Source organism: Arthrobacter sp. IK3 (assembly GCF_051337705.1).
GTDB lineage: Bacteria > Actinomycetota > Actinomycetes > Actinomycetales > Micrococcaceae > Arthrobacter_B > Arthrobacter_B koreensis.
In genome coordinates this window covers 57,672-108,533 of sequence record NZ_JBPPSW010000015.1, presented here as the reverse complement: position 1 = coordinate 108,533, position 50,862 = coordinate 57,672, and the positions used below count along the sequence as shown (strand labels likewise).

Sequence of the window (50,862 nt, the reverse complement as noted above, 5' to 3'; positions counted from 1 at the left end):
CAAGGCGGACAGCCCGTTTGACGCGTCAAACGGGCCGTAACTGGCCTCTCGGCGGGGAGAGAGAGACGGGGCGACGGGGCAGGGCTAGGCCTGGGAGGCGTAGCCCTGCGGGTTCTGCTTCTGCCAGTTCCAGTGGTCCCGGCACATGTCTTCGAGGGAACGGCTGGCGGTCCAGCCCAGATCGGCCTTGGCAGCAGCGGGGTCAGCGTAGCTTACGGCAGCGTCTCCGGGACGCCTCGGCGCCAGTTCGTAGGGAACGTCCTTGCCTGCTGCCTTGGAGAAGGCTGCCAGGACCTCCAGCACCGAGGAACCGTTGCCGGTGCCAAGGTTCCAGCGCTTGACCCCCTTGCGGGCGGCAATGTAATCAAGGGCAGCGAGGTGACCGGCAGCCAGGTCCATGACGTGGATGTAATCGCGCACGCCCGTGCCGTCGGGAGTGGGGTAATCGCTGCCGAAGACCATGACCTTTTCCCTGCGCCCGACGGCGACCTGGGCCACGAACGGCAGCAGGTTGTTGGGCACGCCGGTGGGATCTTCGCCGATGCGTCCGGATTCGTGCGCGCCAACCGGATTGAAGTAGCGCAGCAGCGCAATGCTCCAGCGCTCGTCAGAAGCACCGAGGTCCGCAAGGATGTCCTCGATCTGCTCCTTGGTGCGGCCGTAGGGGTTCACGGCGTCCATGGGCCTGTGCTCTGCCAGCGGCACCTCTTCCGATGCCCCGTACACGGTGGCCGAGGAACTGAAGACGATGGTCCGGACGTCATGGCGGTCCATGGCATCAAGCAGGTTCAGGGTGCCGGCAACATTGTTCCGGTAGTAGTGCAGCGGCTTTGCCACCGATTCACCGACCGCCTTGAGCCCGGCGAAGTGGATGACGGCCTCGGGGGAGTGCTCGGTGAAGATCTGCTCCAGGGCAGCTGGGTCAAGGAGATCAGCCTGTACAAAAGCGGCGGTGCGTCCGGTGAGTTCCTGGACCCGGGCCAGGGATTCAGTGCTGGAGTTTGCCAGGTTGTCCATGACAACGACGTCGTGGCCGGCCTGCAGCAGCTCGAGCGTGGTGTGGGACCCGATGTAGCCGGTTCCTCCGGTGACTAGTATTCGCATGGTTTCCAGCCTAACGGATTCGCCATCCGGCCCGGCCCAGCGCTATCCCGAACCGGCCGGTGCCGGTGCAGTCTTGATGGCCACCTGGGCCGCCGGAGCATCCGATTCGCTCCAGGCACCGCTGCCGCGGGTCCAGGTCCTGGAGTCATAGGAAACGTCGTTGATGTTCAGTGCCTTGGCGTTGGCTACTGCCCACTGCGCCAGGGACCAGCCGTATTCGCCGGAGGCGCCCACCACCAGCACCTCTCCGAGGATCATGGCCTGCTGTTCCCCATAGAGCGCGGACATCGCGGCCAGGACCGTGTCCGGATCGCCGGCTGCCTCTGCGGGACCCAGCGTGCAGCCCAGTGCCGCAGGCGTCTGGCCGGTCAGGGCGGAGGCGAAGGCCCTGCCTTCGGATTCGTGGTCCGCGTAGGCATCGGGGAACGCGCTGCGCTGGACGGTCTGGGCGGCAACGGTGAGGGGAAGGTCCTGGTACCCGGGGACCTCGACGAGGGCGTCATAAAAAGCGTTGGCCGCATAAACCGGATCCATGACCTGCTCCTGCGCGCCCCAGCCCTGGGACGGACGCTGCTGGAACAGTCCGCGTGAATCCGGCCCGGCGTCGTCTCCGTAATTCAGGTTCCGGAGACCGGACTCCTGGACGGCCGTGGCCAGCGCGATCGACGCCGCCCGCGGCGGAAGGCCACGGGCGACGGCGACTGCCGTGATGGTGGAGGCGTTGACCGCCTGGTCCGGGTTCAGGGACCAGGAAGCGCCGCTGACCGTTGCGGTACAGCGTTCGCGCACCGGACGCACCTCGTCACGTCCGGATGCCATGACCAGGAGGTAAAGCAGCAGCGCGGCTGCTGCCGCGGCACCAAGAAGCAGCACGCTGCTGCGTCTGCGCCGTACCGGCGGAATGCTGCGGGCCACTGCCCTTCTCTCCCGGACCGGACCCTAGTTGGCGTGCAGCGCTTCGTTCAGTTCGACGGTGCGGGCCAGCCGGGGCAGGGCTTCCACAGCGCCGGTGGCTGAATTGCGGCGGAACAGCAGGCCGGGAACGCCGGAGAGATCCGCGGCCTTGACCGTGCGGACGTCGTTCGTTTCGGGGTCGGTGACATTCACGCGGGTACCCGCAGTGACGTACAGGCCGGCCTCGACGACGCTGTCATCGCCGATGCTGATGCCCACGCCGGAGTTGGCGCCCAGCAGCACCCGCTCGCCCACGGTGATGCGTTCCTTGCCGCCACCGGAGAGGGTGCCCATGATGGACGCGCCGCCTCCGACGTCGGAACCGTTGCCCACGACGACGCCTGCCGAGATGCGGCCCTCCACCATGGAGGTGCCGAGGGTGCCGGCGTTGAAGTTGACGAATCCTTCGTGCATGACAGTGGTGCCTTCGGCCAGGTGCGCGCCGAGACGCACGCGGTCCGCATCCGCGATGCGCACGCCGGAGGGCAGCACGTAATCCACCATGCGCGGGAACTTGTCCACGCCGTAGACAGTCACTGCGCCGCGGGCACGCAGGCCAATCCGGACTTCGTCGAAGCCGGCCACCTGGCACGGACCGAAGTTGGTCCAGACAACGTTGGGAAGGACACCGAAGATGCCGTCCAGGTTGATGGTGTTGGGAGCTGCGAGGCGGGCGGAGAGAACGTGCAGGCGGAGGTAGGCGTCAGCGGTGCCGGCAGGGGCAGCATCGAGGTCGATCTGCGTTTCCAGGACCTCTCCGCGGGTTCCGCGGACTTCGTCAGCCATGGCGTCCGCTGCCTTCGCGAGCTCTGCTGCCAGCGCTGCGTCGTTCTCCAGGGGAGCAAGGGCCGGGCGGGGATACCAGACGTCCAGTACCGTGCCGTCTGCGGCTACGGTGGCCAGTCCGAGACCGGACGCGGTGCGTGGGGTGGGGGCTGAGGAAGAGCTTGAAGTCATGGCTTCTACTCTACCGAGCGGTACTGTGGACCGGTGACCGTATTACCTGCCAAACCCCTGAACCTGCTCGACGACGTCGCTGACCTTACGGCGGCACTGATGGACATCGAGAGTGTGTCCGGAAACGAAGCGGCCATTGCCGATGCAGTGGAGGCTGCGCTGAAGGGCCTCGATCACCTGGAAGTGGTGCGCGACGGCGATTCGATCATGGCCCGCACGAGGCTTGGACGCAGCGAACGCGTCATCCTCGCGGGACACCTGGACACCGTGCCGCTGCCCTCGGTCCCCGGCTCGCAGGGAACCGTGCCGTCGACCCGTAACGGAGACGTCATTTACGGCCGGGGTGCCACCGACATGAAGGGCGGCGTGGCCGTGCAGCTGGCGCTGGCTGCCAGACTCACCAATCCGAACCGGGACATCACCTTCATCTTCTACGACCACGAGGAAGTCGACGCCTCCCTCAGCGGCCTGGGCAGGCTGGAAAAGTCCTTTCCTGAATGGATGAAGGCTGACTTCGCGATCCTGCTGGAACCCACGGACGGCACGGTGGAGGGCGGATGCAACGGGACCATGCGCTTCCAGGCCCGAACAACCGGCAAAGCGGCGCACTCAGCCCGTGCCTGGATGGGCGAGAACGCCATTCACGCAGCCGCCGAGATCCTGGTGCGGCTGCGCGACCACGAGCCGGCGACGGTCCGGGTTGAAGGCCTGGACTACCGGGAGTCACTCAATGCGGTGAAGATCCACGGCGGCACGGCAGGCAACGTCATTCCCGATTCCGCCGTTGTGGAGATCAATTACCGGTTCGCGCCGGACAAGAGTCCTGCACAGGCGGAGGCCTACGTACGGGAGCTGCTGGACGGCTTCGACCTGGTGCTCACCGACTCCTCCGCCGGTGCCCGTCCCGGCTTGGACCGTCCGGCAGCAGCCAGTTTCGTGGCAGCCGTGGGAGCCGAGCCGAAGCCCAAGTATGGCTGGACCGACGTCGCCCGTTTCAGTGCCCTGGGAATTCCTGCCGTCAACTTTGGGCCGGGGGATGCGCTGCTGGCACATTCGGACAACGAGCATGTGAGCGCGGAGGCGATCCGCCGTTGCCTCGCGGCGCTTCAGGCCTGGCTCGCGAACTAGCACCGCATCCACATGACAGAAAGTGCCCTTTAGAAGCTTCTAAAGGGCACTTTCTGTCATCTGGATGTGCGGACTACTTGGTCGGTGCAGGCACGCCTTCAGGTTCGACGGCGTCTTCGGCCTTGAGCAGGTTTCCTGCCCGGGCGCCGAGCCTGCGCGAGAGGCGCTGCGCGGCGAACGTCAGGAGCATGTTCAGGACAATGAAGATCGCTGCCGTGACCAGCAGGGCCGGCAGGATGTTGCCTTCGCCTGCGGCAAGCCTGCGGGCGAAGACGAGCAGTTCGCTGTAGCCGATGAAGGCACCCAGGGCGGAGTCCTTCAGGATCACCACGAACTGGCTCAGCAGGGCCGGCAGCATGGCAACCAGTGCCTGCGGAACCTCGATCACCCGCAGTGACTGGCTGCGGGTCAGGCCGATGGCGAGCCCGGCTTCGCGCTGTCCCTTGGGCAGCCCGAAGACGCCGGAGCGCACCAGCTCGGCGATGACTGCGCCGTTGTACAGGGTCAGCGCCAGCACCACGGCTACGAACGGAACATCTGCCGGCGGAACCGGAGTGGCCTTCGAGAGGAACTGGTAGAAGAAGATCATCATCAGCAGCACGGGTACTGCGCGGAAGAACTCCACGATGATGCCGGCAACCCAGCTGATGGCCTTGATCGAGGACAGGCGTCCCAGACCGAAAATCAGGCCAAAGACGATGGACGTCACGATGGCGACGGCGGCTGCGCGGAGCGTGGCCATCAGGCCCGGGAGCATGTTGTACTGCCAGGTGTCAGCCTCAAGGAACGGCGTCCACTTGGCCGCTTCGAACTGGCCCTTTTCCGCCAGTCCATTCACGACGATGGCGAGCAGGCCCAGGATGAAGAGCACCCCGAGGATGTTGGCAATGAGGATGCGCCGCCGTGCGCGCGGCCCGGGGGCATCAAACAGGACACTTTGGCTCATCGTGCCACCGCCAGCTTCTTCGAGGCCCAGGTAGTGAGCAGGCCAATGGGAATCACAATAAGCACGAAGCCCATCGCGAAGGTGAGGAAGATCTGCGTCATCAGATCCGGCCGGAACTCAATCATCGTCTTCATCAGCCCGGACGCTTCGGCAACACTGGCCACCGCAGCGACGGTGGTGTTCTTCGCCAGCGCGATCAGCACGTTGCCCAGCGGCGCCACGGCCCCGCGGAAGGCCTGCGGGAGAATGATCAGCCAGGCCGCGGGCAGGAAGGACAGCCCGATGGAGCGGGCAGCTTCAGCCTGTCCCAGCGGGACGGTGTTCACGCCGCTTCGAATCGCCTCGCAAACGAATGCCGCGTGGTAGACCGACAGGGACAGAACAGCGAGCCGGAAGAAGTTGAGCTGGAAGTCTGAGGAGAGGTTTACCTGCAGCTGGGACCACAAGGCCAGAGTGCCGAAAACCATGATGATGGTCAGCGGGGTGTTCCTGAAGATGTTCACGTACGCAGTACCGAACCAGCGAAGGCTGGCGATCGGCGAAATACGCATCACGGCCAGGATGGTGCCGAGCACCAGGGACCAGAGACCGGCCCAGAACGTGAGTTGGATGTTGACCCAGAAGGCCCCGACGACGTCGTATTCGCCGAAGAGTTCGAGGAAACCTTCCATATGTCACCTCTTCCGTAAAAAAATATGTGGAGCGGAGTTCGGGGCAGGGCCTAGGCCCTGCCCCGAACGTTGCCGCCGAAAGCGAGGCGGAAGCGGGCCGCTTAGGCGCAGGCGTCCATGGTCGGCGGGTTCAGCTCGGCGTTGAACGTGTAGTCAGCGCCTTCGGTGTTCTTCTTGATGGCTTCTTCCCACGCGCCGTCTTCGATCATCTTTTCGATGGCAGCGTTGATGTCTTCACACTTGTCGCTGCCCTTCTGGATGCCGACGCCGTACTTCTCTTCGGAGAAGGTGTTGCCAACAACCTTGAACTGGCCCTTGTTGGCATCCGTCGAGGCCAGGCCGGCCAGGATGATGTCATCAGTGGTGACGGCGTCAATCGAGCCGCCCTGCATGGCGGTGACGCACTCGGCGTAGCTGGGCTGCTCAACCAGGTTCACGTCATTGGCGATGCCGTCTTTGACCTTCTGGGCGGACGTGGAGCCGGTGACCGAGCACAGGGTCTTGCCGTTCAGGTCTTCGGGACCGGTAATGTCGGAGTCGGAGCGGACCAGCAGGTCCTGGCCGGCCACGAAGTACGGTCCGGCGAAGGAGACCTTTTCCTTGCGCGTATCCGTGATGGAGTAGGTCGCGAAGATCATGTCGACCTGGTCGTTCTCGAGCATGTTTTCGCGCTGGGCGGACGGGGTCTCGATGAACTCGATCTGGTCTTCGCTGTAGCCCAGTTCGTTGGCTACGTACTTGGCCACATCCACGTCGAAGCCGGAGTAATCGCCGGATTCCGCGAAGCCCAGGCCCGGCTGGTCAAACTTGATGCCGATGCGGATGTTCTCTCCATCACCGGATGCTGCCGAGTCGGAGCCGGAGTCGCCGCCGCAGGCGGACAGGGTCAGTGCGGCAGCTGCGGCCATGGCGGCGGCTGCGTAACGGGTCTTGCGCATTTTTTCTCCTTGCATTGCGGCCTGGGTCCGTGGGGACCGAAGCCTTGCCTCAAAGGGTGGATGAAAAGCTGGTGCTGCTTGAGTGGCGCGCTAGTGGGCGAGGATCTTGCCGAGGAAGTCCTTGGCCCGGTCGCTCTTCGGATTGGTGAAGAATTCTTCCGGTGCGGCCTGCTCAACGATCTGACCGTCCGCCATGAAGATCACGCGGTCTGCCGCCTTGCGGGCGAAGCCCATTTCGTGGGTCACCACGATCATGGTCATGCCCTCCTGGGCGAGTTCCACCATGGTGTCCAGGACCTCGTTGATCATTTCCGGGTCCAGGGCGGAGGTGGGCTCGTCGAAGAGCATGACCTTGGGCTTCATGGCGAGCGCCCGCGCAATGGCGACGCGCTGCTGCTGGCCGCCGGAGAGCTGGGCCGGGAGCTTGTTGGCCTGGTTGTCCACGCCAACCCGCTTCAGCAGCGCCATGGCCTTTTCCTTGGCTTCGGCGGTCTTGGTCCGCTTAACCTTGATGGGGCCCAGGGCCACGTTGTCCAGGATGGACTTGTGCGCGAACAGGTTGAAGGACTGGAAGACCATTCCGACGTCGGCACGCAGCTTGGCCAGTGCCTTGCCCTCCGCGGGCAGGGCCTTGCCGTCGATGGTGATTTCACCGTCGTCGATCGTTTCCAGGCGGTTGATGGCGCGGCACAGTGTTGACTTGCCGGACCCGGAGGGGCCGATCACCACCACCACTTCGCCGCGCGCCACATCAAGGTTGATGTCCCGCAGCACATGGAGGTCCCCGAAGTGCTTGTTCACGTTCTTCAGCGAGACGAGGGGTGCTGCTTGCTCAGGCACCGGCTGCCCTGATGTTGTGTCACTGGTCATAGGTAGAAGATAGCGAACAAATCAACCCCCGGTGTTCCCGATCACTCTGACGTGGACAAATCGTGACTCAAGAGAAACCAAATCACCCCGGGCCGGGGACGCGGCGGTGGGGTGTGCGTCACCTCGGTGACGCTAGCCTTGGTAGATGGCTATCAGCGACGAAGAACGCTTCAACAGTCCGGCATCCGCCAAGCGGCGCGGTCCGGTGGAACTGCGCCGCGGGCAGGCCCGGGTGCCGCAGTCGGACCGGTTCCTCCTGGACACCGCGGACGGAACGAGTTTCACCCACACCGACCCGTGGCGCGTGCTGCGCATCCAGAGCGAGTTCGTAGAGGGATTCGGAACCCTTTCGGAACTGGGGCCCGCAGTCAGCGTGTTCGGCTCCGCGCGCAGCCTGCCGGGGTCCCGCTGGTACCAGACGGGCGAGGCCGTAGGCAGGCTTCTTTCGGAAGCAGGCCTGGCGGTCATCACGGGAGGCGGCCCCGGTTCAATGGAGGCAGCAAACAAGGGCGCTGTTGAAGCCGGGGGAGTGTCCGTTGGCCTGGGAATTGAACTGCCCTTCGAAACGGGCCTCAATGACTGGGTGGACCTGGGCATCAACTTCCGCTATTTCTTTGTCCGCAAGACAATGTTCGTAAAGTACGCTCAGGGATTTATTGTGCTTCCGGGCGGCTTTGGCACGCTGGATGAACTCTTCGAGGCCATGACGCTGGTCCAGACGCAGAAAGTCACCTCATTCCCCATAGTCCTCATTGGCACCGAATTCTGGAAGCCGCTGCTTGATTGGGTGCGGGGAACACTGCTGGAGGAAGGCATGATCTCCGCTAAGGACCTGGACCTTGTCCACCTGGTGGATGACCCGGCCGAGGCCGTGAAGCTCATCATCGCCGACAGTGCGGGGCACCGCTCCCTCTGACTGCACGGCCGCGGATCTGCGACGATGGACCGGTGATGATCCTGCTTGCATTCCTGGCAATAGCCGCCGTAGGTGCCGCAGCACTTTTCGCTGCCGGCCGGACCGGCCCGCGCCGTGGAGGAACCACTGCCGCCCTGCGCATCCCGGATCTGGCAGCTGTCCCCGGGGAACCCGATCCGCGTCTGCCGCCGGTGCTCCTGCCGGATCACCCGGACGCCGCCGACATAGCCGACCTTAGGTTTTCAGTAGCGCTGCGCGGTTACCGCATGGATGAGGTGGACGAAGTCCTGGCCCGGCTGGCCCAGGCGCTGCTGGAACGGGATGCCGCCCTGGCGCAGCTTCGGGAACCGGAAGCCGGTATCCGGCCCGAAACGGGCCGGCATGCCCTTGGGGAGCCCAACCGGCGCTCAGGCCGGCTGGACCCGTGAGCGCACTCCCCGGGCCTGACGGCCGTCTTCGCTGCCCCTGGTCCGTGGCCAGTGAGGATTACCTGGCGTACCACGACACCGAATGGGGCCGTCCCGTCCACGGCGAATCCGCCCTGTTTGAGCGGCTGTGCCTTGAGGGGTTCCAATCCGGGTTGAGCTGGATCACCATTTTGCGGAAAAGGGAGGCTTTCCGTGAGGCGTTCAAGGGCTTCGATCCGCACACGGTAGCTGCTTTCGGCGAGGAGGACGTGGCCTCGCTGATGGGTAACGCGGGCATTGTCCGCAACGAGTCGAAAATCCGCGCCACGATCGGCAATGCGCGCGCACTGCTGGCCCTGCCGGAGGGCGAATCGCTGGCACTGATCCTGGAGAGGCACCGGCCTCCGGAGGAGCCCGCACCGCAGTTCCTTGCGGACGTTCCGGCTCAGACGGCGGAATCCCGCGGCCTCTCCCGGGAGCTGCGGCGGCACGGGTTCCGGTTCGTTGGGCCGGTGACCGCCTATGCGATGCTGCAGGCAACCGGATATGTGAACGATCATCTGGCCGGGTGTGAATTCAGGACAGTTTCCTAACCTCCGCGCACAGCATGGATGTGTCCCCAGACACACCGAAATTTCGCCTGCTTACGGTTTGTGCGGAATAATGGCACCAATTGCGGCTCGGCACCCTAACAACAATGGGGGCCCGGCAGCAGCGGGAACGGTGACTACTCGGGGAATAACCCCGCAGTGCACTTTTGAAAGGGGAACTTCAATATGGCTGCGATGAAACCGCGTACGGGTGATGGACCCATGGAGGTCACCAAGGAAGGGCGCAGCCTGATCCTGCGGGTGCCCATCGACGGCGGCGGCCGGCTGGTCGTTGAACTCAACGCAGAAGAAGCAGGCAAGCTCAAGGAATGCCTCCTCGGCGTCACCAGCTAGGCTTGGTGCATGCGTCCCAACAGGCAGAACCCAAGGCCTGCAGGAGCCTCGCAGGCTACCCGCAGGATGACAACGGTAACCGGGCTCGCTCCGCTGGCGGAGCGCCCCGGCGCCCCGGCCGAAGGCAGCGGGCTCCAGCCGCTCCCGGCTGAGGGCGTGGATGTTCTTGCCGTAGCCATTGCTCCTGGTCCGCCCGGTGACCGCACGGTCCCCGAGCCCCGGCGCGGGGCCGTGGAAGCTGCGGTGCGCTACGGAATCGATGTGGCTTCCCGCGCCGAAGCGGCAGGTATCACCGGCAAGGCCGGTGAGCACCTGGTAGTAGAGGCTCCGCGGGGATCGGATGATCTTCCCGCCAAGCTCATCTATCTCGGAGTCGGCGACGAGTCCCACCAAAGCCTGCGACGGGCCGGAGCGAGCCTGGCGCGGGCAACGTTTGGCGCCCGCCGGATTCGCATGAGCGTCATCGATTCACTGACTGCCCAGGCGCAGCAGGCGTTCCTCGAAGGGTTTTTCCTCGGCGGATACCGGGCACCCCGGACCGGGCAGAAGGGGCCCGGAGAACCGATGGCAGCGGAAATGGAAGTCACCGGACTGCTGCCCCAGGCCCTGGAACCCGCAGAGACCGCGGCCCGCGCCGCCTGGCTCGCCCGGGACCTGACCAACGCCCCGCCGGACACCGCCACACCGGAGTGGATGGCTGCCCAGGCGGCTGCCGTGGCTTCCGCCTCCGGCCTGGACATTGAAGTCTGGGATCCGCAGCGGCTGCAGGCCGAAGGCTTCGGGGGGCTCACCGCCGTTGGTTCCGGCTCGGCACACGGCCCCCGCCTGGTGCGGGTGACGTACCGGCCCGCTTCGGCTGCCGCCGGCGAGAGCGTTGTCCTTGTAGGCAAAGGCATCACCTTCGATTCAGGCGGTATCTCGCTGAAGCCCCGTGAGTCCATGCCGGCGATGAAAATGGACATGGCGGGTTCCGCCGTCGTCCTGGCGGCCGTCCAGGCAGCTGCCGAGCTGCAGGTACCGTTCGAAGTGACGGCGCTGCTCGCCCTTGCCGAGAACGCACTGGGTGCCGCGTCCTACCGTCCCGGCGACATTGTGCGCACTTACAACGGCACCACGGTGGAAATCGGCAACACGGACGCTGAAGGACGCATGGTCCTTGCCGATGCGCTGGCCTACGCCGTGAAGGAGCTCAACCCCTCGGCGCTGATCGACGTCGCAACCCTTACCGGTGCAGCGATGCTCGGACTGGGCAAGCGGCACGCGGCGCTCTTCGGCAACGACCCCCGGCTGCTGACCGCGATGGAAGCTGCCGCGAGCAGCAGCGGCGAGCCGCTCTGGCAGCTGCCGCTGGTACCCGAATACGACTATTTGCTTGATTCGACCTCCGCGGACCTGGCGCATGTTGCGCCAGTGGGTGCCAAGGCGGGCGGCGGGGCGATCCTGGGCGCACTGTTCCTGGAGAAGTTCGTGGACGGGACGCCCTGGATCCACCTGGACATCGCAGGTCCCATGGAAGTGGGCGCGGATACCCACGAATACGCGAAGGGAGCCACGGGCTTCGGGGCCCGGCTGCTGATCGCATTCCTGCGGGCCCGGGCTGCCCGGCTTAGGGCGCAGGCCGCCTAGCGGCCGTCTTGACGGCCAGCTGCAGGCCGTCGCCGGTGGGCAGGAGCGCGGAAACCAGGGAATCATTATCCCGGATGAACCGCCCCACCTGCCGCATTGTCACCGTCAGCTGGTCCCGGGCAGCGGGATCCGCAACTCTTCCGTTGTCCAGGGCGCCGTTGATGATCATCAGGCCCCCGGGCTTGAGGAGCCGGACTGCCTGTTCGGTGTACAGGAGGAAGGACGGCTTATCCGCGTCGATGAAGACGAGGTCGTAGGCGTTGTCCGTCAGCCGGGGCAGCACCTGGGCCGCCCGGCCTGAAATGGTGCGGGTCCGGTTGCCGGGAATGCCCGCTTCCGAATACGCCTGGCGTGCGGCGCGGAGATGGTCCACATCCGAATCAATGGTGGTCAGCACTGAGCCGGTGCCCAGGCCCCGGAGCAGACAGACGCCGGAGACACCGGCACCGGTCCCTACCTCTACTACGGTCTGCGCCTTCGATGACGCCGCGAGCACGGTGAGCGCAGCCCCAACCCCGGTGCTGACCGCGCTCACGCCGAGTTCGTGTGACCGTTCGCGTGCGCGGAGCAGCACTTCGTCCTCAAACGGCAGCGCTTCCGTGTAGGACCACGTGCTCTGCTTGTCGGCGCTCATGGTTGTACTGTCTCTTTCGCTCAAATAATCCAGGGGTTCCGCATCCCGGCGGTACATGTCCGGGAATTCCGGCCGACAGCTGCCAAGTGCTGCGTAGTGCCGCGGCGGGCACCACGGCATTACAAGCTTAAGGCCACCGCGTTCCGATTCCCGCCAGGTGCGGTGCGCGGCGCGCACCCGCGGCCCGGGTATTATCCGGGACCCGCTTGTCTCCATCCATGAGGCGTGCTAACAGCGAACTCCCAGAAATATGCGCAAACATGGATGGTGAACCTGATGACGATCGCCAGCCCGTTCCGTGCCGAGCCGCACGGCGCCGGGGGCAGAAACACGTTGCGAAGGGAGGAAGACCGTGACGGGGACACTTGACGGCACTGCTGAAGCATCCGCGGTAACTGACTGGGTGCGTCCGACCTGGCAGGAAGTGGTGGAGACCCACTCTGCCAAGGTGTACCGGCTTGCTTACCGGCTGACCGGCAATAAGCACGACGCCGAGGACCTCACCCAGGAGGTGTTCGTCCGGGTTTTCCGCTCCCTGGCAAAGTTCCAGCCCGGCACCCTGGACGGGTGGCTGCACCGCATCACCACTAATCTTTTCCTGGACCAGGCCCGCCGGCGCAGCCGTATCCGCTTCGACGGCATGAGTGAAGAAGCCGAGAGCAGGCTGCCCTCCCCGGGTCCCGGACCGGAGCGCAGCTTCGAGTTCAACAACCTGGATGTGGACATTCAGCGCGCACTGGAGGAATTGCCCCCGGACTTCCGTGCCGCCGTCGTGCTCTGTGACCTGGAGGGGCTCTCCTACGACGAAGTGGCGCATGCGCTTGGCGTGAAGCTGGGTACTGTCCGCTCCCGCATCCACCGGGGACGCAGCATGCTCAAGGAGAAGCTTGCCCACCGCGATCCGGCGCAGCGCCGCACCCCCTCGGTCAGCCTGAAGCTTCCCCGCGTGGCAGGAGCCGGCTAGAGCATATGCGCCACCCTAAACGTCATCTTCGTGCGTTCCTGGACGAGGAATTACCGGCCCGCCGGCGTGCCGCCGTACAGACCCACCTCTCACGCTGCGCTGCGTGCCGCTGCGCGGTGGAGGAGGAACGACGCCTCCGCAGCCGCCTTCGGGCCTTGAAGGTCCCTGCCCCGCGGGAAGACCTTGCCAGCCGGATCGTCGCAGACAGTGCGAGCCGTCCGCAGCCCGCGCCCGGACCGGGCCGCGGACGCTACGCCGTGGCAATTGGCGGGATCCTCACGATGGTCTCGGGCTTTGTCCTGGCCGGCGCCTACATTCTTGGATCGATTGCGGACGAACCACTTTCGGCACCGCAGCAGGCGCATCTGCTGGCCGGGTGGAACCAGCTGGCGGAACAGCGTTCCGGGGGCCTCTCCGCCGAGGACGTGCAGGACCTGCGCAATGCCGGGTGGTCCTGCCCGGAACTTGACGGACTCGGCTTTACGCTGGCCTCGGCCCGGACCCTGCAGGTGGCCGGCCACCCCGCCGTCGCCATGGAGCTGACCCGCAACGGCGAAACGCTCACGGTCTATGAACAGCGCCCGCGGGAAGGCGACACCAATACGGAGGTGCTGCACGCCGTCAGCGGCCGTCCGGTAGCCGAAGAGGGTTTTCACGCTGTTACCAGGACCGCTGAAACTGCTCCGCGGGTCTGGAGGGATGAGACCCGCCCCGGTGAGGCTGTGCTCTCGGCGCGCAATGTCACTTATACGCTGAGGTCCTCAGTCCCGGAGGAAACCCTGTCCTCCGTAGTGGGCGAACTCTCCCTCAGCGAGTCGGCCCGCCTGCTGGTGCCTGCAAGGGACCCGGATTCCGGGGCTGTGGACCGCGTCCTGAACGGGCTGGCGCTGCTCTCCGGCGCAGGGCGATCACTTTGACCCCAGTCCCAAAGTGGCCCCAATCCCGCGGGAAAAGGTAACCTTCAAAAGTGTTCGGAATTAACGGCTATGAGCTGATCATCCTGGCGGTCCTCGCCGTGGCCATTCTCGGCCCCGAACGCCTGCCGGAATACGCTTCCCAGCTGGCCCGCCTGGTCCGCGAACTTCGCCGGATGGCAACGGGCGCCCGTGAGCAGCTGCGCGAAGAAGTGGGCCCCGAAATCGACGAGGTGGACTGGCGGAAGCTGGATCCGCGGCAGTACGACCCCCGGCGGATTATCAAGGAAGCGCTGCTCGACGACGTCGAAGAGGCGGTGCGGCCGGCAGCCGGGCGCAGTAACGGAGCTGTCCGCCCAGCCGCAGCGCGTCCCGGAGCTGTTCCTGCGGCGGTGGCTCCGGCTGCACCGTCACCGGTCCAGCGGATAGAGCGCCTGGGTGCAGGCGAGCCCGCACCGTTCGACGCCGAGGCCACCTAGCCCCAGGCTCTTAGCGCGGGGTGACCGAAAGGTTCAGCCCGGACAGCCCGCGCCGCCGTCCGGCGAGCGCCGCAGCGATCCGGCGGAGTTCCCCGCCCGCAGTATCCGGCCCGGCTGCGGACTCATCGAGCACCACCGGAAGCCCGGCGTCCCCTCCCTCGCGCAGCCGCACATCCAGCGGAATGCTGCCCAGCAGCGGAACGCCGTAGCCCAGGACGGATCCGAGCCGCCCGGAAACCAGCGCTCCGCCGCCTGAGCCGAAGAGCTCCATCCGTTCCCCGGTGGGCAGCGCCAGCCAGGACATGTTTTCGATGACGCCGGCAACCTTCTGCCCGGTCTGCGCCGCCACGGTTCCGGCGCGTTCGGCAACCTCTGCCGCAGCTGCCTGCGGTGTGGTCACCACCAGGATCTCCGAGGAGGGGAGCAGCTGGCCCACCGAAATCGCTATGTCGCCGGTGCCCGGGGGAAGATCCAGCAGCAGCACGTCCAGGTCCCCGAAATAGACGTCAGTGAGGAATTGCTCCAGCGCCCGGTGGAGCATGGGCCCGCGCCAGGCAACCGGCTGGTTCTTGTCCAGGAACATGCCGATCGAAATTGTCTTGATGCCGTGCGCCACGGGCGGCAGGATCATCTCGTCTACCCGTGTGGGAGGCGCCGTGATGCCCAGCAGGCCCGGAACGGAGAAGCCGTGCACATCGGCGTCGACCACCCCAACGCGCAGGCCTGAGGCAGCCATGGCCGCCGCAAGGTTCACGGTCACAGTGGACTTGCCCACCCCGCCCTTGCCGCTGGCAACGGCATAGACCTTCGTCAGGGATCCCGGACGGCTGAACGGGACGCCCCGGGCACCGCCGGGTCCGCGCAGCTTTTCCTTGAGCTCCTCGCGCTGGGCCTGGGTCATGACGTCCAGGTCCACGTCCACGGAGGTGATGCCGGGAACTCCGGCAAGCTCCCGCTCGACGTCGGCGGTAATGGTTCCGCGCAGGGGACAGCCGGCAATGGTGAGCAGGACGCCGATGCGGGCGCTGCCGGCGTCGTCCACCTCCACGCTGCGCAGCATGCCGAGCTCGGTGATGGGGCGGCGCAGTTCAGGGTCAATGACCCGTTCCATGGCCGCGCGGGCCAGTTCTGCCAGGTGTTCGTTTGTTTCGGGCACTGCCTAGTCTTCTCCTGCACCCTGGACAGCTTTGGACGGCGGCGTCGGGCTGCCGTCCTGGCCGCGGCGGCGGGTGCCGCGCCGCTGGCCCTCGGCGTCGTTGGCCTCGAGGAGTTCCTCGAGCAGGCCGCGTATTTCGGAACGGACATAGTCGCGGGTGGCGACTTCCCGCAGCGCGATACGCAGTTCGGCGATCTCGCGGGTGAGGTACTCGGTGTCCAGCAGGTTCCGTTCGGCCCGTTCGCGGTCCTGGCGCATCGAGACCCGGTCCCTGTCATCCTGGCGGTTCTGCGCCAGCAGGAGCAGTGGAGCCGCGTAGGAGGCCTGCAGCGAGAGCATCAGGGTCAGGAGCGTGAACCCCAGCGCCACGCTGTCGAACCGCAGGGATTCCGGGCCCCAGGTGTTCCAGCCGAGCCACACCACGCAAAACACCGTCATGTACAGCAGGAACTGCGGGGTGCCCATGAACCGGGCGAAGTTCTCCGTGGCATGGCCAAAGGCATCAGGGTTGGGAGAAAGCCGCGGGAACCATCTGGTCCTGGCGGTGCGCGGGGTATCGAGGCCGTCAGTGCGGGGGCGGTTCTTCTCAGCCATTCTTCCTTCCCTGCCACGTTATGGGGCCGGTGTCTTCGGAGGCACGCCAGTCATCCGGAAGCAGGTGGTCCAGGACGTCGTCGACTGTCACTGCGCCCACCAGACGTCCGCTGTCATTGACCACCGGCAGCGAGTTCAGATTGTAGGTTGCCAGCATTCGGGAAATTTCGGCGATGTTCGCGTAGTCCCGCACCGGCTCAAGATCAGTGTCGAGGATGTTGCCGAGCGCTTCCGGGGGAGCTGTGCGCAGCAGCTGCTGGATGTGCACGACGCCGAGGTAACGGCCCGTGGGTGTCTCCAGCGGCGGCCGGCAGACGTAGATGGAAGACGCGAGGGCCGGGGTCAGTTCCTCACGGCGCACGTGTGCCAGGGCTTCGGCGACCGTCGCTTCCGGAGGAAGGATGACCGGGACAGGAGTCATCAGCGAGCCGGCCGTGTCTTCCTCGTACTGCATAAGGCGCCGGACGTCACGGGCGTCCTCGGGTTCCATGAGCTGCAGCAGCTCTTCCTTCTGCTCCTCGGGAAGCTCGTTGAGCAGGTCGGCGGCGTCGTCGGGATCCATTTCCTCCAGCACGTCCGCCGCGCGCTCAACGTCCAGTGACTGCAGGATCTGAACCTGGTCGTCGTCCGGCAGCTCCTGGAGCACGTCTGCCAGGCGCTCGTCCTGCAGCTCGCTCGCCACCTCGATTCGGCGCTTGCCGCTCATTTCGTGCAGCGCCTCAGCGAAGTCGGCGGGCTTGAGGTCATCATGCTGCGCCACGAACTGCGTGGCGGCCTGCGGCCCGGTGATGTCCCAGTGGCCTACCTCGGGCCACTCGATGATCAGCAGCTCGCCCTTGCGGCGCAGGCTGCGCAGGCGTGAACCGCCTCCGCCGCGGCGCACGAAGAGACTTGAAACATGCCAGTCTCCGGCCCGGTTCTGCTCAACGGCGATGTCTTCCACGGTTGCCTCGCCGCTTCCGTCCGCCAGGACCACTCGGCTGTCGAAGAGTTCAGCAACCACGAGCATCTCCGCCCCGCGCTGCTGGAAGCGGCGGAGGTTCACCAGCCCGGTGCAGATGATCTGGCCCGCGTCCATGGACGTGATGCGGGTGATGGGCACAAAGACGCGTTTCTTGCCGGGAACCTCGACGACGATGCCCACGGCCTGGGGCGGGCGGCCTGCCCCGCGGTCCAGCACCACGGCATCCCGAAGGCGGCCAAGCCTGTCCCCGAGGGGGTCGAAGACATCCAGGCCCAGCAGCCGTGCAATGAAGACGCGCGTAGGATTAGTGCTCACCTTACTTAGGCTACTTGGCGGCGGCCCCATAGGCGCATTCGAACGGCCGCACTCGCGTGGCAGCGTTCACTGCCAGCGATACATTGGCCCACAATCGCTGTATCTGCGAAAGAATAGGGGAATGTCGAACCTATTTGGCGCCTCATCGCAGCGGGACCCCGGACGAACTCTCCCCAAGGGTGAGCTGGTGGGCCGGTACACGGCTTACCTGGATGCCCAGAAGGCGGTCGACTACCTGGCGGACTCCAAGTTCCCCGTCCATCTGGTGAGCATCGTGGGCAATGAGCTGAAGTCCGTCGAGCGGGTCACCGGCCGCCTGACCTATCCCCGTGTTGCCATGTCCAGCGCCGCCACCGGTGCGTGGTTCGGCCTGTTCGTGGGCCTGGCACTGATGCTGTTCGGCGGCGGCGACTCCTACCTGTCGCTGATTCCGTCCATGGCGCTGGGCGCCATTTTCTGGCTGCTGTTTGGTGTCCTTGCGTACGCGTTCCAGCGTGGACGCCGCGACTTCACCTCCACCAGCCAGGTGATCGCCACGAGCTACGACGTGATCGTGGCCCCGGAAGCTGCCAACGAAGCGCGGCGTCTGCTTTCCCAGCTGCCGATGGTGGGGCAGAGCGGACACCCGGCGCCGCCGTCGGGTCAGCCCCCCTTCCAGCCCCCGTACCAGCAGCAGCCGCCTTACTCCGGGCAGGCCCCCGAGCGGCCGTCGTCGTGGTCCGATCCCTACGGAACCCGCGGTGCGGGGCGGCCCGACTCCGCGCCTGCTGCAGGACCCGCAGCCCCCGGCGCGCATGCCGCCCCCGGCCAGGCTGACGGTCAGCCGGCAGCCGGACCGGTGCCGCAGCCGTCGCCCCAGCCGTCCAACGCAGAAGGCACCCCGCGCGGACAGTTCCCCGACCTGCCCGACGGCCGGCCCCGCTACGGCGTACGGCTTCCTGCCGCCCAGCAGGCTCCGGCCCCGCCGGCGCCGCAGGGCCAGCAGCAGGCCGGACCGGCTCCGGAACCGGCTCCGCAGGCCGGAGCTGCCGAGCAGCAGCCCGATACTCCTGCAGCGCCCCAAGCGGACGAAAGCCCTGCCGGCGAGGACACCCCGCGTACTCCGGGTGAAGGCCGCTAGCCTTCCCGGTTCACATCCCGAACATACAGAAACTGCCCGTTTGGAGCTCCAAACGGGCAGTTTCTGTCATCTCGATGGGGGAGGCTAGGAGGCGTAGATTCCCGCCATCCAGTCCTCGACGTCGGAGGGATCACGCGGCAGTGCAGCGCTGAGGTTTTCGGCGCCGTCGGCCGTGATCAGGACATCGTCCTCGATCCGCACGCCGATCCCTCGGTACTCCTCGGGGATGGTGAGGTCCTCTTCCTTGAAGTAGAGGCCCGGCTCGATCGTGAAGACCATGCCTTCTTCGATGATGCCGTCCAGGTAGAGGTCGCGGCGGGCCTGCGCGCAGTCGTGTACATCCAGTCCCAGGTGGTGGCTGGTGCCGTGCGGCATCCAGCGCCGGTGCTGCTGGCCGTTGTCGGAGAGGGCTTCTTCCAGCGGAACCGGCAGGAGTCCCCAGTCCTGCAGGCGCTCTGCCAGGACACGGACGGCTGCGGCGTGCACGTCGCGGAACTTGTTGCCCGGCTTGGCGGCTGCGAAGCCGGCGTCTGCGGCGTCGAGCACTGCCTGGTACACGCGGCGCTGGACCTCGGAGAAGGTGCCGTTGACCGGCAGCGTGCGGGTGATGTCGGCAGTGTAGAGGCTGTCAGCTTCCACGCCGGCGTCCAGCAGGAGCAGATCCCCGGCCTTGACCTCGCCGTTGTTGCGGATCCAGTGCAGCACGGTGGCGTTGTTGCCTGCCGCGGCGATGGTGTCATAACCCAGGTCGTTGCCCTCTTCACGGGCACGGGCGAAGAAAGCGCCTTCGACCACGCGCTCACCTCGTGGGTGGCTGATGGCGCGGGGGAGGATCTTCACGACTTCCGTGAATCCGTTGACGGTGGCCGCCACGGCTTCCTTCATCTGCTCGATTTCCCAGGCATCCTTCACCAGGCGCAGCTCAGAGAGCGCCTCGGTGAGTTCTTCATCCTTGGCGTCCAGGGCGCTGAAGTCCATGTTGTCCGGGTCCATTGCCGTGTTGTAGCGGACGGTGTCCACCAGGGCGTCAACCATCTCATCAACCTTGCGCAGCAGACGGACGGAGATGCCACCGAACTGCGGGTCGCCCACGTTGGACGTGATAGCGGTTTCGGCCTCGGAGAGGTCACGTGTCCGCAGTCCAACCAGGGCGCTGACCTGTTCCAGGTTCAGGCGGGAACCGATCCAGAACGCACCGTAGCGGGCGTTGGAGTAGAACTCCTCGCTGTCGGTGCCGGCGAGCGGACGGAAGTAAAGAGTGGCAGTGTGGTGGCCGCCGTCGTCGCCGGTTCCCTCTTCTACGGGTTCCATGATCAGGACGGCGTCCGGCTCATGGTCCAGACCGAGGCCGGTGAGGTGGGCGAACCCGGAGTGGGGGCGGAACCGGTAATCGGTGTCATTGGAACGGACCTTCAGCGGGCCGGCCGGAATGACCAGGCGTTCAGATGTGAAACGCTCGGAGAGCGCCCGGCGGCGGGCGGCAGCGTGCGGAGCCACCGCGGACTGTTCCGGGAGTTCATCGGACGCAGAGGCCCAGCCGGAGGACATGAAGTCCTTGAACGCCTGCGACGTGGGGCGCTGGGAACGGTTGTTCACCCGGTCCTCAAGCGGCTGCCCCTCGGACAGTTCCTCAAGGCCGGAATCGGCGGGGTTCATTGAATTGGCTTCAGTACTCACCCGTCTATGCTCTCACCGGCAGTTAACAGGGCCAAACATCCCCCGGCGGCTGCGGAGCGCCAGCGCCGGATCGGCGCGGGGAACCACGTAGATTGGAGGGGTGAGAATCGACCTGCATACCCACTCCAACGTCTCCGACGGCACTGAAGCCCCAGGAGCTGTCATGGCGTCCGCAGCGGCCGCCGGGCTGGACGCCGTGGCGCTGACGGACCACGACTCCACTGCCGGGTGGGGCGAGGCAGCCGAAGCGGCCCGCTCCCTGGGCCTCACGTTTGTACCAGGCATGGAAGTTTCCTGCCGCACCGATAACGGCATCAGCGTGCATGTGTTGTCCTACCTCCATGACCCGGCCCATCCCGGATTGCTGGCGGAGATCGCCAAGTCCCGTTCGGCACGGGTGAGCCGGGCCGAACGCATGGTGGAACGCCTTGCCGAGGACTATCCCATCAGCTGGGCTGACGTGCAGGAGCAGGTTGCACCAGGGGCCACCATAGGCCGGCCGCACATCGCCGACGCGCTGGTTGCCGCCGGTGTGGTTCCATCGCGGTCGGCTGCGTTTGCCGGGATCCTGACCGGACGTTCCCGCTACTTCGTGGCGCATTACGCCCCGGATCCCGCGCACGCGGTGCGCCTGATCCGCGACGCCGGCGGGGTGCCGGTTTTCGCCCACCCGGAGGCATCCGCCCGCGGACGCGTGGTGGGCGAACAGACCTACCTGGAAATGATCGACGCCGGGCTGGCCGGCCTGGAGATTGAGCACAGGGACAACCCGGAGGACGGCCGTACGTACCTGCGCCGGCTGGCCGCGGAGCATTCGCTGCTGGTGACCGGTTCCAGCGACTATCACGGAACCGGCAAACCGAACCTGCTGGGGGAGAACACCACCAGTGCCGAGGTCCTGGAGCGTATCGCCGAGCTCGGTACCGGCACACCCGTTGTCCGGCCATAACCGTCCGGCCATAACCGTCCGCTACCGGCTGGCTAAAGCGCCGCGGGCGTCTGCCCCGGGTCCACGGACCCTGCGGGCGGGGCCGGGGGAGACGCAGTCTTCGGCGCGGCGGTTCGCGGGGGAGCGGTTCGCCGGGTCCGTACGCGTTTGGGCTTGGCGGGCACCAGTACCTGGGCGGTATGCCCCAGCCGGCGCTCCATGACCTCGATTGCCTGCGGATTGGCGTCCACGCACACGAAGCGGCGGCCGAGCTTCCCGGCCACTGCGCCCAGGGTTCCAGAGCCGGCGAAGAAGTCCAGCACCCAGTCGCCCTCGCGGCTGGAAGCGGCTACGGCACGGCGCAGCAGGCCTTCCGGTTTCTGTGTGGGGTAACCGGTCTTTTCCTTCCCCGTGGGGGAAACGATCGTGTGCCACCAGACATCGGTGGGCAGCTTGCCAAGCGCCACTTTCTCCGGTGTCACCAGTCCCGGCGCCATGTACGGCTCCCGGTCCACCTCGGCGTTGTCGAAGTGGTAGGCAGCGGGGTTCTTTACGTAGACCAGGATGTTGTCATGCTTGGCAGGCCAGCGGTTCTTGGCCCGTCCGCCGTAGTCGTAGGCCCAGATAATCTCGTTCAGGAAGCAGTCCCTCCCGAAGAGGGCGTCCAGCATCACCTTCACGTAGTGCACCTCGCGGTAGTCAAGGTGCACGTACAGGGTGCCGTCGTCTGCCAGGAGACGCCACGCCTCTGCCATCCGGGGTTCAAGGAACGCCCAGTAGTCCTCGAACGCGTCGTCGTAGCTGGAGAGCAGTCCCTTGACCGTGGTGTAGCTGCGGCCCTTGAACCCCGTCCGGTCGCCGGTGCCCTCGGTGCTTCGGACCATGGTGGTCTGCTGCCGGCGCTGTGCACGCCCGGTATTGAACGGAGGGTCGACGTAGATCAGGGTAAAGGAGCCGTCCGGCAGGGTCGGCAGATAATCCGCATTGTCTGCGTGGACTATCAGCGACCCGCCGTCCGGCGTCCAGTTAGGTGTGCTCATCCGTATGGAGGGGATCCCGGCCTATTCGGCGGCGGGGGCCTTGCTGACTACCTCACCGTTGCGGCGGCGGGTACGGCTGCGGTTACGGCGGGGGCGGTCGGCCTTGGCACTCTCGCCGGATGCGGCGGCAGGTGCCTCGGCGGCCTTCTCAGGGCTGCGGCGTGCGCCTTCGCGGGACCCTTCCCGGGAGCTGCGGCCTCCGGCATCGGATCCGCGCCCTCCGCGGTCGGAGCTGCGGCCGCCGGAGCGCTGGCCCGAGTCGGAGCGGGGTGCGCGGCGTCCGCCGGACTTGCCGGTCTCGCCAAGGTCCTCGAGCTTTTCGGCGTCGATACCGGCCAGCACGCGCTTGTTGCGGGGCAGCCGTCCCTTGGTTCCTTCGGGGATGTCGAGGTCCGTGTACAGGTGCGGTGACGAGGAGTAGGTCTCAAGCGGTTCGGCCTGGTCCATGCCCAGCGCCTTGTTGATAAGGCCCCAGCGCGGGACATCGTCCCAGTCCACGAACGTGACGGCGGTACCCTTGTTGCCCGCACGGCCGGTACGGCCAACGCGGTGCAGGTAGGTCTTCTCGTCTTCGGGGCACTGGTAGTTGATGACGTGCGTGACGTCGTCGACGTCGATGCCGCGGGCGGCGACGTCGGTGGCTACGAGGACGTCGACCTTCTCGTTGCGGAAAGCTCGCATGGCCTGCTCGCGGGCGCCCTGGCCCAGGTCGCCGTGGATTGCTGCGGCAGCGAAGCCGCGGTCCACGAGTTCCTCGGACAGCTTGGCAGCGGTGCGCTTGGTCTTGGTGAAGATGATGGTGCGGCCGCGTCCGCGGGCCTGCAGGATGCGGGCCACGACTTCGCTCTTGTCCAGGTTGTGCGCCCGGTAGACAACCTGGCGGATGTCCTTCTTGGTCAGGCCCTCGTCTTCGGGGTCGGCGGCGCGGATGTGCGTCGGCTTGGTCATGTAGCGGCGTGCCATGGCGACGACAGGGCCGGGCATGGTCGCGGAGAAGAGCAGCGTCTGTCGGGCTGCCGGGGTGGCTGCCATCAGGGTTTCGACGTCGGGCAGGAAGCCGAGGTCCAGCATTTCGTCGGCTTCGTCGAGCACGACGATGCGGACGTTCTTGAGGGAAAGCTGGCGGCGGTTGTGAAGGTCGATCAGGCGCCCGGGGGTGCCGACGACGATTTCCACGCCGGCTTCGAGGGCCTCGATCTGCGGTTCGTAGGCACGGCCGCCGTAGATGGTAACGATGCGCGCGCCGCGGCGGCGCGCCGCCGTCGTCAGGTCGCTGGCTACCTGGACCGCGAGTTCACGGGTAGGGACGACGATCAGGGCCTGCGGTGCGCCCGGAGCGGGAAGCGACTCATACTCGTCGTCCGCCGGGACAATCACGCGCTGCAGGGCAGGGATGCCGAAGCCGAGGGTCTTTCCGGTACCGGTCTTGGCCTGGCCAATGATGTCGTGGCCGCCGAGTGCCACCGGCAGGGTCATGGACTGGATGGGGAAGGGGTGCGTGATGCCGGCTTCCGCGAGTGAATCCACGATCTCGGCGCGGACACCGAAATCAGCGAACGTGAGTTCGGGGATTTCAGCTGCGGCTTCCGTCGTGGCGAGGGTCTCGGTGACTTCGAGTTCTTCGTTGCTGTCATCTGCGGTCAGCTGCGCATCGCTGACCTGGGAAAGTTCAGTGTTCAATTACATACCGTTCAGTTAGGCATTCTGCGGTACCGCGCTCGACGAGAGGGCATAGGGCCCATCCCGGAGCGGATGGCGCGCAGGTGATGCGTCCAGCGGAAGCCGATCGCGGGCTAAGGACTGCTGGCCACTCCAACTGCATTCGGCAAAGGCAGCGGCCGGAAAATATCAAGTTCGCGTAGGTACTGCGGGTCTCACAGCCGGCTGGATAGTGTCTCCAACCGGCAATTCATGAAGGGTTTCAGGAACGTGGGAACGACCGGGCATCCATTTACTACCATCCCAGTCTACCCGGTGCAGCCGCCGCGGGCCGCATTGGCCTATCCAGCGAGTTGGCTGGCGCCCGGTGGCGGGTACAGCCGCGGGGAACGGAGCCGCAACCGCAGCTGGCCAGTCCGGTGAGAGCCCGGACACACCGGTACGCTGGGCGTATGAGTGAGAACAACGCAGCTTCGGCTACAGGGCACGCAGCGGACCCCGGTGCAGCGGATGCATACCGGCAGTTCCTTTCGGACCTGCTCGGTGTCATCGCCTATGGCGAACTGTCCGCCTTTGAGCGGATGTCATCGGACGCACGCTTCTCGCCGAGTCTCCGGGACCGTGCCGCGCTTGGACGGCTGGCGGTGCGCGAATACGAGAACTTCGAGCGGGTGGCCGCGCACCTTGAGTCGATGGGACTCAACGCCGAGGACGCCATGGCCCCCTTCCAGCAGTCGGTGGATGCCTTCCACGACCGAACCCGCCCGGGGGACTGGTACGAGTCCCTGATGAAGTTCTATGTCACTGATGCGATTTCAGACGACTTCTACGCCGCGCTCGGGTCCCTGCTCGATCCGGAAAGCTCGGCGCTGATCGCCTCCCTGCAGGAGACCGGCAGCGAAGCGGCAGGGGAGGTGCTTTTTGTGCGCCTGCAGGAGTCCTTGAAGGACGACCCGAGGCTGGCCTCGCGCCTGGCACTCTGGGGACGCCGGCTGGTGGGCGAGGCCCTGACCCAGGCACAGCGCGTGGTGATCGAACGTGCAATGCCGGCGGAGCTGGACGGGTTCCTCAGCCGTGAGGAGCTCGACGCGCAGATCCGGGATCTCTTCAGCCAGCTGACCCGCAACCATTCACGGCGGATGTCCCTCCTGGGGCTCACCGCCTAGGCACGCCGGGGGCCGGGCGCGGCACCGGATCCTGCAACCGGCCTCTTACGCCTGTAGCGTTGAAGCGGTACCGGCTAGATTCGACGGTCCAGCAGAGATTCGGTGGGGGAGCAGTATGGGTTCGACGTCCAGCGCTTTGAGGCGCCGGATGTTCTGTGCGGCGGCAGCAGCTGCCGTGGCGGCTGTATCGGCCTGCGGGGCGCTTCCAGCGCAGCAGCCGCTGCCGGCGGCCCCGGCACCGGCGCCGCCTTCGACGGGCACCGGCCTTCCCCTCCAGCCCCCGCCGCCGCAGGGAGTCCCGGCTGCCGCCTGGGATGCCCTGGGGGAATTCGAGCAGGCCCGCGCGGACAGCGGCCGTCCGCTGACCGAACCGTCTGAGGCTCCGGTCTGTACCCTGCCCGGCTCCGGCTGCTATTTCTCCTATGGAGCGGAAACCCTGGTGTGGAGTGCGCAGACCGGCCTGCGTGCCCTGCGCACGGAAGTCTTTGATCGGTGGAAGTCCTCGATCCGGGCCCTCGGCTGGCCGGTGACGTCCGAATACACCTTCGGCGGAGACCGGAGGACCGACTTCCAGAAGGGCACGCTGATGTACTCCCCGCGGCTGGGAAGGATCATGTCCTACGACCCCGCGGTAGGAAGCGCGGCAGTGGTGATCGGAGACTCTCAGGCAGGCCGTGACACCTGGGTGGGCAGGGGCCTGGCCTCGCTGGGGTTCAACCCGCTGGTCCTGGGGGCCGGGGGAACCGGCTACACCAGGGGCAACGGCGAGGTGCATAACTATCCGGAGGCCCTGGAAGCAGAGGAGTGGCTGCTGCCGTGGGGCAAACCCGCGCTGGTGGTGCTCCAGGGCGGCGGCAACGATGCCTACGGTCCGCGCAACGCGGACATCCGGCACAACGCCGTGCAGCTGATTCGGGAACTTAAACGCACGTATCCGGAAACCCGGATAGTCATGGTTGGCGTCATTGGAGACGGCAAGGGGCGCCGGGCGGAGATCGACGATCTCCTGGCCGGCGTCGCTGCCGAACAGGGACTTGATTTCCTCAGCCCCAAGGACTGGTGGAAGCGCTACTCCCTGGGGTCGAAACTGGACGACGGCCTGCACTTGGGGAAGGCGGGGCACGACGCCGCCACTCCCGTTTTCGCGCGGGAGCTGAGGGCGGTCCTGGACCGGGGCTAGCGCCCTAAAGCTTGAGGATGCGCTCGCGTTCAGCGTTGTCCCGCGGCAGTCGCCGGGAGACTGTGGCCAGCGCTGCTGCAACGGCAGCGGCAGGGCCGGTGAGGACGGGAACCGCCCAGGAGAGCCAGGAGAATCCAGCGCTGGTTACCACCGGCGTGAACTGCAGGATGATCCAGATGCTGAGTCCTGCTGCGAGGGAAATCCCGGGCAGCAGGAGGACGCCGTAGGTACTTCGGCGCGGGTCCGCGGCCCGGACGATGAAACCTGCTGCCGCCAGTGCGGCGGCAGCAAGCAGCACTTCGCCCATGACGAGCTAGAGGGCGCCGAACCCGACGCGGCGGACTTCTTCGGCACCGATCTCAACGTAGCCGATGACGCCGGCGGGAACGATGATGAGGCGTCCCTTTTCATCGGTGAGACGCAGTTCCTTGGAACCGTTGATGGCTTCGGCAACGGTGTCCGCGACCTGGTCCGCACTCTGGCCGGACTCGAACACGATCTCGCGTCCGACGTTCTGGATACCGATCTTTACTTCCACCGTGGTGCCTCCTGTTTATGTGAACTCAGTGGGGATGAATCTACTCTAGATTTCCTTGGGGAACCGGCTGATTCCGCGCCAAGCTAAACGGTAGACCAGCTCGCTGGCCGCATCGATGTCCAGGTCCCCGTCCGTCTCAAGCCAGTAGCGGGCGCTGACCTGCGCCATGCCGGCCATGGCCCGGCCAAGCAGGGTGGCCTCGATGTGGGAGAGCTTGGTGTCTTCGGCGATGACGTCCGCAATATCGCTGGCGAAACGCGCGTTGAACTCCTCGATCCGGGAGCTGACTTCGTCGTCGCTGGTGAGATCGGATTCAAAGACCAGCCGGTGGCCCTGGCTGTCCTGGGCCACGAAGCGGAAGTAGGCCCGCATGGTTTCGCGGACTCGGAGCTTGTTGTCCGTTGTGGAGGTGAGGGCCGTCTGGAGGAACTGGGTCAGCGTGTCCAGGTGGTCATCAAGCAGCGCAAGGTAGAGCTCGCGCTTGCCGGGAAAGTGCTGGTACAGCACCGGCTTGCTGACCTGGGCCGTGTCTGCGATTTCGTCCATGGCGGCGCCGTGGAAACCGCGGCTGACGAAGACTTCCTGCGCAGCGCGCATCAGCTGCCGGCGCCGTTCTTCCCGGGGGAGCCGGGTGGACTTGCCGGCGGGCTGGTTGCTCACGTGTTTAGGGACCTCTCCTGCTTCGCCCGGGCACCTGGTCCGGGTCCGGAACAACAGTTTACCCGGGGGTAACACTGAAGGAAGGCAACCTGGGGCGCCCAGCCCCGTCGGGGACCTCGAACCACGGCGCCCGGAGGCATAGATTGGTTCCCATGAGCATTGAGACGGCCGCATCGCTGCCACCCCTCACCGAGCCGGCCTCCGGGCTGGGGCGCGATGAAAAGGAACGGTACTCCCGGCACCTGATCCTTCCCGGTTTCGGGGAAGAAGGGCAGCTCCGGCTGAAGAACGCCAGGGTCCTGGTGATCGGTGCAGGAGGACTTGGGTCCCCTGCACTGCTGTACCTCGCTGCGGCCGGGGTGGGAACGCTTGGCATCGTGGACGACGATGCCGTGGACACGTCTAACCTGCAGCGCCAGGTCATCCACTCGGTGCACGACGTCGGAACCTCCAAGGCACGTTCGGCGCGGGACAGCGTGCTCGCCCTGAACCCCCTGGTGAACGTGGTCCTCCACGAGGTCCGGCTGGATGCGCAGAACGCACTGGACGTGTTTTCCGGCTATGACCTGATCCTGGACGGAACGGATAACTTTGCCACCCGCTACCTCGTCAGCGATGCCGCGGAAATCCTGGGCAAGCCGTGCGTCTGGGGATCCATCCTCAGGTTCGACGGGCAGGTGAGTGTCTTCTGGTCAGCGCATGGCCCGACGTACCGGGACCTCTATCCGGAGCCCCCGGCACCGGGGTCCGTTCCCTCCTGTGCGGAAGGCGGCGTTCTCGGTGTCCTGTGCGCCCAGATCGGTTCGGTCATGGTCAACGAAGCCATCAAGCTGATTACCGGGACCGGACGGACCCTGCTGGGACGCCTGCTGGTGTTCAACGCCCAGGACATGAGCTGGCGTGAGGTGGGCCTGCGCCGTGATCCGGAACGGAAGCCGGTCACGAAGCTGGTGGATTACCAGGCGTTCTGCGGAACCGTGCCTGGCCCCGGGCCCGCAGTTCCGGGTATCGGAGCGGTTGAACTTGCCGCCCTGCTGCGGCAGCGCGACGCCGGAGAAGCTGATTTCGACCTGATTGATGTCCGTGAACCCGGCGAATACCGGATTGTGAACATAGCCGGCGCGCGGCTGGTGCCGCGGGCTGCCATCCTGGCCGGGGAAGGCCTGCCGGAGCCGGGGCGGACGGTGTACGTGCACTGCAAGTCGGGCGGCCGCTCAGCCGAGGTGACGGCCTTCCTGCGCTCGCAGGGATATGACCGCGCGTTCACTGTGGATGGCGGGATCCTCGAGTGGGTCCGCCGGGTGGAACCGGACAAGCCGGTCTACTAGCCGGGAGAGGCATGTCCGGAACCGCGAAGGTGTTGTGCGGCGAAGGGAATCAGGCGGACTGCGCGGTGTCCACTGAACCGTCTTCGGGCTTTTCCTGCGGTGGATCCACCGTGATGCCGTAGATCGCTTCGAGGCCGCGGATGTAATCTTCCTGCTGGCCGCTGGCGGCCAGCTCACGGGCGCGCACGGCAGGAACGTGGAGCAGGGCCTTGACCATGCGCCGCATGGCGAATTCGACTTCCTCTGCCGCGCCGGTGCAGCCGTGCTGGGCCCGGACCTTGTCGAGTTCCTTGTCGAGGACTCCCAGGGTGTGCCGACGCAGCGCAACAATCGCGGAATCGAGTTCCCGGCTCAGCTGGGCCTCGGAGAAAGCCTGTGCCGCATCGGTGACAATCCGGTTGGCCTGCTGGAGTGATTCCGCCTGCTCGGCGGGTGCTGCCAGGCGAACGGATTCGAGCGTGATCAGGTCAACGCCGTCGAGCTCCCGGACTGCGGGATCAAAGTCGTGGGTGAGGGCCAGGTCAACGATGACCAGCGGCTTCCCGGAGCCCGCGCGCACGCGGCGGATGTCCTCCGCGCTGACCTGGTTCTCCGAACCGGAACAGCCGATGACGACGTCGGCGCGGGCAACGGCCTCGCCGAGGGAGTCCCGGTCCAGTGCGGTTCCGCCGCGGGTAGCTGTGAAGGATTCTGCACGGCCCGAGGAGGAGTAGACCGAAACGTCGGTGCAGCCGCGCTCCTTGAGCAGCGCCATGGTTGCCCCGGCGTAGGCGCCGGTACCAAACACGACCACGGCTTTCTTCCGCCAGTCAATGTCCTCTGAAAGGTCGGTGGCCAGTTCGAGTGCGACCGACACGATGGACAGTCCGCGCTTGCCCAGCGCGGTCAGGGCGCCAACGTCCTTGGCGGTGCGGGAGGCAGTCTGGAACAGGCGGGTCAGGGTTCCGCTGGCGGTTCCCTTGTCCTGGGCTTCGATCAGTGCCCGGCGGACCTGGCCGGCGATTTCCCGTTCCCCGACTACCGCGGAGTCCAGGCCTGCGCCGACGGCGAAAAGGTGTTTGGCGACGTCCTGGCCCGTATTGGTCGTGAAGGACCGGGAGACGACGTCTTCCTCCAGTCCGGAGTGACGGCTGATCTCCGCGATGGCGGCAGAGCGGGCGGCTTCGACATCCGCCTCGGAGCGGGCTTCGCAGTACACCTCAAAGCGGTTGCAGGTGGCCAGGACTACAGCCCCGGCAACGGCCGGGCCGTTTTCCAGCAGGGAGGAAGGGACCTTGGGCGCGCCGGCACTAAGCCGGGCGACAGTTTCCAGGTCTACGTCAGAATGGGTCGCGATGAGGGATAAGAGAACCACAGTGGCTTAATACTAGCCACTCGCGAGGGAAACGGTGCTATTCGCGACGGCGGTCACAGGTGATTTGGGCCGCATCTTCCGGTTTGCGGAGCGGGCCCATGCGCCTGGCGGGTGCCCGGTTATCCTTCACGGCAAAATTTGGGGAGAATCTATATATGACTCTCAGCGCCTCTCATCCGCTCATGGATGGCCGCACGGCCGATTCCCCGCTTATTGCCGCCTACCGTGGCAAGACACCGTCCCGGCGTCCCGTTTGGTTCATGCGCCAGGCGGGCCGGTCGCTGCCGGAATACCGCAGGGTCCGGGAGGGAGTCGGCATGCTCGAATCATGCCTGCTGCCCGAACTCGCATCCGAGATCACCCTCCAGCCGGTCCGGCGGCATGACGTGGACGCCGGCATCTTCTTCTCCGACATCGTGATCCCGCTGAAGCTGGCCGGCGTCGACGTGGACATCGTTCCCGGCGTCGGGCCTGTCCTCGGCGCCCCCGTGCGCACTGCCGCAGACGTGGCAGCGCTGCCGGACCTCACCGATGAGGCGCTGGAACCCATCCGTGAAGCGGTGGCCCTGACCGTGGCGGAGCTTGGATCCACGCCACTGATCGGGTTCGCCGGCGCCCCGTTCACCCTCGCCGCGTACATGGTGGAGGGCAAGCCGTCCCGCGACCACCTGGGCCCGCGGACCATGATGCACGCGGATCCCGAGACCTGGCAGGCGCTCACCAACTGGGCGGCAGACGCGTCCGGCAAGTTCCTCCGCGCCCAGCTCGAAGCCGGCGCCAGCGCGGGCCAGCTCTTCGATTCCTGGGCAGGGTCGCTGGGCCTGGCCGACTACCAGGCCAAGGTTGCTCCGGCATCCGCCAGGGCACTGGACCATGTCCGCGGACTCGGCGCCCCGCTGATCCACTTTGGCACCGGGACATCCGAGCTGCTGGTGGCGATGCGGGACGTGGGCGTCGACGTCGTCGGTGTTGACTACCGCCTTCCGCTGGACGAAGCCAACCGCCGGCTCGGCGGAACAGTTCCGCTGCAGGGCAACATCGATCCGGCGCTGCTGGAAGCCCCCTGGCCGGTCCTGGAAGCCCACGTCCGCCAGGTCCTGGAGGCAGGATCCGGGGCGCCCGGGCACGTGGTGAACCTTGGCCATGGCGTGCCCCCAGAAACGAATCCCGAAGTCCTGACCCGGGTGGTGGAACTCATCCACTCAGTGGAGCCGTAGCCATGCAGGCATCCCGCAAATCCGTCGGCACGTCCGCAGCAGCGCCGGCAGGCCGGCCCGCCGGCGTTGTGGTTGGAGGCGGCATCTCCGGGCTGATCGCGGCCCGGGACCTTGCGCTAGCCGGTTTCGACGTGACAGTGCTGGAGGCGGCTGAGGACTTTGGCGGCTGCGTGGGAACCCACCGCGTCGCCGGGCTGGACCTGGACAGCGGAGCCGAGTCCTACGCCACCCGCTCTCCGGCCGTGCCGAAACTGCTGGAGGAACTGGGGCTGCAGGAGCGGATCGCTTCTCCGGATCCCTCCGGCGCCTGGCTCCAGCTAGGCGGTCCGGACCCCGCGAAGGCGGCCCAGCGGATGCCCCAGACCGGGCTGCTGGGAATCCCCGCCGATCCCCGCGCTGACGAGATCGCCCAGGCGATCGGCCGGACGGGCGTGGCACGGGCGGCCCTCGACCGCGTGCTTCCCATGGCGCCGCTGCTGCGCCGCGAGAAGGTCAGCCTGGGTGAGATTGTCCGGTCGCGGATGGGGGAGGCCGTTCTCAAACGGCTGGTCACTCCCGTGGTGGGAGGCGTCTATTCGGCGGATCCGGATGTCCTTGATGCTGATTCGGTGGCGCCCGGACTGCGCAAGGCCATGGCCGAGCACGGTTCGCTGGGAGCGGCCGTAGGTGCCATGCGCCGGGCGGCACCGGCCGGATCCACCGTTGCCTCCCTGCGGGGCGGCATGGGAACCCTCACCAGTACGCTCGTGGAGAACCTCCGCGAACTCGGGGCTACCCTGCTGGCCGGTACGCCGGTTACCGGCATTGAACGCAGCGGGACGGGATTTACCGTCACCACCGATGCCGGTACGCAGACCGCCGACGCGCTGGTCGTGGCCGCCGACGGCCCGGCCGCCGTGGATTTGCTCACGCCGTCGGTTCCGGACCTGGCGGCCTTCCGCCCGGGCCCAGGCCCCGGCGTCGCGCTGGTGACGCTGGTAGTAGACAAACCAGAGCTTGATGCAGCGCCGCGGGGGACGGGAGTCCTGGTTGCCCGTGACGCCGAATCCGTGCAGGCGAAGGCACTGACGCATGCCACTGCCAAGTGGCAGTGGCTGGCAGATTCAACCGGGCCCGGTACACACGTGCTCCGCCTGTCCTACGGGCGCGGTCTTGGGCCCGGGCAGGAAGCCGACGTGACTGCCCTGCGCCCGGACGGGGAACTGTTCGCCGCTGCCCTCGCGGATGCGTCGGTCCTGCTGCAGGTGCCGCTGGAGGAAGCAGACGTCATCGATTGGGATGTTGTCCGGTGGGTCGGTGCGCTGCCCTCGGCCACCGTGGGCCATGCGGACCGGGTGGCGTCCGTGCGGGCCGCCGTCGCGGAAGTCCACGGCCTTGAAGTTGTTGGCGCGTGGCTTGCCGGAACGGGCCTGGCCGCCGTCACCGCTGATACCCGTTACCGCACCGCGCACCTTGCCGAAGCCGTAAAATCGTAAAAATGTTCTACGCTTTGTAGAAGTTCCTTATTCGCCTAAGCCTGTCCAAACCGGCAGACTGTAAGTCATGAGTGAGTCCATGGGTCAGAACGCATCAGCCGAAGTCGAAACACAAGAACAGTTCTTCACACTTTGGACCGTTTTCAAGCGGTCAGACCTTCCGCGTGAAACCAGCGACGGCGCCCTGGGCGCTTTCGAGGAACTCGTAGGCAGCTTTGCTGCCGAGAACGTCACCCTCCGCGGAATCTACGATGTTTCCGGCATGCGTGCCGACGCAGACATCATGATCTGGCTGCACGGCGGCCAGGCCGAGGCGCTGCAGGCAGCGCTTCGCAAGGTCCGGCGCTCCGAACTGTTCGCAGGCACGGAGATCGCCTGGTCTGCCATGGGCGTCCACCGCGACGCCGAGTTCTCCAAGAACCACTGGCCGTCCTTCGCCCGCGGCATCGACCCCGAAGCCTGGATCTGCGTCTACCCGTTTGTCCGCTCCTACGAGTGGTACCTGCTGCCGGCCGAAGAACGCGGCGCCATGCTGCGTGACCACGGCATGCTGGGCCGGGACTTCCCGCAGGTCCTGGCGAACACCGTCGCTTCCTTCGCCCTGAACGACTGGGAGTGGATCCTGGGGCTGGAAGCCCCGAACCTGGTGGACCTGGTGGACATGATGCGCCACCTGCGGTCCACCGAAGCGCGCAACCACGTGCGCGAGGAAATTCCCTTCTACACCGGCCGGCGCATCTCCGCCGCCGAAGTAACCGAGGTGCTTCGATGACTTCCCTTTCAACCCCCGCAGGCTTTGATCCCCTGGAAGGCGTCAGCGAGGACGGTGTCATGGCCCCGGCCGGATACGACGCTATCCTGCTCGCCTCCTTTGGCGGACCGGAAGGCCAGGAAGACGTTATTCCGTTCCTGCGCAACGTCACCCGCGGCCGCGGCATCCCCGACGAGCGCCTTGAGGAAGTGGCTACCCACTACCGGGCCAACGGCGGCATCAGCCCCATCAACGAGCAGAACCGCGCGCTGAAGGCTGCGCTGGAAGGCGAGCTGGACCGCCGCGGAATCCAGCTCCCGGTTCTCTGGGGCAACCGCAACTGGGCCCCCTACATCAAGGACGTGCTGCAGGAAGCCCACGACGCCGGTTACCGCCGGCTGCTCATGGTCACCACCAGCGTGTACTCCTGCTATTCCTCCTGCCGCCAGTACCGCGAAGACCTGGGCATCAACCTGGTCGAGACCGGGCTGGACAAGACGCTGCGGGTGGACAAGGTCCGCCAGTACTTCGACCACCCCGGTTTCGTGGAGCCCTTCGTCGAAGGCGTGCGGGATTCCCTGGCCAAGGTACGCGAACAGCTTGCCGCAGCAGGCAAGGACAACGGGAAAATCGAAATCCTGTTCTCCACGCACTCCATCCCCACCGCCGACGCCGAGGCCGCCGGCCCGCGCGACGTCGAGTTCGAAGAAGGCAGCGCCTACGTTGCCCAGCACCTGGCAAACTGCCGTGCCATCATGGACCGCATCCCGGAAGCCGCCGGCCTGGACTGGCAGCTGGTCTACCAGTCCCGCTCCGGCTCCCCGCACACGCCGTGGCTCGAACCGGACATCAATGACGCCATCGCCGAGCTGCCCGCCAAGGGCGTAGAAGGCGTCGTCATTGTGCCGCTGGGCTTCGTCAGCGACCACATGGAAGTCATCTGGGACCTGGACACCGAGGCCATGGAGACCTGCTCCGAGCTTGGACTGGCGGCACACCGCGCACCGACACCGGGCATCCACGAGAAGTTCGTTGCCGGCATCGTGGACCTGATCTGTGAGCGCACCGTTGAAAACAACATTGCCGACCGCCCTGCGCTGACGAACCTCGGCCCGTGGTACGACGTTTGCCGTCCCGGCTGCTGCGCCAACCTGCGCGGCGAAAAGCCGACCATCGCCGGCGTTGACTCGACGGTGGGAAGGCAGTAGTGGCGCACTCCCCGGTGCTGATTGGCACCCGCGGGTCCGCCCTGGCCGTCACGCAGACCACCACGGTGGCTAACACGCTGGCAGACCTGGGCGGCTTCGACGTTGACCTGGTCCGTGTCCGGACAGAAGGCGACGTGAACCGGGCTGCCCTGTCCCAAATTGGTGGCACCGGTGTCTTCGTGGCGGCCCTGCGGGAATCCCTGCTCGCCGGGGACTGCGACGTCGCCGTGCATTCGCTGAAGGACCTGCCCACCGCCGAGGCCGATGGACTCATCATCGGGGCCATCCCGTCACGGGTGGACGTGCGCGATGCACTTTGCGCACGGGATTCCCTGACGCTGGCGGAACTGCCTGCAGGCTCGAAGGTCGGCACCGGCTCGCCGCGCCGTGCAGCACAGCTGCGGGCTGCCCGTCCGGACCTGGAAATCATTGACATCCGAGGCAACGTGGACACACGCCTGGGCCGCGTGGCCGGGCTGGTGGAGGGCGCACCCGGCGACCTCGACGCCGTCGTGCTGGCAGCCGCCGGACTCAGCCGCCTGGGGCGCCTGGACATGGTGTCCGAGTTCCTGGACCCGTCAGTCATGCTGCCGGCACCGGGGCAGGGCGCACTGGCCGTTGAGTGCCGCACCGCGGACGCCGCCGAAGGGCCGCTGAGCCGGGCACTGGCTGCCTATGACGACTCGGCCAGCCGGATGGCCGTGACGGCTGAACGGTCCCTCCTGCAGCGCCTCGAAGCCGGCTGCACCGCGCCTATCGGTGCGCTGGCACGGGTCACCGATCAGGGCCTCGCGCTCGAAGCCGTAGTCTGCAGTGACGACGGCACGCAGGTGCTCCGCCGGTACTCGTCCACGTCACAGGCCGATGAGGACGGCGCACGGGCCCTGGGTATCCGGATGGCCGAAGAGCTCCTGGCAGCAGGCGCCGCGGACCTCACCAACCTGGCGTCCTAAGCAGCCGGAGACCGTACGCATGACCGGAGACAGCGGTATGGACACGCCGTCCGCAGCCGGACCCGGACCCCGCCCGGCGGAGAGCCTGGCCGGCGCGGAGGTTGTCCTGCTGCGTTCCCCGGACCGTGCCGGACCCATGGCAGGGGAACTGCGCTCCCGCGGTGCCTCCGTGCGGCTGATGCCACTGATCGATTTCCGGCGGCCCTCGGACACCGGACCGGTGTCCGAGGGCCTGCGCGGCCTCGGACAGGGGGAATTCGATTGGATCATCCTTACTTCCGCAACTACTGTCCAGGCCCTCAGAGCTGCAGCCGAAGCTGCCGGGAGCTCATTGGCCGTGCGCTGCCGCGGCACCCGCGTGGCTGCGGTTGGTTTGGGCACGGCCCGGGCGCTGAAAAGTGCGGGCATCGTTCCGGACCTCCTTCCCTCCGGGGACCAGTCTGCCCGCGGTCTGGCTGCGCTTTGGCCCGCTCCGGGACCTGGGCGGAACCGCATTTTCCTGCCGCAGGCAGATATCGCCAATCCTTTCCTGCGGACGTCCCTGGCCGCCGCCGGCTGGGACGTTGTTGCCGTGCCTGCCTATGAAACCGTGGACTACCCGGCACCCGAGGAGCAGCGGATCATGCCGCGGACAGGCGCGCCCGGAGCGGAAGTGCTGAGCCCCGCGGACTACCGCGCCTGGACTGCGGCACGAGGGGGCGCTGAAGCGGCCCGAAACCACGCCGTCGTCGTCACCTCCCCGAGCACCGCGCGGCGGTTTGTCCGTGACGCCGGGCCGGATGGAACCGCGCTGCTCGTCGCCATCGGGGACCCCACGGCTGCCGAACTGGCACACCTGGGACATCCCGCGGCAGCCACGGCAGAGCATCCCACCCCCGCCGGCATAGCCGACGCCGTCGAAGCGGCACGTGCCGCCCAGAATTTTCAACACCCTGACCCGGAAGGCAGAGAACAGCCATGAGCTTCCCCCAGCACCGCCCCCGCCGGCTGCGGACCAAACCGGCCATGCGGCGGATGACCGCCGAATACCGCCTGGACCCTGCCGAGCTCGTGCTTCCGGCCTTCATCCGCGAAGGCCTGTCCGAGCCGAACCCCATCACCTCGATGCCCGGCGTCCTGCAGCACACCACCGACACCCTGAAGCGCGCTGCCGCTGAGGCTGTGGAACTCGGCGTCGGCGGCATCATGCTCTTCGGCATTCCGGCAGAACGCGACGCCGCAGGCAGCGCCGGTACGGATCCGGACGGTGTGCTGAACAAGGCCATTGCGGATGTGCGCGCCGAGGTCGGAGACGACCTGGTGATCATGAGCGACGTCTGCCTCGATGAGTTCACCGACCACGGCCACTGCGGCGTGCTGGATGCGAACGGCGTCGTGGACAATGACACAACCCTTGAGATCTACGGCCGGATGGCCGTTGAACAGGCGCGTGCCGGGGCCCACGTACTGGGCCCCTCCGGAATGATGGACGGCCAGGTTGCCGTGATCCGGCAGGCCCTCGATGAAGCCGGGTTCCAGGACGTCTCCGTGATTGCCTACGCCGCGAAATACGCGTCAGCGTTCTACGGCCCGTTCCGCGAAGCAGTGGACTCGCAGCTCAAGGGCGACCGCCGCACCTACCAGATGGACGCCGCCAACCGTCGCGAGGCCCTTTTGGAAGTGGAGCTGGACCTCGAAGAAGGCGCCGACATGGTCATGGTCAAGCCGGCCATGAGCTACCTGGACATCCTTGCCGACGTGGCCGCGATGTCCCCGGTTCCGGTAGCGGCTTACCAGATCTCCGGTGAATACGCGATGATCGAAGCTGCGGCTGCGAACGGCTGGATCGACCGCCGCCGCGCCATCGAAGAATCCGTCCTCGGCATCAAGCGTGCCGGCGCCAACATCATTCTCACGTACTGGGCCGCCGAGCTGGCCGCCTGGCTGAAGGAAAGCAAGTAATGACCCAGACTGTCTCCTCTGAAGAGCTCTTCGACCGCGCCCGTTCCCTGATGCCCGGCGGCGTGAACTCACCCGTGCGGGCATTCGGCTCCGTTGGCGGTACCCCGCGCTTCCTGGTGTCCGCCAAAGGACCGTACGTTACCGACTCCGAAGGCCGCGAATACGTGGACCTGGTCTGCTCCTGGGGTCCGGCCCTGGTGGGCCACTCCCACCCGGACGTCCTGGCAGCGGTGCACTCAGCCGTCGACCGCGGGCTCTCCTTCGGAGCGTCCACGCCGGCCGAGGCCGAACTTGCAGCCCTGGTGATGGACCGTGTGAAGCCCGTCGAGCGGCTGCGTATGGTCTCCACCGGCACCGAAGCCACCATGACTGCAGTCCGCCTGGCCCGCGGCTTCACCGGCCGCAACCTGGTCATCAAGTTCGCCGGCTGCTACCACGGACACCTCGACGGCCTGCTGGCCTCCGCCGGTTCCGGAGTAGCCACGCTGGCCCTTCCCGGTTCTGCCGGCGTCACCGCAGCGACGGCCGCGGAAACCCTGGTGCTGCCGTACAACGACGTCGCTGCCGTAGAGGCCGCCTTCGCCGAGCACGGCGCGAATATTGCCGCAGTCATCACGGAAGCAGCGCCTGCCAACATGGGCGTGGTCACCCCGGCGGAGGGCTTCAACGCCGCACTGTCCCGCATCACCACCTCCCACGGCGCGCTGCTCATCCTGGATGAAGTCCTCACCGGTTTCCGCACCTCGCCGGCTGGCTACTGGGGACTGACGGGGGAGAAGGAAGGCTGGGCGCCGGACCTTTACACCTTCGGCAAGGTCATTGGCGGCGGCATGCCCGTGGCAGCCCTCGGCGGCCGCGCGGACGTCATGGAATACCTGGCCCCGCTGGGTCCGGTCTACCAGGCAGGTACACTCTCCGGAAACCCGATCGCCATGGCGGCCGGCGTCGCCACGCTCACCGCTGCGACGCCTGAGGTCTACGCGAACATTGACGCCCGCTCCGCGCAGCTGTCCCAGGCTGTCTCCGAGGCACTCTCCGCAGAAGGCGTGAACCACAGCGTCCAGCGCGCCGGGAACCTCTTCAGCATCGCCTTCGGCACGGCGGAGCACGGGGTGCACGACTACGCGGACGCACTGGCCCAGGAGGCGTTCCGCTTCAAGCCGTTCTTCCACTCGATGCTGGATTCCGGGATCTACCTGCCGCCGTCCGTCTTCGAGGCCTGGTTCCTCTCCGGCGCGCACGACGACGCCGCGATGGACCGGATTCTCGCTGCCCTGCCGGCCGCAGCGAAAGCGGCAGCGGCCGCCCAGCCGTAGTACCCCCCCCATCGAGATGACAGAAACTGCTCGTATCAGCTCTGATACGGGCAGTTTCTGCTATCTCGATGAGGGCGGCTAGCCCAGGACGTCCCGGCGGTTCAGCGCCCACACTGCCAACGCCGTGAAGAGAGCGCAGGCAGCGGCGAGCAGCCCCAGGCCGGTGACATCGAAGCCTTCCGCCAGAGGGTCGTTACGGTAGGCCCAGGAATACGGTGAAAGGTTGCGCAGCCAGCCCAGGTCCGGGTTCTGGTTCGCCAGCGCGTTCATGACGTACCCCGCAGCCGCTACCCCGGCGGCGGTGCCCAGGGCCACGGTCCGGCGGCCGGCGAGGGCACCCGCTGCCATGGCAACGCTTCCGGACAAATAGCCCAGTCCAAGCCAAGCCGCCTCCGCTGCCACCACGTCTGCGGCGTCCAGCCCGAGCTCGGAGGGGCCATTGAGGGCCAGCACCACCGCCGCCGTCAAGACGGTAAACCAGAGCAGCCTGGTCAGGATCCCCAGCGCTGTCTCCAGCGCATAGTGAACCCGGCCGACGCCATGGGAAAGGACGAGTTCCAGCCGTCCGGATTCCTCGGCACCAGCTATTGCCGTGCTGCCCCAGGACACCGCAGCGGCAGTGACGAGGACGAACCCCAGGAGCCCGAAAAACGTGGCCTGGACGTAGCCCGGTCCGGAGAGGATGTCCTCGTAGCCGAGGGCATTGACAAGCTCCGGAGGCAGCGAGCTGATCAGGCTGCGCATGTCGGCGCCGTTCATGGAGGGGTAGAGCGGCAGGTACAGCAGCAGCACGGCAGCAAGGGCCAGGGTCCAGACGAGCGTGGAGCGCCACGTGTCGATGACCGTCCTGCGGAAGATGGGCAGGGGCCTTGGAGCCAGGGTTGCCGGCGGGCTCATCCCGGACCCCTTTGCACGTCCCGGGCAGCGGCGTCGGCGCCGCCGTACAGCTGCAGTACTGATTCCTCGAGGTCCGGCTCTTCCACCGACAGGTCCAGGATCCGGTGCCGGGCGAGCACCTTGATGAAGGCATCAACGCCGCCGTCGAGCGTGCCGCGGACACGGGCAGTGCCCGCCTGCCAGGTGACGCTTCCCCGCAGTCCCGCGGCGGCGAGTTCATTTTCCAGCATCTTCTCCGTCCCACTGGCCGGCGCCAGTGAAGCCCTGACATGGCGCAGGCGGTTGAGGCGCAGTGAGGCTACGTCCCCCTGCGCCACCACTTTGCCCAGCGACAGGACGGCAACCTGGTCAGCGCTTTGTTGGATTTCGCTGAGGACATGGGAGCTAAGCAGCACGGTGCGGCCTGAGGTGCGCACCTCGGCGACCATTTCCAGGAACTCGCGCTGGACCAGCGGATCGAGTCCGCTGGTGGGCTCGTCGAGGACCAGCAGGTCCGGGTCATGCATAAAGGCCTGTACCAGGCCGAGCTTCTGCCGGTTGCCCTTGGACAGGGTCCGAACCGGGCGGGAAAGGTCCAGGCCCAGACGCTCAGCGAGTGTTCCAACGCGTCCGGCAGGAACCGGTGCGCTGATCTGCGCGAAGTGTTCCAGCACTGTCCGTCCCCGGGCCCGGCTGCTGAGCCGGAGGTCTCCGGGAATGTAGCCGATCCGGCGCCGCAGGGCGGGGCCGCCGGAGCGGGGAGGAGTCCCCAGGACGAGGGCCTGGCCTGACGACGGCCGGATGATGTCCAGGAGCATTCGCAGGGTTGTGGTCTTGCCGGAACCGTTGGGGCCGATCAGCCCGAAGACACATCCCGGCTGGACCTTCAGGTCCAGTGAGTCGACGGCGGTGCGGGACCCGTAGCGCTTGGTCAGCGCGCGGGTTTCTATGACCGGCGGCATGCTGCACCTCCCACTCGGCAATGGACATCATGCTAGCGCCGATGCGGGCAGGTTGAACTGCCGAGATAACAGAAACTGCCCGTATCCGGACGGATACGGGCAGTTTCTGTCATCTCGATGAGGTGGGGTCCGGTGCTAGAAGGCCGGAGTCACGTCACCGTTCGGCCACTGCTCTTCGATGAAGGCCTTGACCTCCGGGGAGTGCAGCAGCTCTTCGAGCTTGTCGATCCGTGCGTCCTTGTTGCCGGTCTTCCAGACAAGCAGGTTGGCGTACGGGTTGTTCTCGAGGGACTCCACCAGCAGGGCATCATCGGTGTTCAGCCCTGCATCAAGGATGTAGTTGCCGTTGATGATGGCCAGGTCCACGGTGGGGTCGGAAAGGTCGTTGACCAGCAGTTCAGGCTGGTTCTCCACGAAGTCCAGGTTCATCGGGTTCTGCTCGTCGGTCAGGGAGATGACCGAGGCGTCGTCCGGAACGTCCTTCAGCAGGCCGGCTTCCTCAAGCAGGCTCAGTGCCCGGGCCTGGTTGGACGGGTCGTTGGTGATGGCAACACGGGCGCCGTCTTCGACGTCCGCCATGTCTTCATGCTTTTCGCTGAACACGGCGTAGGGCTCAATGTGGATGCCCTCACCGTGCTCGAAATCGTAGCCCTGGTCAGCGATCTGGGCTTCGAGGTAAGAAAGATGCTGGAAGTAGTTGGCGTCGATCGAGCCGTCGTCCAGCGAAATGTTCGGGGTCACGTAGTCATCAAAGGGAACTACTTCGAGGTCCAGTCCGGCGTCGGCAGCCAGGTTGTCCGCGACGTACTCCAGGATGACGGCGTGCGGCTGCGGGCTCGCGCCGACAGTCAGGGTGACCGGGTTGGCGGGATCGAGACTCTCAACAGCGCTGGAGGAGGATTCGGAACCCCCGCAAGCCGTCAGCGCCAGAGCCGCGGCCACGCCGGTGGCCACGAGTGAAAATGCTTTCCGCATCGGATGCGTTTCCTTTCGAAGGTCCTGCCGGTGAGTCACAGGCAGGTTGTTGTGCAGCTAGCGGCTACTGGCTGCAGGTCCCGTCCGGCGGCCAGCCGCCGGACGGGAAACTTGTGGGTGGCGACGTCAGGCGCGGGTCCTGGCATCCCCGGATGTCTGTGCGGAGTCCGCACCACCTGCCGGCATGGCAGGTGGTGCGGTCACGGCAGCACGGGAGGAACGGCGACGACGGCGGCCGGCGCCTGCTGCGGAACGGTGGTCCACGCGGCGGGCTGCGAAGTCTCCGGCAAGCTGGATGATCTGCACGATTGCCACAATGATCACGATCGTGACCACCATGACCGCAGTGTCGAACCGCTGCACGCCGTAGTTGTACGCCAGCCGGCCCAGGCCACCGCCGCCGATGATGCCGGCCATCGCGGAGTATCCCACCAGGGTCACCAGCGTGGTGGTGAGGGCGGCCACGAGGCCCGGCAGCGCTTCGGGCATCAGGACCTTGCGGATCACCTGCATCCGGGTGGAACCCATGACCAGCGCGGCGTCGATCTTCCCGCCCGCAACGTCACGCAGGGAGGTCTCGACCAGCCGCGCGAAGAAGGGGATGGTGCCGATGCTCAGCGGAACACAGGCAGCCAGGGGACCGATGGAGGAACCAGTCACGATCCGGGAGAACGGGATCAGGATCACCATCAGGATCGCGAAGGGGATGGACCGGGTGATGTTGACGATGACGTCGGAGAGGATCCGGTTGGTCACCGGCATGGGCCGCAGTCCGCCGGGGGCCGAGGTATGCAGGAAGATACCCAGCGGCAGGCCGATCAGCACGGTAAAGAAGCCGGAAACCCCAACCATCAGGAGGGTGTCGGTGATGGCTTCGGGCAGGGCCTTGGTGATGCCGGGGTTGTTGGCCAGTTCTTCAAACAGGTTCATGCCGCCACCTCCACTGAGACGCCCTGGCCGGCCAGGTAGGCCTGGACTGCAGCCATATCGATTCGTTCATCAAGCTGTACACGAAGCCTTCCGAAGCGCTGTCCGGAAAGGGTCTCGACGCTTCCTGCCAGGACATTGACGTCCGTGTCGAAGCGCCGGGTGAGTCCGGAGAGCACCGGCTCGGTGGCGTGCTCGCCCACCATCAGCAGTTCCACCACGGGCCCGCCGGGCACCGGGGGAGTGGAAGGCAGCGGAATGAGGGCCTTCGCCAGGCGTCCGCCCAGATGGGAGGCGACCTCCTGGAGCGGTCCGTGTTCAACGACGCGTCCGGCTTCAAGCAGCGAGACCGAATCGCAGATCCGCTTCACCACGTTCATCTCGTGCGTGATGATCAGGACGGTCAGTTCCAGCCGGTTGGTCAGCTCGGAGATCAGATCCAGGATCTCGTCCGTCGTGCGGGGGTCCAGGGCCGAGGTCGGTTCGTCACAGAGCAGGACGTCGGGGTGGGCGGCAAGCGCGCGGGCGATACCCACCCGCTGCTTCTGCCCGCCGGAGAGCTGGGCCGGGTAGGCCCCGGCAAAGTCCTGCAGTCCCACCAGGGCCAGCAGTTCCGTGACGCGTTCGTCGATCTCCCGCTTGGGGGTGCCAACAAGCTCCAGGGGGTGGGCGATGTTGGCCGAAGCTGTGCGCGAGTCCATCAGGTTGGCGTGCTGGAACACCATGCCGATCCGGCGGCGCGCCAGCCGGATTTCGGAATCCTTGACGCTGGTCAGTTCCCGGCCGTCAATGGTGACGGTTCCCGACGTCGGGCGGTCCAGCAGCGTCAGGCAGCGGACCAGCGTGGACTTGCCGGCACCGGAGTGGCCGATGATGCCGTGAATCGAGCCCTTGGGCACGCTCATGCTGACCCCGTCCAGGGCAACTACATCGCGGGAGCCCTGGCGGTAGACCTTACGCAGGTCAGTAACTGTGATCATTCATCCTCAATGTCTGCTCAACGTTGATGGTGCTGTATGCGTGCAGGAAACAGTCCGGGGGAAGGGACGCCAATGGCCCGGCTGTGCGGGAAGTGCCTGCCAATCGCGTGACACGGGGCGCGTGATACCACGCCCGGGCGCCATCAGCGCCTGACACTGTCGTGAATAGGTCAATGTTACGCGGGTAATGCCCGCAGCCTGAAATCCGAGCGGTCTTCGGCGGCGGGGGAGCAGCGCTGGACTAGTACGGGGCCAGTTCGAGCACCAGCTGGCCGCCGCTTTCCTCCGCTATGACGGGCACGGCCGCGGCCGGGACGGGGTCGATCCGCAGGGCATCCACAGCCCCGAATGGTGCGGGGGAGCCTGACGGGGCGGGCTTCAGCGGCCAGCTGCCGTCAATGACCGCCTCCGGATCACGACGCCGGAGGTAGTCCTGAAAGCTGGCCGCCTGGTCCGCGGCCCACTGCACCTGCAGGGCATGCATGGTCCCGGCATCCTGGCCCATGAGCGGATAGGCGCCGGCCACCGCGGCTCCCACTGCCAACGTGGCCATGACGTCAGCGGCGGACGTGTGGGCATTCTCGAAGGCCACGGAATAGTGTTCGGCCATGGCCGTCAGGGTCCGCTTGCCACGGCGGAAACGGTCTGCCTGCTTGTCCAGGATGTAGGGGTCGATTACGGGGAACGGCGTCGGCGCAGTGCATCCGTGCCGCTCCGCCTCCCGGGCGAGGACCGTGAAGTCGTAGGCGGCGTTGAACGCGAGAACAGGAATTCCGGCAGCGAACGTGTCCGCGAGGACGGTGCTGATCTGCCGGACCGCCTCAGCGGCGTGCATGCCTTCGCTGCGGGCCTTATCGGTGCTGATGCCGTGGATGGCGGCGGCCTCGGCCGGAATCTCGACCCCGGGGTCCACCAGCCACTCATGGTGCGCGAGGACGTTCCCGGACCCGTCCACCAGGATGATCGACGCCGTAACGATCCGCGCCAGCTGGGGATCCCGTCCCGTGGTTTCCAGGTCGAAGGACGCTCGGGGGAGTTCGTGCCAGCTCAACATGTAAATAAACCTACCGGCGGGCACTGACATAACCCCGAATCAGCGCGCCGGGCGTCGCTAAGCTGGAGGCATGCGGGAGGACTATACGGAGGCGGTGCTGGCTGTTGCTGCGCTCATTCCGCCGGGACGGGTGCTGGCCTACGGAGACATAGCCGAGCTGCTTGACGCGGGAGGCCCCCGGCAGGTCGGCTCGGCGCTGGCGCACTCGGGAGATTCGGTTCCCTGGTGGCGCGTGATCCGCGCATCCGGTCAGCCGCCCGCCTGCCACGGGCACCGTGCCTGGACCCACTACCGGGAGGAAGGGACGCCGCTGCGGGGGCAGGCGGAGCCGGACGGAACAGGCTACCGCGTGAGTATCCGCGAGGCGCGCTGGCAGCCCGACGACGCCGGTTGGGAAGCTCTCGATGCGCTCCGGGAGGCGCTGGCCAGGGCCGGCGCTGAGAAGTCCGGCGGGGCAATGTCACCGGGGCATGGTGAAGTGGAGGTATGAGCATCAACCTGCGGCTGGTTCCGCCCGCGGCGGCCGGCCTGCCCGCACCGCATCTGAGCGCGGACCAGCGTGCCGCCGTTGAGCGTCCCGCCGGGAACGGCCCGCTGCTGGTCCTGGGCGCCCCCGGCACCGGAAAGTCCACGGTGCTGGTCGAAACCGCCGTGCAGCGGATTGAGCGCGGAGGACTGGATCCGGCCGGTGTGCTGCTGCTGGCGCCGTCGCGCCTCGCGGCGGCAGCGCTGCGTGACGCGCTCTCTGCCCGGCTCGAGCGCACCATCAGCGCTGCGCCGGCCCGCACCTGGGCCTCCTACGCTTTCGACGTCATCCGCCGGGCCAAAGCGGAGGGCCTGCTGCCGCATGTCACCCGCGCGCCCAAGCTGCTCTCCGGTGCCGAACAGGACGTCATCATCAAGGAACTCCTGGGCGGGCACGGACAGAACGGGGTGCCCCAGCTGCCCTGGCCGGAGTCCCTGTCGCTCGCCCTGGGCACCCGCGGCTTCCGGCAGGAAATCCGCCAGCTCTTCGACCGCGTGATCGAACTTGGGCTGGCCCCGGAGGAGCTGCGGGAACTTGGCCGCCGCTACGGGAGGCAGGACTGGGCTGCCGCGGCGTCACTCTACGGCGAATACCGGGACGTCCTGGACCTTCGCATGCCCGAAGCGTTCGACCCCGCCGGGATCATCACCACCGCAACGGACATCCTTCTGAGCGAACCGGAGTTCCTGGCCGCCGAGCATAACCGGCTCCAGCTGATCCTCGTTGACGACCTGCAGGAAGCCAACGGAGCCATCCACCGCCTGCTCGGCGTGCTGGCCAAAGACCGCGACGCCGTCGTCACTGCCAGCCCGGACACGGTCGTCCAGGGGTTCCGCGGAGCCCGCCCGGAGCTGCTCGGCACTCTGGAGCAGGAGCTCGGCGCGGATCTGAGGACCGCAGTGCTCAGTACCCAGCACCGGATGGCGGGGCCAGTCGCCGCCGCCTGGCACCGGACAGCTTCCAGGATCTCCGTGGTTCCCGGCCTTGCCCCTGCGCGAACCACTGCTGGACGCACGGACAGCGGCGAAGACACAGCCGGTGACGGCACAGAACGGGCCGGGAATGCTCCGTCCACTCCTGCGTCAGCGACGGCCCACGTGGTGGACTCGCCCATGCATGAACAACGCTATGTGGCGCAGCGCATCCTCGAAGAGCAGCTGCTCCGCGGACGCCGCCTTGAGGACATCGCCGTCATCGTCCGGACCGGCGGGCAGCTGGCCAGGATCCAGCGTTACCTGATCAGCCAGGGGATCGAGGTGCGGGTACCGGTGGCGGAAAAAGCTGTCCGGGACGAGGCCGCCGTGCGTCCCCTGCTGGACGCTTTCGCCGTGGTGCTCGACCCCGGCCTCCTGACGCCCGAGCTGGCTGTCTCCCTGCTGACCTCGCGGATCGGCGGCGCAGGTTCGCTGGATCTTCGCCGGCTGCGGCAGGCACTGCGCCGCGAGGAACTCCGGGCCGGGGGCGGGCGCAGCTCTGACGCCCTGCTCGTCGAAGCGCTGGTGGACCCGCTCTCCGATTCCGGGCTTGCGCTCGCCGGCCTGGGCTGGGAAGCCGGGTCGGCGAAACGGCTGTCTGCCATGCTGCGTGCCGGGAAACAGGCGGCCGAGCAGCCTGGGGCCACCGCCGAGACCGTGCTGTGGGCCCTGTGGTCTACGTCCGGCTGGTCGAAGAAGTGGGCCGAAGCTGCGCTGTCCGGAGGATCCGCGGGGCTCCGCGCCGACCGGGACCTGGACGCGATCATGGCACTGTTCCAGACAGCCGAACGCTACGTAGACCAGTTGCCGGGCTCCACGCCTGAGCAGTTCCTGGACTACCTGACCAGTTCCGAGCTGCCTATGGATACCCTGGCGGCACGCGCACAGCAGCGCGACGCCGTCGAACTCCTGACCCCGGCCAGCGCAGCCGGCCGGGAATGGCCGGTGGTGATCGTCGCCGGCATTCAGGAAGGTGTCTGGCCCAACCTCCGGCTGCGCGGCGAACTGCTGGGCAGCGGAGACCTGGTGGCAGCCGTCGAGTTCCCCGACACCGATTACCGCAGGACCCGCAGCCCGCAAACGCTGATGCAGGGCACAAGGTATGACGAGCTGCGCAGCTTCTCCACTGCGCTTTCCCGTGCCCGCGATGTGCTGGTCTGCACTGCCGTGGCGTCCGAGGACGAGCAGCCTTCCCAGTTCCTGGACCTGGTGGATCCGCTTCCCGACGGCGTGGCCGTCCGTGCCCGCACGGAGGTCCTGCGGCCGCTTACCCTCCGCTCCCTGGTAGCGGAACTGCGGGCCCACGCCCAGCAGGCCCTGACCCATCCGGAGGACGCCGGCGAAGCGGCGCAGCACCTGGGGCGTATGCTTCGGCACCCCGTGCCGGTCCCTGGTGCACACCCGCGCACGTGGTGGGGCCTGCTGCCGCTCTCCAGCACCGGTCCGGTGCTTCCCCCTGAGGCGCCGATACCGGTCTCGCCCTCAAAGGTCGACGCCGTGACCAAGTCTCCGCTGAGCTGGTTCGTCTCAGCGGTTGGCGGAGAACAGGCCACCGACTTTGCCCGTTCGCTGGGAACACTGGTGCATGCGATCGCGCAGGAGATGCCTGATGCGACCGGTTCGGAGTACACGGAGGAACTCCGGCGACGATGGCCCTCACTGGGGATGAAGGATTCCTGGGAAGGCAAAATGGACCTTAGGCGCGCCGAGGCCATGGTGGGCAAACTGGCGGAATACGTCATCGAAATGCGCAGGGGTGGCCGGAGCCTGGCCGCCGTCGAGAAAGACTTCGAGGCATCCATTCCGGTGGAGGTGCGCGGTGAAGTCCGCACAGCCCTGCTGCGCGGACAAATCGACCGGCTGGAAAAGGACGCCGCCGGGCGGGGCTACATCGTGGACCTCAAGACCGGGAAATCTGCCCCCAGGAAGGCGGACCTTGAGGGACATCCGCAGCTGGCCGCCTATCAGGAAGCGGTCCGGCAGGGCGCCCTGGAAGACGTTCCCGCAGTTCCCGGAGGCGCGGCACTGGTGCAGCTGGGAACCTCTGCCAAGGGCGTGTCCGTCCAGGAACAGCCTCCGCTGAGTCCGGAGGACAAGAGTGCCCTGGCCATGATCGAAGAAGCTGCCGCCCTGATGTCGGACAGCACGTTCGACACCGTTCATGATCCGGCCCGCAGCGGATACGGCGGCCACGGCTGCCGGCTGCCGGAAATCTGTCCGCTGTGTACCGAAGGAAAGCAGGTCACCGAATGACGCTGGATGTGAGCAGCAGTGTGGAGGCCGGCACAGGGTTCGTGCCCCAGTACTCTGCCCGGCAGCTGGCGGAGATGCTCCATGACGGTCCGTCGGAGGACGTGCAGTACCCCACGGACGCACAGCGGAAGATCATCGAGGGGCCGCTTGAGCCCCTGCTGGTGGTGGCCGGCGCCGGGTCCGGCAAGACGAAGACCATGGCAGACCGCGTTGTCTGGCTGGTCGCAAACAAACTGGTGGCCCCGGAACAGATCCTGGGCGTGACGTTTACGCGAAAGGCCGCAGGGGAGCTGGCAAGCCGCATCCGCGGCAGGCTGCGGCTGCTGGAACGGAAACTCGGCGAGGAAAGCAAGGACGCCCAGCTCGAAGCGGCAGTGTCCACCTATCACTCCTACGCCAACGGAATCGTGAACGACTACGGCCTGCGGATCGGCGTCGAGCGTGATTCGGTTATGCTGGGCGGCGCCCAGTCCTGGCAGCTGGCCAACGAAGTGGTGGAGGCCTACACCGGCGATTACGAACACTTCACCGCCGCGAAGTCCACGCTGGTGAACTCAGTGCTGCAGATGGCCTCCGAGTGTGCCGAGCATCTCCTGACTCCCGCCCAGGTGCGTGCCGAGATCCAGGCCCATCTGGAGCAGGTGCTGGCGCTGCCGTACCAGGCAGGCAAGACAAAGGCAGCTGCCAAAGGTGTTCGGGACCTGGTGGGCAAGCTCCAGACCCGCATCTCAGTGACCGAACTCGTGGAGGCCTACCAGCGGGCCAAGGCCGAGCGGCGGCAGCTGGACTTCGGAGACCTCGTGGCCCTGGCCGCCCGGATAGCGAAGGAGATCCCCGAGGCTGCAGAAATGGAGCGCGCCAAGTACAAGGTGGTGCTGCTGGACGAGTTCCAGGACACCTCCCACGCCCAGATGGTGCTGTTCTCTACCTTGTTCGGCGACGGCACTCCGGTGACGGCAGTGGGCGATCCGCACCAGTCGATCTACGGTTTCCGCGGTGCCTCTGCCGGCCAGCTCGGGACGTTCCGGGAACACTTCCCGCGGTTCCTGCGCGAGGGCGGCCGGGCCCCCGCCGGCGTCGCCAACCTGTCTGTGGCCTGGCGGAACTCGACATCGATACTGGCAGCCGCCAACGCCGTTTCCGGGCCGCTGAACAAACCCGCGCCGTGGCCCGGGGCCAGGACGCCGCTGGACGTTCCGGAACTCGAGGCCAAGCCGAAACCTCCCGTGGGCGACGTGTTCCTGGGCCGGTACCTCAGCGAGAAAACGGTGACCCTTCCGGACGGAACGGTGAGCATAGGCGAAGCCGAAGCCCTCGCCGCGCAGATCGCGAACGTCCGTGACTCCTGGTTCCGGCACCCGAGCCATGAGACGGACGGGCGGGGCAATACGCTGCCGCCGACGGTGGCGGTACTGTGCCGCGGCAAGAAACAGTTCGACCCCATCCGCCGCGCGCTGGAAGACCTGGGCGTCCCCGTGCAGATCGTGGGCCTGGGCGGCCTGCTGTCCACACCGGAGATCGTCGACCTGCTCGCCGTACTGCGTGTGCTGAGCGATCCCGGACGTTCCGATTCGATGCTCCGCATCCTTGCCGGGGCGCGCTGGCGCATTGGGCCCGCGGACCTCATGGCCCTGGCCGACTGGTCAAGGCATCTCGTCCGGGTCCGCGAACGCGCCATGAACGTTCGGGAAATCGCGGATGTGCATGGACCTGACGAAGGCGGTGCCGCCGTCGTCGAAACCGACCTTGCGGAGGTCGGCAGCCTGGTTGAGGCGGTGGACTACCTGCCGAAGCCCGGATGGACCTCCAGCGCTGGCCGCTCGCTCACGCCCGAGGGGTTGGAACGGCTGGGCCTGCTGCGGGACGAGCTGCGGGAGCTGCGCGCTTATGTGGGGGAGGACCTCACGACCCTCATCGGCGAAGTGGAGCGGCGCATCCTGCTGGACATTGAGGTTGCGGCCAAGCCCGGCATCAGCATCCACGAATCCCGGCGGAACCTCGATGCCTTCATTGACGCTGCCGCGACCTTCAGCGCCTCAGCAGACCGCGTGGACCTGGCCGCGTTCCTGGCCTGGCTGGAAGTAGCGGACGAGGAGGAGAACGGGCTTCCCGTCACCGCGCTGGAAACCTCGCGGGAGGCTGTCCAGCTGCTGACCGTGCACGCCTCCAAGGGCCTGGAATGGGATGTGGTAGCCGTGCCCGGTCTTTCCGAGGGCCAGTTCCCGAATGACAAGGACTCGCGCTGGAGCAGCGGCAACGCCGCTGTTCCGTGGAACCTGCGCGGTGACGGGCCGGACCTGCCGCAGTGGGACTGGGAGCAGCCGGACCAGAAGTCCTGGCTGG

General features: G+C 66.7%; 48 protein-coding genes and 2 pseudogenes (1 of these 50 cut by a window edge). 26 read left to right on the top strand and 24 right to left on the bottom strand.

Features of this window, described 5'->3' with window-relative positions:
• Positions 1-84: 84 nt before the first annotated feature.
• From galE to dapD, 3 genes are read right to left on the bottom strand one after another with little or no spacing between them, the layout of a single operon-like run.
• Positions 85-1,104, bottom strand: a complete 1,020-nt coding sequence (gene galE / locus ACSLGO_RS17565; protein WP_386917599.1) for a UDP-glucose 4-epimerase GalE — start codon at positions 1,102-1,104, stop codon at positions 85-87.
• Between the two features lie 42 nt (positions 1,105-1,146).
• Positions 1,147-2,019 carry a hypothetical protein gene (locus ACSLGO_RS17560; RefSeq protein ID WP_091602966.1) on the bottom strand — a complete coding sequence of 291 codons (873 nt, stop codon included), beginning with the start codon at positions 2,017-2,019 and terminating at the stop codon, positions 1,147-1,149.
• 24 nt (positions 2,020-2,043) lie between these two features.
• Positions 2,044-3,015, bottom strand: coding sequence for a 2,3,4,5-tetrahydropyridine-2,6-dicarboxylate N-succinyltransferase (dapD, locus tag ACSLGO_RS17555; protein ID WP_386885080.1), 972 nt, complete (start codon positions 3,013-3,015; stop codon positions 2,044-2,046).
• Between the two features lie 33 nt (positions 3,016-3,048).
• On the opposite strand from dapD, the gene dapE reads away from it, so the two are divergent.
• On the top strand, positions 3,049-4,143 hold the full coding sequence (dapE, locus tag ACSLGO_RS17550; RefSeq protein ID WP_325787027.1) for a succinyl-diaminopimelate desuccinylase: 1,095 nt from the start codon (positions 3,049-3,051) through the stop codon (positions 4,141-4,143).
• Between the two features lie 73 nt (positions 4,144-4,216).
• Here the strand turns inward: dapE and ACSLGO_RS17545 are convergent, their stop codons facing one another.
• The 4 genes from ACSLGO_RS17545 to ACSLGO_RS17530 all read right to left on the bottom strand — a co-directional run bounded on the left by ACSLGO_RS17545 (position 4,217) and on the right by ACSLGO_RS17530 (position 7,538).
• A complete protein-coding gene (locus tag ACSLGO_RS17545; protein ID WP_152273614.1) occupies positions 4,217-5,089 on the bottom strand; it encodes an amino acid ABC transporter permease in 873 nt (290 codons plus the stop codon).
• Positions 5,086-5,760 carry an amino acid ABC transporter permease gene (locus ACSLGO_RS17540; protein ID WP_091602978.1) on the bottom strand — a complete coding sequence of 225 codons (675 nt, stop codon included), beginning with the start codon at positions 5,758-5,760 and terminating at the stop codon, positions 5,086-5,088. Before ACSLGO_RS17540 ends, ACSLGO_RS17545 begins: the two co-directional genes overlap by 4 nt.
• A 101-nt stretch (positions 5,761-5,861) precedes the next feature.
• Complete coding sequence (locus tag ACSLGO_RS17535; protein ID WP_091602981.1) at positions 5,862-6,698, bottom strand: glutamate ABC transporter substrate-binding protein; 837 nt, start codon at positions 6,696-6,698, stop codon at positions 5,862-5,864.
• Between the two features lie 90 nt (positions 6,699-6,788).
• Complete coding sequence (locus ACSLGO_RS17530; protein WP_377955638.1) at positions 6,789-7,538, bottom strand: amino acid ABC transporter ATP-binding protein; 750 nt, start codon at positions 7,536-7,538, stop codon at positions 6,789-6,791.
• Positions 7,539-7,713: 175 nt separating this feature from the next.
• Here ACSLGO_RS17530 and ACSLGO_RS17525 point away from each other — a divergent pair, with 175 nt between their 5' ends.
• The 5 genes from ACSLGO_RS17525 to ACSLGO_RS17505 all read left to right on the top strand — a co-directional run bounded on the left by ACSLGO_RS17525 (position 7,714) and on the right by ACSLGO_RS17505 (position 11,461).
• Positions 7,714-8,484, top strand: a complete 771-nt coding sequence (locus ACSLGO_RS17525) for a TIGR00730 family Rossman fold protein (RefSeq protein WP_091602986.1) — start codon at positions 7,714-7,716, stop codon at positions 8,482-8,484.
• Positions 8,485-8,519: 35 nt separating this feature from the next.
• Positions 8,520-8,912 (top strand): DivIVA domain-containing protein, encoded by a 393-nt coding sequence (locus ACSLGO_RS17520; protein ID WP_386885072.1) that lies wholly within the window; start codon positions 8,520-8,522, stop codon positions 8,910-8,912.
• The gene (locus ACSLGO_RS17515) at positions 8,909-9,484 is read left to right on the top strand and encodes a DNA-3-methyladenine glycosylase I (RefSeq protein ID WP_436401585.1); all 576 of its coding nucleotides are present in this window, start codon (positions 8,909-8,911) and stop codon (positions 9,482-9,484) included. The genes ACSLGO_RS17520 and ACSLGO_RS17515 overlap by 4 nt, the downstream gene beginning before the upstream one ends.
• A gap of 183 nt (positions 9,485-9,667) precedes the next feature.
• Positions 9,668-9,835, top strand: coding sequence for a DUF3117 domain-containing protein (locus tag ACSLGO_RS17510; protein ID WP_082413265.1), 168 nt, complete (start codon positions 9,668-9,670; stop codon positions 9,833-9,835).
• A gap of 66 nt (positions 9,836-9,901) precedes the next feature.
• Complete coding sequence (locus ACSLGO_RS17505) at positions 9,902-11,461, top strand: leucyl aminopeptidase family protein (protein WP_436401584.1); 1,560 nt, start codon at positions 9,902-9,904, stop codon at positions 11,459-11,461.
• Here the strand turns inward: ACSLGO_RS17505 and ACSLGO_RS17500 are convergent.
• Positions 11,442-12,095 carry an O-methyltransferase gene (locus tag ACSLGO_RS17500; protein ID WP_091602998.1) on the bottom strand — a complete coding sequence of 218 codons (654 nt, stop codon included), beginning with the start codon at positions 12,093-12,095 and terminating at the stop codon, positions 11,442-11,444. The genes ACSLGO_RS17505 and ACSLGO_RS17500 overlap by 20 nt on opposite strands.
• A gap of 352 nt (positions 12,096-12,447) precedes the next feature.
• Here ACSLGO_RS17500 and sigE point away from each other — a divergent pair, with 352 nt between their 5' ends.
• The 4 genes and pseudogenes from sigE to ACSLGO_RS17480 all read left to right on the top strand — a co-directional run bounded on the left by sigE (position 12,448) and on the right by ACSLGO_RS17480 (position 14,452).
• A complete protein-coding gene (sigE, locus tag ACSLGO_RS17495) occupies positions 12,448-13,059 on the top strand; it encodes an RNA polymerase sigma factor SigE (protein WP_091603001.1) in 612 nt (203 codons plus the stop codon).
• 5 nt (positions 13,060-13,064) lie between these two features.
• Positions 13,065-13,157: pseudogene (locus tag ACSLGO_RS17490) on the top strand (zf-HC2 domain-containing protein); the annotation flags it as partial.
• A gap of 57 nt (positions 13,158-13,214) precedes the next feature.
• Positions 13,215-13,976, top strand: a complete 762-nt coding sequence (locus tag ACSLGO_RS17485) for a hypothetical protein (RefSeq protein ID WP_436401587.1) — start codon at positions 13,215-13,217, stop codon at positions 13,974-13,976.
• 50 nt (positions 13,977-14,026) lie between these two features.
• The gene (locus ACSLGO_RS17480) at positions 14,027-14,452 is read left to right on the top strand and encodes a Sec-independent protein translocase TatB (protein ID WP_436401583.1); all 426 of its coding nucleotides are present in this window, start codon (positions 14,027-14,029) and stop codon (positions 14,450-14,452) included.
• 10 nt (positions 14,453-14,462) lie between these two features.
• Here ACSLGO_RS17480 and ACSLGO_RS17475 read toward each other — a convergent pair whose 3' ends face one another.
• From ACSLGO_RS17475 to ACSLGO_RS17465, 3 genes are read right to left on the bottom strand one after another with little or no spacing between them, the layout of a single operon-like run.
• On the bottom strand, positions 14,463-15,563 hold the full coding sequence (locus ACSLGO_RS17475) for a P-loop NTPase (RefSeq protein WP_436401586.1): 1,101 nt from the start codon (positions 15,561-15,563) through the stop codon (positions 14,463-14,465).
• 48 nt (positions 15,564-15,611) lie between these two features.
• Positions 15,612-16,202, bottom strand: a complete 591-nt coding sequence (locus ACSLGO_RS17470; protein WP_091603010.1) for a DUF1003 domain-containing protein — start codon at positions 16,200-16,202, stop codon at positions 15,612-15,614.
• Complete coding sequence (locus tag ACSLGO_RS17465) at positions 16,195-17,481, bottom strand: magnesium transporter MgtE N-terminal domain-containing protein (RefSeq protein WP_436401581.1); 1,287 nt, start codon at positions 17,479-17,481, stop codon at positions 16,195-16,197. The genes ACSLGO_RS17470 and ACSLGO_RS17465 overlap by 8 nt, the downstream gene beginning before the upstream one ends.
• A gap of 121 nt (positions 17,482-17,602) precedes the next feature.
• Here ACSLGO_RS17465 and ACSLGO_RS17460 point away from each other — a divergent pair, with 121 nt between their 5' ends.
• The gene (locus ACSLGO_RS17460) at positions 17,603-18,601 is read left to right on the top strand and encodes a general stress protein (protein ID WP_263127290.1); all 999 of its coding nucleotides are present in this window, start codon (positions 17,603-17,605) and stop codon (positions 18,599-18,601) included.
• An 84-nt stretch (positions 18,602-18,685) separates the two neighbouring features.
• Here ACSLGO_RS17460 and ACSLGO_RS17455 read toward each other — a convergent pair whose 3' ends face one another.
• Positions 18,686-20,257: an aminopeptidase P family protein gene (locus tag ACSLGO_RS17455; protein WP_386917635.1), complete on the bottom strand. Its 1,572-nt coding sequence runs from the start codon at positions 20,255-20,257 to the stop codon at positions 18,686-18,688.
• A 121-nt stretch (positions 20,258-20,378) separates the two neighbouring features.
• Here ACSLGO_RS17455 and ACSLGO_RS17450 point away from each other — a divergent pair, with 121 nt between their 5' ends.
• On the top strand, positions 20,379-21,227 hold the full coding sequence (locus ACSLGO_RS17450; protein WP_325787012.1) for a PHP domain-containing protein: 849 nt from the start codon (positions 20,379-20,381) through the stop codon (positions 21,225-21,227).
• Between the two features lie 32 nt (positions 21,228-21,259).
• Here the strand turns inward: ACSLGO_RS17450 and ACSLGO_RS17445 are convergent, their stop codons facing one another.
• Positions 21,260-22,246: a DNA-methyltransferase gene (locus ACSLGO_RS17445; protein ID WP_436401580.1), complete on the bottom strand. Its 987-nt coding sequence runs from the start codon at positions 22,244-22,246 to the stop codon at positions 21,260-21,262.
• 21 nt (positions 22,247-22,267) lie between these two features.
• Positions 22,268-23,926 (bottom strand): DEAD/DEAH box helicase, encoded by a 1,659-nt coding sequence (locus tag ACSLGO_RS17440; protein ID WP_436401579.1) that lies wholly within the window; start codon positions 23,924-23,926, stop codon positions 22,268-22,270.
• A gap of 431 nt (positions 23,927-24,357) precedes the next feature.
• Between ACSLGO_RS17440 and ACSLGO_RS17435 the strand changes: the two genes are divergently transcribed.
• Both ACSLGO_RS17435 and ACSLGO_RS17430 read left to right on the top strand, forming a co-directional pair.
• Positions 24,358-25,071, top strand: coding sequence for a ferritin-like fold-containing protein (locus ACSLGO_RS17435; protein WP_277665242.1), 714 nt, complete (start codon positions 24,358-24,360; stop codon positions 25,069-25,071).
• A gap of 115 nt (positions 25,072-25,186) precedes the next feature.
• Positions 25,187-26,251: a GDSL-type esterase/lipase family protein gene (locus tag ACSLGO_RS17430; protein ID WP_436401578.1), complete on the top strand. Its 1,065-nt coding sequence runs from the start codon at positions 25,187-25,189 to the stop codon at positions 26,249-26,251.
• 4 nt (positions 26,252-26,255) lie between these two features.
• Here ACSLGO_RS17430 and ACSLGO_RS17425 read toward each other — a convergent pair whose 3' ends face one another.
• From ACSLGO_RS17425 to ACSLGO_RS17415, 3 genes are read right to left on the bottom strand one after another with little or no spacing between them, the layout of a single operon-like run.
• Entirely contained in the window at positions 26,256-26,558 is a 303-nt protein-coding gene (locus ACSLGO_RS17425; protein ID WP_277665240.1) for a hypothetical protein, read from the bottom strand.
• A 6-nt stretch (positions 26,559-26,564) separates the two neighbouring features.
• On the bottom strand, positions 26,565-26,789 hold the full coding sequence (locus tag ACSLGO_RS17420; protein ID WP_152273603.1) for a DUF3107 domain-containing protein: 225 nt from the start codon (positions 26,787-26,789) through the stop codon (positions 26,565-26,567).
• A 45-nt stretch (positions 26,790-26,834) separates the two neighbouring features.
• Entirely contained in the window at positions 26,835-27,449 is a 615-nt protein-coding gene (locus ACSLGO_RS17415) for a TetR/AcrR family transcriptional regulator (RefSeq protein WP_226802292.1), read from the bottom strand.
• Positions 27,450-27,601: 152 nt separating this feature from the next.
• On the opposite strand from ACSLGO_RS17415, the gene moeB reads away from it, so the two are divergent.
• A complete protein-coding gene (gene moeB, locus ACSLGO_RS17410) occupies positions 27,602-28,777 on the top strand; it encodes a molybdopterin-synthase adenylyltransferase MoeB (protein ID WP_436401577.1) in 1,176 nt (391 codons plus the stop codon).
• Positions 28,778-28,826: 49 nt separating this feature from the next.
• Here the strand turns inward: moeB and ACSLGO_RS17405 are convergent, their stop codons facing one another.
• On the bottom strand, positions 28,827-30,131 hold the full coding sequence (locus tag ACSLGO_RS17405) for a glutamyl-tRNA reductase (protein ID WP_436401576.1): 1,305 nt from the start codon (positions 30,129-30,131) through the stop codon (positions 28,827-28,829).
• Between the two features lie 155 nt (positions 30,132-30,286).
• Here ACSLGO_RS17405 and hemE point away from each other — a divergent pair, with 155 nt between their 5' ends.
• From hemE to hemL, 8 genes are all read left to right on the top strand, one after another.
• Positions 30,287-31,348 carry a uroporphyrinogen decarboxylase gene (hemE, locus tag ACSLGO_RS17400; protein WP_436401575.1) on the top strand — a complete coding sequence of 354 codons (1,062 nt, stop codon included), beginning with the start codon at positions 30,287-30,289 and terminating at the stop codon, positions 31,346-31,348.
• A 2-nt stretch (positions 31,349-31,350) separates the two neighbouring features.
• Positions 31,351-32,823: a protoporphyrinogen oxidase gene (gene hemG, locus ACSLGO_RS17395; RefSeq protein ID WP_436401574.1), complete on the top strand. Its 1,473-nt coding sequence runs from the start codon at positions 31,351-31,353 to the stop codon at positions 32,821-32,823.
• 67 nt (positions 32,824-32,890) lie between these two features.
• The gene (gene hemQ / locus ACSLGO_RS17390; protein WP_091603050.1) at positions 32,891-33,595 is read left to right on the top strand and encodes a hydrogen peroxide-dependent heme synthase; all 705 of its coding nucleotides are present in this window, start codon (positions 32,891-32,893) and stop codon (positions 33,593-33,595) included.
• Positions 33,592-34,782: a ferrochelatase gene (locus tag ACSLGO_RS17385; RefSeq protein WP_436401573.1), complete on the top strand. Its 1,191-nt coding sequence runs from the start codon at positions 33,592-33,594 to the stop codon at positions 34,780-34,782. Before hemQ ends, ACSLGO_RS17385 begins: the two co-directional genes overlap by 4 nt.
• Positions 34,782-35,735 carry a hydroxymethylbilane synthase gene (gene hemC, locus ACSLGO_RS17380; protein WP_325786988.1) on the top strand — a complete coding sequence of 318 codons (954 nt, stop codon included), beginning with the start codon at positions 34,782-34,784 and terminating at the stop codon, positions 35,733-35,735. Before ACSLGO_RS17385 ends, hemC begins: the two co-directional genes overlap by 1 nt.
• Before the next feature lie 19 nt (positions 35,736-35,754).
• On the top strand, positions 35,755-36,696 hold the full coding sequence (locus ACSLGO_RS17375) for a uroporphyrinogen-III synthase (RefSeq protein WP_436401572.1): 942 nt from the start codon (positions 35,755-35,757) through the stop codon (positions 36,694-36,696).
• Positions 36,693-37,676, top strand: coding sequence for a porphobilinogen synthase (gene hemB, locus ACSLGO_RS17370; RefSeq protein ID WP_436401571.1), 984 nt, complete (start codon positions 36,693-36,695; stop codon positions 37,674-37,676). The genes ACSLGO_RS17375 and hemB overlap by 4 nt, the downstream gene beginning before the upstream one ends.
• The gene (gene hemL / locus ACSLGO_RS17365) at positions 37,676-38,992 is read left to right on the top strand and encodes a glutamate-1-semialdehyde 2,1-aminomutase (protein WP_263127274.1); all 1,317 of its coding nucleotides are present in this window, start codon (positions 37,676-37,678) and stop codon (positions 38,990-38,992) included. Before hemB ends, hemL begins: the two co-directional genes overlap by 1 nt.
• Positions 38,993-39,070: 78 nt before the next feature.
• On the opposite strand, the gene ACSLGO_RS17360 is transcribed toward hemL, so the two are convergent.
• From ACSLGO_RS17360 to ACSLGO_RS17335, 6 genes and pseudogenes are all read right to left on the bottom strand, one after another.
• The gene (locus tag ACSLGO_RS17360) at positions 39,071-39,889 is read right to left on the bottom strand and encodes an ABC transporter permease subunit (RefSeq protein WP_436401570.1); all 819 of its coding nucleotides are present in this window, start codon (positions 39,887-39,889) and stop codon (positions 39,071-39,073) included.
• On the bottom strand, positions 39,886-40,830 hold the full coding sequence (locus ACSLGO_RS17355; RefSeq protein ID WP_436401569.1) for an ABC transporter ATP-binding protein: 945 nt from the start codon (positions 40,828-40,830) through the stop codon (positions 39,886-39,888). Before ACSLGO_RS17355 ends, ACSLGO_RS17360 begins: the two co-directional genes overlap by 4 nt.
• 135 nt (positions 40,831-40,965) lie before the next feature.
• A complete protein-coding gene (locus tag ACSLGO_RS17350) occupies positions 40,966-41,805 on the bottom strand; it encodes a MetQ/NlpA family ABC transporter substrate-binding protein (RefSeq protein ID WP_152273596.1) in 840 nt (279 codons plus the stop codon).
• A 252-nt stretch (positions 41,806-42,057) separates the two neighbouring features.
• Positions 42,058-42,735: pseudogene (locus ACSLGO_RS17345) on the bottom strand (methionine ABC transporter permease); the annotation flags it as partial.
• Positions 42,732-43,712: a methionine ABC transporter ATP-binding protein gene (locus ACSLGO_RS17340; RefSeq protein ID WP_263127268.1), complete on the bottom strand. Its 981-nt coding sequence runs from the start codon at positions 43,710-43,712 to the stop codon at positions 42,732-42,734. The gene ACSLGO_RS17340 and the pseudogene ACSLGO_RS17345, both read right to left, overlap by 4 nt.
• A 241-nt stretch (positions 43,713-43,953) precedes the next feature.
• Positions 43,954-44,766 (bottom strand): 3'-5' exonuclease, encoded by an 813-nt coding sequence (locus ACSLGO_RS17335; RefSeq protein WP_263127267.1) that lies wholly within the window; start codon positions 44,764-44,766, stop codon positions 43,954-43,956.
• A 70-nt stretch (positions 44,767-44,836) separates the two neighbouring features.
• On the opposite strand from ACSLGO_RS17335, the gene ACSLGO_RS17330 reads away from it, so the two are divergent.
• The 3 genes in view from ACSLGO_RS17330 to ACSLGO_RS17320 are tightly spaced (each overlapping or abutting the next) and all read left to right on the top strand, a layout consistent with a single transcriptional unit that may run on beyond the window.
• A complete protein-coding gene (locus ACSLGO_RS17330; protein ID WP_263127266.1) occupies positions 44,837-45,256 on the top strand; it encodes an MGMT family protein in 420 nt (139 codons plus the stop codon).
• Complete coding sequence (locus ACSLGO_RS17325; protein ID WP_263127265.1) at positions 45,253-48,519, top strand: ATP-dependent helicase; 3,267 nt, start codon at positions 45,253-45,255, stop codon at positions 48,517-48,519. Before ACSLGO_RS17330 ends, ACSLGO_RS17325 begins: the two co-directional genes overlap by 4 nt.
• Positions 48,516-50,862, top strand: partial view of an ATP-dependent helicase gene (locus ACSLGO_RS17320; protein ID WP_436401568.1) — the 5' portion only. 1,127 nt of this gene lie beyond the right edge of the window; the window shows 2,347 of its 3,474 coding nt (coding positions 1-2,347); the start codon lies at positions 48,516-48,518; the stop codon falls past the right edge of the window. Before ACSLGO_RS17325 ends, ACSLGO_RS17320 begins: the two co-directional genes overlap by 4 nt.

Coding starts and splice junctions, on each gene's coding strand:
- ACSLGO_RS17460 (WP_263127290.1), top strand. CDS start 17,603: ATGTCGAACCTATTTGGCGCCTCATCGCAGCGGGACCCCGGACGAACT.
- ACSLGO_RS17340 (WP_263127268.1), bottom strand. CDS start 43,712: ATGATCACAGTTACTGACCTGCGTAAGGTCTACCGCCAGGGCTCCCGC.
- ACSLGO_RS17470 (WP_091603010.1), bottom strand. CDS start 16,202: ATGGCTGAGAAGAACCGCCCCCGCACTGACGGCCTCGATACCCCGCGC.
- hemB (WP_436401571.1), top strand. CDS start 36,693: ATGAGCTTCCCCCAGCACCGCCCCCGCCGGCTGCGGACCAAACCGGCC.
- ACSLGO_RS17520 (WP_386885072.1), top strand. CDS start 8,520: ATGATCCTGCTTGCATTCCTGGCAATAGCCGCCGTAGGTGCCGCAGCA.
- ACSLGO_RS17525 (WP_091602986.1), top strand. CDS start 7,714: ATGGCTATCAGCGACGAAGAACGCTTCAACAGTCCGGCATCCGCCAAG.
- ACSLGO_RS17355 (WP_436401569.1), bottom strand. CDS start 40,830: ATGCCGCCGGTCATAGAAACCCGCGCGCTGACCAAGCGCTACGGGTCC.
- ACSLGO_RS17330 (WP_263127266.1), top strand. CDS start 44,837: ATGCGGGAGGACTATACGGAGGCGGTGCTGGCTGTTGCTGCGCTCATT.
- ACSLGO_RS17385 (WP_436401573.1), top strand. CDS start 33,592: ATGACTTCCCTTTCAACCCCCGCAGGCTTTGATCCCCTGGAAGGCGTC.
- ACSLGO_RS17325 (WP_263127265.1), top strand. CDS start 45,253: ATGAGCATCAACCTGCGGCTGGTTCCGCCCGCGGCGGCCGGCCTGCCC.
- ACSLGO_RS17500 (WP_091602998.1), bottom strand. CDS start 12,095: ATGAGCGCCGACAAGCAGAGCACGTGGTCCTACACGGAAGCGCTGCCG.
- ACSLGO_RS17545 (WP_152273614.1), bottom strand. CDS start 5,089: ATGAGCCAAAGTGTCCTGTTTGATGCCCCCGGGCCGCGCGCACGGCGG.
- ACSLGO_RS17335 (WP_263127267.1), bottom strand. CDS start 44,766: ATGTTGAGCTGGCACGAACTCCCCCGAGCGTCCTTCGACCTGGAAACC.
- galE (WP_386917599.1), bottom strand. CDS start 1,104: ATGCGAATACTAGTCACCGGAGGAACCGGCTACATCGGGTCCCACACC.
- dapD (WP_386885080.1), bottom strand. CDS start 3,015: ATGACTTCAAGCTCTTCCTCAGCCCCCACCCCACGCACCGCGTCCGGT.
- ACSLGO_RS17540 (WP_091602978.1), bottom strand. CDS start 5,760: ATGGAAGGTTTCCTCGAACTCTTCGGCGAATACGACGTCGTCGGGGCC.
- hemG (WP_436401574.1), top strand. CDS start 31,351: ATGCAGGCATCCCGCAAATCCGTCGGCACGTCCGCAGCAGCGCCGGCA.
- hemE (WP_436401575.1), top strand. CDS start 30,287: ATGACTCTCAGCGCCTCTCATCCGCTCATGGATGGCCGCACGGCCGAT.
- ACSLGO_RS17510 (WP_082413265.1), top strand. CDS start 9,668: ATGGCTGCGATGAAACCGCGTACGGGTGATGGACCCATGGAGGTCACC.
- ACSLGO_RS17535 (WP_091602981.1), bottom strand. CDS start 6,698: ATGCGCAAGACCCGTTACGCAGCCGCCGCCATGGCCGCAGCTGCCGCA.
- ACSLGO_RS17430 (WP_436401578.1), top strand. CDS start 25,187: ATGGGTTCGACGTCCAGCGCTTTGAGGCGCCGGATGTTCTGTGCGGCG.
- moeB (WP_436401577.1), top strand. CDS start 27,602: ATGAGCATTGAGACGGCCGCATCGCTGCCACCCCTCACCGAGCCGGCC.
- ACSLGO_RS17350 (WP_152273596.1), bottom strand. CDS start 41,805: ATGCGGAAAGCATTTTCACTCGTGGCCACCGGCGTGGCCGCGGCTCTG.
- ACSLGO_RS17445 (WP_436401580.1), bottom strand. CDS start 22,246: ATGAGCACACCTAACTGGACGCCGGACGGCGGGTCGCTGATAGTCCAC.
- ACSLGO_RS17375 (WP_436401572.1), top strand. CDS start 35,755: ATGACCGGAGACAGCGGTATGGACACGCCGTCCGCAGCCGGACCCGGA.
- ACSLGO_RS17475 (WP_436401586.1), bottom strand. CDS start 15,563: ATGGAACGGGTCATTGACCCTGAACTGCGCCGCCCCATCACCGAGCTC.
- hemQ (WP_091603050.1), top strand. CDS start 32,891: ATGAGTGAGTCCATGGGTCAGAACGCATCAGCCGAAGTCGAAACACAA.
- ACSLGO_RS17505 (WP_436401584.1), top strand. CDS start 9,902: ATGACAACGGTAACCGGGCTCGCTCCGCTGGCGGAGCGCCCCGGCGCC.
- hemL (WP_263127274.1), top strand. CDS start 37,676: ATGACCCAGACTGTCTCCTCTGAAGAGCTCTTCGACCGCGCCCGTTCC.
- ACSLGO_RS17360 (WP_436401570.1), bottom strand. CDS start 39,889: ATGAGCCCGCCGGCAACCCTGGCTCCAAGGCCCCTGCCCATCTTCCGC.
- ACSLGO_RS17435 (WP_277665242.1), top strand. CDS start 24,358: ATGAGTGAGAACAACGCAGCTTCGGCTACAGGGCACGCAGCGGACCCC.
- ACSLGO_RS17455 (WP_386917635.1), bottom strand. CDS start 20,257: ATGAACCCCGCCGATTCCGGCCTTGAGGAACTGTCCGAGGGGCAGCCG.
- ACSLGO_RS17425 (WP_277665240.1), bottom strand. CDS start 26,558: ATGGGCGAAGTGCTGCTTGCTGCCGCCGCACTGGCGGCAGCAGGTTTC.